The organism is Ferrovibrio sp. GW821-FHT12D07, assembly GCF_058807275.1.
The window spans coordinates 728,085-784,080 of record NZ_JBXAQN010000002.1; the positions used below are offsets into that span (position 1 = coordinate 728,085).

General features: G+C 62.3%; 56 protein-coding genes and 1 tRNA gene (2 of these 57 only partly in view). 31 read left to right on the plus strand and 26 right to left on the minus strand.

The genetic code is table 11. The features are described from left to right. The 4 genes from AC1RRE_RS15355 to AC1RRE_RS15370 all read right to left on the minus strand — a co-directional run. Window positions 1–538, minus strand: the beginning of a protein-coding gene (locus AC1RRE_RS15355) for an ABC transporter substrate-binding protein (protein ID WP_492982064.1). 833 nt of this gene lie to the left of the window's left edge; 538 of the gene's 1,371 nt are visible here — the first part of the coding sequence; it begins with the start codon at window positions 536–538; its stop codon lies beyond the left edge, outside the window. 229 nt (window positions 539–767) lie between these two features. Further along, on the minus strand, window positions 768–2,549 hold the full coding sequence (locus AC1RRE_RS15360; RefSeq protein ID WP_492982065.1) for an IlvD/Edd family dehydratase: 1,782 nt from the start codon (window positions 2,547–2,549) through the stop codon (window positions 768–770). A 28-nt stretch (window positions 2,550–2,577) separates the two neighbouring features. Next, entirely contained in the window at window positions 2,578–3,483 is a 906-nt protein-coding gene (locus AC1RRE_RS15365) for a DMT family transporter (RefSeq protein ID WP_492982066.1), read from the minus strand. 11 nt (window positions 3,484–3,494) lie between these two features. Then, window positions 3,495–4,202, minus strand: coding sequence for a GntR family transcriptional regulator (locus AC1RRE_RS15370; protein ID WP_492982067.1), 708 nt, complete (start codon window positions 4,200–4,202; stop codon window positions 3,495–3,497). A 139-nt stretch (window positions 4,203–4,341) separates the two neighbouring features. Between AC1RRE_RS15370 and AC1RRE_RS15375 the strand changes: the two genes are divergently transcribed. Continuing rightward, window positions 4,342–5,292: a sugar kinase gene (locus AC1RRE_RS15375; protein WP_492982068.1), complete on the plus strand. Its 951-nt coding sequence runs from the start codon at window positions 4,342–4,344 to the stop codon at window positions 5,290–5,292. A 4-nt stretch (window positions 5,293–5,296) separates the two neighbouring features. Here the strand turns inward: AC1RRE_RS15375 and AC1RRE_RS15380 are convergent, their stop codons facing one another. The 5 genes from AC1RRE_RS15380 to AC1RRE_RS15400 are packed head-to-tail and all read right to left on the minus strand — an operon-like array spanning window position 5,297 to window position 9,128. Beyond that, on the minus strand, window positions 5,297–6,145 hold the full coding sequence (locus tag AC1RRE_RS15380; protein ID WP_492982069.1) for a fumarylacetoacetate hydrolase family protein: 849 nt from the start codon (window positions 6,143–6,145) through the stop codon (window positions 5,297–5,299). 22 nt (window positions 6,146–6,167) lie between these two features. Then, window positions 6,168–6,917, minus strand: a complete 750-nt coding sequence (locus AC1RRE_RS15385; RefSeq protein ID WP_492982070.1) for an SDR family oxidoreductase — start codon at window positions 6,915–6,917, stop codon at window positions 6,168–6,170. A 15-nt stretch (window positions 6,918–6,932) separates the two neighbouring features. Then, entirely contained in the window at window positions 6,933–8,141 is a 1,209-nt protein-coding gene (locus AC1RRE_RS15390; RefSeq protein WP_492982071.1) for a UxaA family hydrolase, read from the minus strand. Next, window positions 8,138–8,449 carry a UxaA family hydrolase gene (locus AC1RRE_RS15395; protein ID WP_492982072.1) on the minus strand — a complete coding sequence of 104 codons (312 nt, stop codon included), beginning with the start codon at window positions 8,447–8,449 and terminating at the stop codon, window positions 8,138–8,140. Before AC1RRE_RS15395 ends, AC1RRE_RS15390 begins: the two co-directional genes overlap by 4 nt. After that, a complete protein-coding gene (locus AC1RRE_RS15400; RefSeq protein ID WP_492982073.1) occupies window positions 8,436–9,128 on the minus strand; it encodes an RraA family protein in 693 nt (230 codons plus the stop codon). Before AC1RRE_RS15400 ends, AC1RRE_RS15395 begins: the two co-directional genes overlap by 14 nt. Before the next feature lie 150 nt (window positions 9,129–9,278). Between AC1RRE_RS15400 and AC1RRE_RS15405 the strand changes: the two genes are divergently transcribed. Next, window positions 9,279–10,091, plus strand: a complete 813-nt coding sequence (locus AC1RRE_RS15405; protein WP_492982074.1) for an AsmA family protein — start codon at window positions 9,279–9,281, stop codon at window positions 10,089–10,091. Window positions 10,092–10,202: 111 nt separating this feature from the next. After that, the gene (locus AC1RRE_RS15410; protein WP_492982075.1) at window positions 10,203–11,363 is read left to right on the plus strand and encodes a YbfB/YjiJ family MFS transporter; all 1,161 of its coding nucleotides are present in this window, start codon (window positions 10,203–10,205) and stop codon (window positions 11,361–11,363) included. On the opposite strand, the gene AC1RRE_RS15415 is transcribed toward AC1RRE_RS15410, so the two are convergent. Further along, on the minus strand, window positions 11,360–12,535 hold the full coding sequence (locus tag AC1RRE_RS15415; RefSeq protein ID WP_492982076.1) for a 3-hydroxybenzoate 6-monooxygenase: 1,176 nt from the start codon (window positions 12,533–12,535) through the stop codon (window positions 11,360–11,362). The genes AC1RRE_RS15410 and AC1RRE_RS15415 overlap by 4 nt on opposite strands. A gap of 267 nt (window positions 12,536–12,802) precedes the next feature. Here AC1RRE_RS15415 and AC1RRE_RS15420 point away from each other — a divergent pair, with 267 nt between their 5' ends. The 12 genes from AC1RRE_RS15420 to AC1RRE_RS15475 all read left to right on the plus strand — a co-directional run bounded on the left by AC1RRE_RS15420 (window position 12,803) and on the right by AC1RRE_RS15475 (window position 25,634). Further along, window positions 12,803–14,101, plus strand: a complete 1,299-nt coding sequence (locus AC1RRE_RS15420) for a solute carrier family 23 protein (protein ID WP_492982077.1) — start codon at window positions 12,803–12,805, stop codon at window positions 14,099–14,101. A 403-nt stretch (window positions 14,102–14,504) separates the two neighbouring features. Next, window positions 14,505–15,803, plus strand: coding sequence for a surface carbohydrate biosynthesis protein (locus AC1RRE_RS15425; protein ID WP_492982078.1), 1,299 nt, complete (start codon window positions 14,505–14,507; stop codon window positions 15,801–15,803). Window positions 15,804–15,808: 5 nt separating this feature from the next. Next, complete coding sequence (locus AC1RRE_RS15430) at window positions 15,809–16,477, plus strand: cytidylyltransferase domain-containing protein (protein ID WP_492982079.1); 669 nt, start codon at window positions 15,809–15,811, stop codon at window positions 16,475–16,477. Beyond that, complete coding sequence (locus tag AC1RRE_RS15435; RefSeq protein ID WP_492982080.1) at window positions 16,474–17,481, plus strand: Gfo/Idh/MocA family protein; 1,008 nt, start codon at window positions 16,474–16,476, stop codon at window positions 17,479–17,481. Before AC1RRE_RS15430 ends, AC1RRE_RS15435 begins: the two co-directional genes overlap by 4 nt. Continuing rightward, window positions 17,478–18,635: a DegT/DnrJ/EryC1/StrS family aminotransferase gene (locus AC1RRE_RS15440; protein ID WP_492982081.1), complete on the plus strand. Its 1,158-nt coding sequence runs from the start codon at window positions 17,478–17,480 to the stop codon at window positions 18,633–18,635. The genes AC1RRE_RS15435 and AC1RRE_RS15440 overlap by 4 nt, the downstream gene beginning before the upstream one ends. After that, window positions 18,632–19,672: an NAD-dependent epimerase/dehydratase family protein gene (locus AC1RRE_RS15445; RefSeq protein ID WP_492982082.1), complete on the plus strand. Its 1,041-nt coding sequence runs from the start codon at window positions 18,632–18,634 to the stop codon at window positions 19,670–19,672. Before AC1RRE_RS15440 ends, AC1RRE_RS15445 begins: the two co-directional genes overlap by 4 nt. Before the next feature lie 18 nt (window positions 19,673–19,690). Next, window positions 19,691–20,440, plus strand: a complete 750-nt coding sequence (locus AC1RRE_RS15450; protein ID WP_492982083.1) for a GNAT family N-acetyltransferase — start codon at window positions 19,691–19,693, stop codon at window positions 20,438–20,440. Further along, complete coding sequence (locus AC1RRE_RS15455; protein WP_492982084.1) at window positions 20,437–21,447, plus strand: N-acetylneuraminate synthase family protein; 1,011 nt, start codon at window positions 20,437–20,439, stop codon at window positions 21,445–21,447. The genes AC1RRE_RS15450 and AC1RRE_RS15455 overlap by 4 nt, the downstream gene beginning before the upstream one ends. Continuing rightward, the gene (gene asnB, locus AC1RRE_RS15460) at window positions 21,447–23,279 is read left to right on the plus strand and encodes an asparagine synthase (glutamine-hydrolyzing) (protein ID WP_492982085.1); all 1,833 of its coding nucleotides are present in this window, start codon (window positions 21,447–21,449) and stop codon (window positions 23,277–23,279) included. Before AC1RRE_RS15455 ends, asnB begins: the two co-directional genes overlap by 1 nt. A gap of 10 nt (window positions 23,280–23,289) precedes the next feature. Beyond that, window positions 23,290–24,408: an N-acetyl sugar amidotransferase gene (locus AC1RRE_RS15465; protein WP_492982086.1), complete on the plus strand. Its 1,119-nt coding sequence runs from the start codon at window positions 23,290–23,292 to the stop codon at window positions 24,406–24,408. A 16-nt stretch (window positions 24,409–24,424) separates the two neighbouring features. Then, entirely contained in the window at window positions 24,425–24,808 is a 384-nt protein-coding gene (locus tag AC1RRE_RS15470) for a hypothetical protein (protein WP_492982087.1), read from the plus strand. Continuing rightward, on the plus strand, window positions 24,801–25,634 hold the full coding sequence (locus tag AC1RRE_RS15475) for a class I SAM-dependent methyltransferase (protein ID WP_492982088.1): 834 nt from the start codon (window positions 24,801–24,803) through the stop codon (window positions 25,632–25,634). The genes AC1RRE_RS15470 and AC1RRE_RS15475 overlap by 8 nt, the downstream gene beginning before the upstream one ends. On the opposite strand, the gene AC1RRE_RS15480 is transcribed toward AC1RRE_RS15475, so the two are convergent. The 8 genes from AC1RRE_RS15480 to AC1RRE_RS15515 form a co-directional block, all read right to left on the minus strand. Then, window positions 25,631–27,130 carry a methyltransferase domain-containing protein gene (locus tag AC1RRE_RS15480; protein WP_492982089.1) on the minus strand — a complete coding sequence of 500 codons (1,500 nt, stop codon included), beginning with the start codon at window positions 27,128–27,130 and terminating at the stop codon, window positions 25,631–25,633. The two genes, AC1RRE_RS15475 and AC1RRE_RS15480, sit on opposite strands and share 4 nt — an antisense overlap. A 36-nt stretch (window positions 27,131–27,166) precedes the next feature. Beyond that, the gene (rfbD, locus tag AC1RRE_RS15485; RefSeq protein ID WP_492982090.1) at window positions 27,167–28,075 is read right to left on the minus strand and encodes a dTDP-4-dehydrorhamnose reductase; all 909 of its coding nucleotides are present in this window, start codon (window positions 28,073–28,075) and stop codon (window positions 27,167–27,169) included. Next, on the minus strand, window positions 28,068–28,658 hold the full coding sequence (gene rfbC, locus AC1RRE_RS15490) for a dTDP-4-dehydrorhamnose 3,5-epimerase (RefSeq protein ID WP_492982091.1): 591 nt from the start codon (window positions 28,656–28,658) through the stop codon (window positions 28,068–28,070). Before rfbC ends, rfbD begins: the two co-directional genes overlap by 8 nt. 71 nt (window positions 28,659–28,729) lie before the next feature. Further along, window positions 28,730–29,806: a glycosyltransferase gene (locus tag AC1RRE_RS15495; protein ID WP_492982092.1), complete on the minus strand. Its 1,077-nt coding sequence runs from the start codon at window positions 29,804–29,806 to the stop codon at window positions 28,730–28,732. Between the two features lie 90 nt (window positions 29,807–29,896). Next, entirely contained in the window at window positions 29,897–32,965 is a 3,069-nt protein-coding gene (locus tag AC1RRE_RS15500; RefSeq protein WP_492982093.1) for an efflux RND transporter permease subunit, read from the minus strand. A gap of 4 nt (window positions 32,966–32,969) precedes the next feature. Beyond that, complete coding sequence (locus tag AC1RRE_RS15505) at window positions 32,970–34,043, minus strand: efflux RND transporter periplasmic adaptor subunit (protein WP_492982094.1); 1,074 nt, start codon at window positions 34,041–34,043, stop codon at window positions 32,970–32,972. Between the two features lie 184 nt (window positions 34,044–34,227). Then, window positions 34,228–34,304: transfer RNA gene (locus tag AC1RRE_RS15510), tRNA-Arg, on the minus strand. A gap of 436 nt (window positions 34,305–34,740) precedes the next feature. Further along, a complete protein-coding gene (locus AC1RRE_RS15515; protein ID WP_492982095.1) occupies window positions 34,741–35,487 on the minus strand; it encodes a class I SAM-dependent methyltransferase in 747 nt (248 codons plus the stop codon). 209 nt (window positions 35,488–35,696) lie between these two features. On the opposite strand from AC1RRE_RS15515, the gene AC1RRE_RS15520 reads away from it, so the two are divergent. The 3 genes from AC1RRE_RS15520 to AC1RRE_RS15530 all read left to right on the plus strand — a co-directional run bounded on the left by AC1RRE_RS15520 (window position 35,697) and on the right by AC1RRE_RS15530 (window position 38,308). Beyond that, window positions 35,697–36,281, plus strand: coding sequence for a carboxymuconolactone decarboxylase family protein (locus tag AC1RRE_RS15520; RefSeq protein ID WP_492982096.1), 585 nt, complete (start codon window positions 35,697–35,699; stop codon window positions 36,279–36,281). 230 nt (window positions 36,282–36,511) lie between these two features. Further along, complete coding sequence (locus AC1RRE_RS15525; protein WP_492982097.1) at window positions 36,512–37,687, plus strand: sensor histidine kinase; 1,176 nt, start codon at window positions 36,512–36,514, stop codon at window positions 37,685–37,687. Window positions 37,688–37,789: 102 nt separating this feature from the next. Further along, complete coding sequence (locus tag AC1RRE_RS15530; protein WP_492982098.1) at window positions 37,790–38,308, plus strand: response regulator; 519 nt, start codon at window positions 37,790–37,792, stop codon at window positions 38,306–38,308. A 33-nt stretch (window positions 38,309–38,341) separates the two neighbouring features. Here AC1RRE_RS15530 and AC1RRE_RS15535 read toward each other — a convergent pair whose 3' ends face one another. Together AC1RRE_RS15535 and AC1RRE_RS15540 are read right to left on the minus strand one after the other, a co-directional pair. Beyond that, the gene (locus tag AC1RRE_RS15535; protein ID WP_492982099.1) at window positions 38,342–38,920 is read right to left on the minus strand and encodes a hypothetical protein; all 579 of its coding nucleotides are present in this window, start codon (window positions 38,918–38,920) and stop codon (window positions 38,342–38,344) included. Window positions 38,921–39,047: 127 nt separating this feature from the next. Then, window positions 39,048–40,013 (minus strand): ABC transporter ATP-binding protein, encoded by a 966-nt coding sequence (locus AC1RRE_RS15540; RefSeq protein WP_492982100.1) that lies wholly within the window; start codon window positions 40,011–40,013, stop codon window positions 39,048–39,050. 134 nt (window positions 40,014–40,147) lie between these two features. Here AC1RRE_RS15540 and AC1RRE_RS15545 point away from each other — a divergent pair, with 134 nt between their 5' ends. Both AC1RRE_RS15545 and polA read left to right on the plus strand, forming a co-directional pair. Further along, window positions 40,148–40,339: a zinc-finger domain-containing protein gene (locus AC1RRE_RS15545; RefSeq protein WP_492982101.1), complete on the plus strand. Its 192-nt coding sequence runs from the start codon at window positions 40,148–40,150 to the stop codon at window positions 40,337–40,339. 18 nt (window positions 40,340–40,357) lie between these two features. Next, window positions 40,358–43,234 (plus strand): DNA polymerase I, encoded by a 2,877-nt coding sequence (polA, locus tag AC1RRE_RS15550; protein WP_492982102.1) that lies wholly within the window; start codon window positions 40,358–40,360, stop codon window positions 43,232–43,234. Between the two features lie 20 nt (window positions 43,235–43,254). On the opposite strand, the gene AC1RRE_RS15555 is transcribed toward polA, so the two are convergent. Together AC1RRE_RS15555 and AC1RRE_RS15560 are read right to left on the minus strand one after the other, a co-directional pair. Then, the gene (locus tag AC1RRE_RS15555) at window positions 43,255–43,560 is read right to left on the minus strand and encodes an NIPSNAP family protein (protein WP_492982103.1); all 306 of its coding nucleotides are present in this window, start codon (window positions 43,558–43,560) and stop codon (window positions 43,255–43,257) included. Next, window positions 43,557–44,000, minus strand: a complete 444-nt coding sequence (locus AC1RRE_RS15560) for a hypothetical protein (protein WP_492982104.1) — start codon at window positions 43,998–44,000, stop codon at window positions 43,557–43,559. Before AC1RRE_RS15560 ends, AC1RRE_RS15555 begins: the two co-directional genes overlap by 4 nt. Before the next feature lie 94 nt (window positions 44,001–44,094). Here AC1RRE_RS15560 and AC1RRE_RS15565 point away from each other — a divergent pair, with 94 nt between their 5' ends. The 5 genes from AC1RRE_RS15565 (at window position 44,095) to AC1RRE_RS15585 (ending at window position 48,165) form a co-directional block, all read left to right on the plus strand. Beyond that, complete coding sequence (locus tag AC1RRE_RS15565) at window positions 44,095–45,183, plus strand: malate/lactate/ureidoglycolate dehydrogenase (protein WP_492982105.1); 1,089 nt, start codon at window positions 44,095–44,097, stop codon at window positions 45,181–45,183. Between the two features lies 1 nt (window position 45,184). After that, window positions 45,185–45,970, plus strand: coding sequence for a 2-keto-4-pentenoate hydratase (locus tag AC1RRE_RS15570; protein WP_492982106.1), 786 nt, complete (start codon window positions 45,185–45,187; stop codon window positions 45,968–45,970). 15 nt (window positions 45,971–45,985) lie between these two features. Then, entirely contained in the window at window positions 45,986–47,002 is a 1,017-nt protein-coding gene (locus AC1RRE_RS15575) for a zinc-dependent alcohol dehydrogenase family protein (RefSeq protein WP_492982107.1), read from the plus strand. Window positions 47,003–47,024: 22 nt separating this feature from the next. Next, window positions 47,025–47,606 carry a DUF3291 domain-containing protein gene (locus AC1RRE_RS15580; RefSeq protein ID WP_492982108.1) on the plus strand — a complete coding sequence of 194 codons (582 nt, stop codon included), beginning with the start codon at window positions 47,025–47,027 and terminating at the stop codon, window positions 47,604–47,606. A 61-nt stretch (window positions 47,607–47,667) separates the two neighbouring features. Continuing rightward, window positions 47,668–48,165: a hypothetical protein gene (locus tag AC1RRE_RS15585; protein ID WP_492982109.1), complete on the plus strand. Its 498-nt coding sequence runs from the start codon at window positions 47,668–47,670 to the stop codon at window positions 48,163–48,165. Here the strand turns inward: AC1RRE_RS15585 and AC1RRE_RS15590 are convergent. Both AC1RRE_RS15590 and AC1RRE_RS15595 read right to left on the minus strand, forming a co-directional pair. Continuing rightward, the gene (locus AC1RRE_RS15590; RefSeq protein ID WP_492982110.1) at window positions 48,153–48,554 is read right to left on the minus strand and encodes a nuclear transport factor 2 family protein; all 402 of its coding nucleotides are present in this window, start codon (window positions 48,552–48,554) and stop codon (window positions 48,153–48,155) included. The two genes, AC1RRE_RS15585 and AC1RRE_RS15590, sit on opposite strands and share 13 nt — an antisense overlap. After that, on the minus strand, window positions 48,551–49,144 hold the full coding sequence (locus AC1RRE_RS15595; protein WP_492982111.1) for a carboxymuconolactone decarboxylase family protein: 594 nt from the start codon (window positions 49,142–49,144) through the stop codon (window positions 48,551–48,553). The genes AC1RRE_RS15590 and AC1RRE_RS15595 overlap by 4 nt, the downstream gene beginning before the upstream one ends. A 92-nt stretch (window positions 49,145–49,236) precedes the next feature. Here AC1RRE_RS15595 and AC1RRE_RS15600 point away from each other — a divergent pair, with 92 nt between their 5' ends. Next, entirely contained in the window at window positions 49,237–50,166 is a 930-nt protein-coding gene (locus tag AC1RRE_RS15600) for a LysR family transcriptional regulator (protein ID WP_492982112.1), read from the plus strand. Here AC1RRE_RS15600 and AC1RRE_RS15605 read toward each other — a convergent pair. Beyond that, window positions 50,163–51,053, minus strand: coding sequence for a LysR family transcriptional regulator (locus AC1RRE_RS15605; RefSeq protein WP_492982113.1), 891 nt, complete (start codon window positions 51,051–51,053; stop codon window positions 50,163–50,165). The two genes, AC1RRE_RS15600 and AC1RRE_RS15605, sit on opposite strands and share 4 nt — an antisense overlap. A 103-nt stretch (window positions 51,054–51,156) precedes the next feature. Here AC1RRE_RS15605 and AC1RRE_RS15610 point away from each other — a divergent pair, with 103 nt between their 5' ends. Further along, window positions 51,157–51,348 (plus strand): hypothetical protein, encoded by a 192-nt coding sequence (locus AC1RRE_RS15610; protein ID WP_492982114.1) that lies wholly within the window; start codon window positions 51,157–51,159, stop codon window positions 51,346–51,348. A 1-nt stretch (window position 51,349) separates the two neighbouring features. On the opposite strand, the gene amt is transcribed toward AC1RRE_RS15610, so the two are convergent. Continuing rightward, on the minus strand, window positions 51,350–53,473 hold the full coding sequence (amt, locus tag AC1RRE_RS15615; protein WP_492982115.1) for an ammonium transporter: 2,124 nt from the start codon (window positions 53,471–53,473) through the stop codon (window positions 51,350–51,352). Window positions 53,474–53,688: 215 nt separating this feature from the next. Here amt and AC1RRE_RS15620 point away from each other — a divergent pair, with 215 nt between their 5' ends. The 4 genes in view from AC1RRE_RS15620 to AC1RRE_RS15635 are tightly spaced (at most 11 nt apart) and all read left to right on the plus strand, a layout consistent with a single transcriptional unit that may run on beyond the window. Continuing rightward, the gene (locus AC1RRE_RS15620; RefSeq protein ID WP_492982116.1) at window positions 53,689–54,657 is read left to right on the plus strand and encodes a tetratricopeptide repeat protein; all 969 of its coding nucleotides are present in this window, start codon (window positions 53,689–53,691) and stop codon (window positions 54,655–54,657) included. A 4-nt stretch (window positions 54,658–54,661) separates the two neighbouring features. After that, entirely contained in the window at window positions 54,662–55,351 is a 690-nt protein-coding gene (locus AC1RRE_RS15625; protein ID WP_492982117.1) for an LON peptidase substrate-binding domain-containing protein, read from the plus strand. Window positions 55,352–55,362: 11 nt separating this feature from the next. Next, window positions 55,363–55,602, plus strand: a complete 240-nt coding sequence (locus tag AC1RRE_RS15630) for a Trm112 family protein (RefSeq protein WP_492982118.1) — start codon at window positions 55,363–55,365, stop codon at window positions 55,600–55,602. Between the two features lie 7 nt (window positions 55,603–55,609). Then, window positions 55,610–55,996 carry the 5' portion of a gamma-butyrobetaine hydroxylase family protein gene (locus AC1RRE_RS15635; RefSeq protein ID WP_492982119.1) on the plus strand. The gene runs 12 nt beyond the window's last position, so the window shows 387 of its 399 coding nt (coding positions 1–387); its start codon is at window positions 55,610–55,612; its stop codon lies off the right edge, out of view.

Below are 55,996 nucleotides of genomic sequence, written 5' to 3' on the forward strand. Positions count from 1 at the left end.
AGGACCAGTAGCCCTTCCAATCGGTCGGGATGTCAGTGGTCTTGAAGCCGGCATCCTCGACCATGTCCTTCCAGTAGAAGGTATGAATGGTCTGCTGCTGCACCGGCATCGCGTAATAGGCGCGCTTCTTAGTGGTGGCGTTGTTCAGGAAGACCGTCTCAAGCGTGCCCGGCAGGAAGCGATCCTTGATCGGGGTGATGATGTCGGTCAGGTCTTCGATCTTGTTGTCATTCGCCCACTTGCCGGTGGTACGGAAGTCATAGGTGGTGCCGAAGCCCACATCCGGCGGCGTGCCGGCTTCGACGGCGCTGACCGTCTTGGTGATGATGTCTTCGGTGCTGAACAGGCTGAGCTGCACCTTGGCGTTATGCTTCTTCTCGAAACGCTCGATGAAGGCATACAGCGCCTTGTCTTCAGCTTCATAGAAGCCCTTGGTGAACCAGACGGTCACCGTCTGCTGCGCCACGGCGGGCGTGGCATAGGCCGTCATGCCGGCCAAAGCAGTCGTCGCAAGAATCAATCCCAATGCTTTACGCATTTTAGCGGTCCTCCCTGAACCATAGACCCGTTGTGGGTTCTACATGTCTTTCAATGCGACTCCGGTCATGCCGATGTTGCATCTCATATATCAGTTTAGCCAGCCCTCCCGGCCCTGCCAAGTCCCCTTTGTGCGGAATCCACACGCGACTTTCGGCTTGTATCCCGGGCAGACAGGTTATGACTGTGACTGCATGGTGGCCGCCGCGAAATCGGCGGCCACCATGCATTTAGTGATTGTGACGCGGCACGCCGTAGGTCTCGGCGATGCGCTGATAATCGGTGGCGAAATCCAGGCAGCCCCCTGTGGACAACTGCCCGACATATTTGCGCTGCAACTCCTGCCACGGCGTCTGGTTCACCAGCGTTGGCGGCGTCCAGGCCTTGCGGCGCTTTTCCAGCTCGTCCTTTGAAATCATGATGTCGGCCGAGCGCTTGTTGAGATCGATACGGATCTTGTCACCCGTCTTCAGCAAGGCCAGACCGCCGCCGACAGCCGATTCCGGCGAGGCATTCAGGATCGAGGGGCTGCCCGAGGTGCCGCTCTGACGCCCATCGCCGATGCAGGGCAACAGGTTGATACCCTGTTTCACCAGCCGGTCCGGCGGCAGCATGTTCACCACTTCGGCCGCCCCCGGATAACCGATCGGGCCGGTGCCACGGATCACCAGGATGCTGTTCTCATCCACCGGCAGGGACGGATCATTGATCCGCTCGTGATAATCCTCCGGCCCCTCGAAGACGATGGCAGTCCCCTCGAAGGCGTTGGGATCGCCCGGCCGCTCCAGATACTTCTTGCGGAATTCGGCCGACACCACCGAGGTCTTCATCACCGCCGATTCAAACAGCGTGCCCGACAGCACGGCAAAGCCGGCTTCCTTCAGCATCGGCTGCTCGTAGGGCTTGATGACATTGCGGTCCTCACAGACCGCGCTCTTCACATTCTCACCCATGCTCTTGCCATTCACGGTCAAGGCATCAGCATGCAGTTTGCCGGCTTCCAGCAGCTCGCGCATCACCACCGGCACACCGCCAGCATGGTGGAAGCCCTCGCCCAGATACTCGCCGGCCGGCATCAGGTTCACCAGCAGTGGCGTGTCATAGCCGACTTTGTCCCAGTCCGTCACATCCAGTTCGACGCCCATATGGCGGGCGATAGCGTTCAGATGCGGCGGGCAGTTGGTGGAGGCGCCCAGCGCACTGGCCGCCACGATGGCATTCTCGAAGGCCTTGCGCGTCATGATCTTCGATGGACGCAGGTCTTCATGCACGATCTCGACGGCGCGGCGGCCGGTCTCGTAGGCCATCTGGTGGCGTTCGCGATACGGCGCCGGAATCGAGGCGCAGCCGGGCAGCGACATGCCGAGCGCTTCGGCCATGCTGTTCATCGACAGCGCCGTGCCCATGGTGTTGCAGTGACCCGGGCTGGGCGCAGACGACGCCACCATCTCGAGGAACTGGTCGTAGTTGATGCGACCAGCGGCCAGTTCCTGGCGCGCAAACCACACGACAGTGCCAGACCCGGCGCGCATGCCCTTGTACCAGCCATCCAACATCGGACCACCCGATAGCACGATGGCGGGAATGTCCACGGTGGCGGCGGCCATCAGCATGCCCGGCGTAGTCTTGTCGCAGCCGGTGGTCAGCACCACGCCATCAATCGGATAGGAATAGAGCAGCTCAGCGAGCGTCATGTAGAGCAGGTTGCGATCAAGCGCCGCGGTCGGCCGCTTGCCGGTTTCCTGGATCGGATGAGTGGGGAATTCCATCGGGATGCCGCCGGCATCGCGAATGCCATCGCGGATGCGCGTCGCCAGATCGAGATGATGGCGATTGCAGGGCGACAGGTCGCTGCCCGACTGGGCGATGCCGATGATCGGCTTGCCACCGCGCAGCTCGGCCAGGGTCAGGCCGAAATTCAGATACCGTTCCAGATAGAGCGCCGTCATGCCCGGATCATGCGGATTGTCGAACCATTCACGGCTGCGGAGGCGTTTCTTGTTCTCGGTCATGGAGCGTTCCTCGGTACTGATGCTGGTTTCAGACTTGAGCTTTCTTCTGGCGTTCACGATGCAGGACGAACCAGCCGCTGGCCACGATGATCGCCGCACCCAGCAGCATCAGCGGCGTGGGAATATCGGCGAAGAACAGCCAGCCGAGTAGGATCGCCCACAGCAGCGAGGTATAGGTATAGGGCACCACCACGGCGGCCGGCGCCAGCTTCAAGGCCTGGTTCATGCACATATGGGCAGCGGTGGCGACAATGCCGATCAGCGCCAGATAGGCGATGTCGAGCGTGCTGACCGCGGACCAGCCCCAGGGCAAGGTCAGCAGCCCCGCCACGCCGACAGCCAGCGTGTGATAAACAATTAGCGACAATGAATTCGCCGCACGCAACTGCCGGGTGGCGATCATCGATAGCGCATAGGTGAAGCTGCCAGCCAACGCGATCAGTGCCGGCGCCGTGAACAGCACGCCGCCTTCCGGCTGCAGCACCAGTAGCACGCCGATGAAGCCAATGCCGACGGCCAGACCCCGGCGCCAGCCGACCATCTCGCCCAGCAATGGAATCGCCAGCACGGTCACAATCAGCGGCGTTGCCTGATAGACCGCCATCACATCGGCCAGGGGCAGGTGGCGCACAGCCAGATAGAAACACGCCACTTCGGCGACAATGAAGATCAGGCGAATGGCATGCCTGCCCGGCTGGGCGACGACGAAGACCTCGCGCCAGCCGGCGCGATGCACCATCGGCAGCAGCACCGCCAGAGCGGTGGCCGAACGGATAAACAGCAACTGACCGACGGCGACGCTGGCCACCATCCATTTGCCCATCGCATCGTTGAAGGTGAACAGCGCTGTGCCCAGCAGCATGAAAACAATGCCGCGCCAGTGACCTGCCATATCGATGCTTGCGGTTGCTCCGCTCACGCTACGCTCAGCCATGTTCCGCCTGCTCAGCCGCTCTTGCGTTCCCGACCACGCGCCTGCTCCTGCAGGATGATCTGGTAGTCGCGTGATGCGGCGCGGATGTGCACGCCCAGCAGGTTCATTGCCTTGGTGCGTTCCTTGGCGCGCAGCAGCTTGACGATATTCTGGTGTTCGGCCAGCGAATCTTCCACCGTACGATGCTTGGAGGTAACACGGGCGCGCAGGGCTTGGATTTTCATTTCCAGCTGCTGATGGGCCTGGGTCAGGAACCGGTTATTGGCACGCGCCAGAATGTGCAGATGGTATTCCGTATCGAGGCGTCGATAGGCCGGCATGTCGTCATCGGCCACTGCCTTGGCCATGCGGCGCACATTCTGCTCCAGCGCCGTCACCAGCCCGGCCTCGTCATTGGCGAGCGCATCGCGAAGCGCTGCCGATTCCAGGATGACGCGATACTGGCACATCTCAGCCGCCTCTTCCGGCGCCAGAGAAAACACGAAACTGCCGCGCTGCGGCTGGATGTCAACCAGCCCCTCCAGCTTGAGCTGCAACAGCGCCTCACGCACCGGGGTCTTGGAAATCCCAAGCTGGGCCGCTAGAACGTTTTCCGACAATGCTTCGCCCATCATCAGTTCGCCATTGGTGATGCGCGTGCGGACGTGATCCTTGACCAGTTCCGTGAGGGATTTCGGACGCTCCAGCCGCGTGGTGCGAACTGCGCTGCTTTTTGCCATGAGGGCCGACCTTGTTTCCTGCCAGATCGCACCGTAGCAGCGGCCTACGGCAGCCTCAAGTTAATATCTGATATGCCAGTTGACTTGCCGCCACCCCTCCGGTCGGCTAGGAAAGAGACAATAGGGAGGCGCTGACGCGATGGCGTTCGACATTCTCTGCCTTGGCGAAGCCATGGTCGAGTTCAACCAGACCGGCGGTGCCAGCAGCGACCAGTATCTGCGTGGCTTCGGCGGCGACACTTCGAATTGTGCGATTGCTGCAGCGCGGCAGGGCGCAAAAGCCGCTTACTGCACCCTGTTGGGCCAAGACCCCTTCGGCGACCTGTTGCTCGATCTCTGGCGAACCGAAAACGTCGACACCAGCACTGTGGGCCTGCGCACCGATGCGCCGACGGCGATCTATTTCGTCACCCATGGTGAGAAGGGCCATACCTTCACGTATTATCGCAAGGACTCAGCTGCCAGCCGCATGGCACCAACCGATCTGCCCGGTGCGTCACTGGAAGAGGCCAGGCTGCTGCATGTTTCCGGGATCACCCTGGCGGTCAGCGCCTCCTTGCGCGACACCGCGATGGCGGCGATCCAGCGCATGCGGAAGGCTGGCCGGAAAGTGTCCTTCGACACCAACCTCCGGCTCAAGCTGTGGCCCATTGAGGCCGCGCGCGACGCCATTCATGCCGCACTGAAGCTCAGCGATATTGCCCTGCCCAGTCTTGAGGACGCCACAGCCCTCACCGGCCTGAGCGAACCGACAGCCATTCTGGATTTCTACCGCGCCATGGGCATTCCACTGATCGTGCTGAAATGCGGTGCCGATGGCGTGCTGGTGGCTGGAGAAGACGGCAAACGCTGGCGCCTGCAAGGCCATCGCGTGCCAACGGTGGATGCCACCGGAGCGGGCGACTGTTTCGATGGCGCCTTCCTGGCCGAACTGGTGCGCGGCGCCAATCCACTGGACGCGGTCACCTATGCCAATGCGGCTGCAGCGCTAACCACGATCGGCTACGGCGCGGTTGCTCCGATCCCGCGCCGTGCCGCCGTGGAAGCCTTCTTCCAGTCGGTCGGAAAAATTCCGCCCCAACCGCTCTGAAGACTCAGCCTTTGTAATTCCTGGCCGTCTGGTGCTGTTCGCCCAGACCCTGGATGCCCAGATGAATCTTGTCGCCGCCCTTGAGATACAGGGGCGGCTTCTGACCCATGCCCACACCCGGCGGCGTGCCGGTCGAGATGATGTCGCCCGGCTGCAAGGACATGAACTGGCTGAGATAGCTCACCAGATAGCGTACGCCATAGACCATGGTCTTGGTCGAGCCATCTTGGAAACGCTTGCCGTTGATGTCGCAGAACATCGGCAGATTCTGCGGATCCGGCACCTCATCGGCGGTCACCAGCCAGGGGCCAATGGGGCCGAAACTGTCGGCGCTCTTGCCTTTGGTCCATTGGCCATGGCGTTCGATCTGGAAGGCGCGCTCGGACACGTCGTTGATCAGGCAATAGCCCGCGACATGTTTCATCGTATCCTTCTCGTCCACATAGCGCGCCACCGAACCGATCACCACGCCGAGCTCGACCTCCCAGTCAGTCTTCTGCGAGTTCTTCGGGATAATCACATCGTCATTCGGACCGGTGATGGCCGAGGTCGCCTTCATGAAGATGATCGGCTCCGGCGGCACGGTCGCGCCGGTCTCCGCCGCATGGTCCGAATAATTCAGGCCGATGCAGATGAACTTGCCGACGCGATTGATGCAGGGCCCCAGGCGAGGATTGCCCGATACCGCCGGCAGCGCGGCCGGATCGAGCGACCTGAGCTTGTCCAGCCCGGACGGACCCAGCACGCTGCCGGCAATATCCGGCACCACCGTGGACAGGTCGCGAATGGTGCCGGTCGCATCAAGCAGACCGGGTTTTTCCTGGCCCACCGGGCCGTAACGCAGAAGCTTCATTTTGTTTTCTCCCTTGAAACGATCAGATCGACCAGCCGCCATCGATCACATGGATCGTGCCGGTGGTGAAGGCGGATTCATCGGCGGCCAGATAGACGGCCAGCGCCGAGATTTCTTCCGGCGTGCCCAGACGCCCCAACGGCTGGCGCGCCACGAAGCCGGCACGCGCCTGTTCGACACCACCCGCAGCCGCGGCCTGGCTGGCGATACGATCATCCAGCGACGGCGTCTGGATAGTGCCCGGGCAGATCGCGTTGCAGCGGATGCCCTGCTTGATGAAATCGGCAGCGATAGACTTGGTGAGGCCGATGACAGCCGCCTTCGTCGTACCATAGACAAAACGGTTTGGCGCACCCTTCACCGAAGAACAGGCCGACGCCATATTGACGATCGAGCCCCCCTTGCCTGCGTCGATCATGGCCGGCAGCAGCGCCTTGGTCATGCGGTACATGCCGCGCACATTAAGGTCGAAGGAGAAATCCCAATCCTTCTCTGACGTCTCCAAGATCGTGCCGTGATGCACGAAGCCGGCACAGTTGAATAACACATCGACAGCCCCGGCCTCTTTGGCAAAGGCCTTGATGGCATCGGCATTCATGACATCCAGCTTGCGCGTGCGAATATTAGGCAAGGCGCCAAGCTGTTTCAGCTTTTCCTCATTGATATCGGTGGCAATCACCGTGGCGCCTTCCTGCGCAAAGGCGATGGCCGAAGCCCGGCCGATACCCTGGGCTGCCGCAGTCACCACTGCCGTCTTGCCTTCCAAACGCATTACGATCTCCTGTGTTTATGCCACCGCCGGCAGGCAGGCCGGACCGATCGGCTCGAAACTCTTGTAGGTGAGGATGAACTCCTGATGGCCAAGGCCTTCTGACTTTGTGACTTCACCGGTGCTAACCCGCTTGATCAGGTCGAAAATCTCGTGACCGACCGTATCGAGATCGGCACTACCATCCAGGATACGCCCGGCGTTGATATCCATGTCATCGGCCATGCGCGCATAGGTGCGCGGATTGGCACAGACCTTGATCACCGGCGCCAGTGCCGATCCGACTACCGAGCCGCGTCCGGTGGAAAACAGGATGACATGCGAGCCGCAGGCGATCAGTTCGGCGATTTCGGCATTGTCGCTGATATTGGGAAACCCGAACCGCACCTCGCCATCGGGCACGACATCGAGCAGATACAAGCCGCCGCGCGGCGGGATATCGCCCGGCTTGATGATGCCACTGATCGGCGAGGCACCGCTCTTGGCATAAGCACCAAGCGACTTCTCTTCGATGGTGGTCAGGCCGCCATCGGCATTGCCGGGCGCGAAACTCGGATAGCCCAGCGTCTCGTAATAGCGCGCAGCCTTGGCCACGCAGGCCTTGAGCTCGACCCCCAGCTCCGGTGTCACGGCGCGTTCGGCCATCCAGCCTTCCATGCCGATCAGTTCGCCCGTCTCCTCGAAGATGGCAGCAGCCTTGTCCTGCACCAGAAAATCGAAGGCGCGTCCCATTGCCGGATTGGCGGTCAAACCAGACGTGGCATCCGAACCGCCGCAGATGGTGCCGACCACCAGCTCGGATACATCCATCGGCTCAGTCGGCTGGGCTGCCAGGTTTTTAAGCTGCGCCTCCACCCAGGCACGCCCCTTTTCGATGGTCGAGCGCGTGCCGCCATGCTCCTGGATCGCCAGCAGTTCGACCGGTCGGCCGCTGTCCTTGATGGTACGCTCCAGCAGCTTCTTGTTGAATCCCTCGCAACCCAGCGAAATCAGCAGAACCGCACCAACATTGGGATGGGTGCACAGGCGCTGCATCATCTTCAGCGCATAGGCATTGGGATAACAACCGGGAAAACCGACCACATGCGCGCCCTGCTCGCGATAGGGCCAGGCAATTTCCTTCGACACGTGATGGGCGCACTCGACCAGATAAGCCACCGCAACATAGTTGCGGATACCTTTGCGACCATCGGCGCGGCGCCAGCCACGCATCATCATATCCGTCATGGTGCCGCCTCCACCGCTACGGTATTGGGCATGTAGTCGCTGGCGACATTGTGGTTATGCACATACTCGCCCAGTCCGATGGCTGTCGTGGCGCGGCCGATCGGCGCACCGCATTTGATGATCCTTTCGCCGAGCGCGATATCCCGCAGGGCGATCTTGTGGCCGAATCCCAGCGCCCGCTGCAGGCTGACGCTGCGGCCGGCCACCGTCACGGCCGTGCCGGCAGCGATTTCCTGCCGTGCCACGGCGATATTGTCGCCCGGCGCCAGGACCAGCAGCCGGGAATCGGTCTGCTCAGAACTTGCCATAGCGCCTGTACGCCTCCTGCGGGTCCATGCCAGCCATGATCTGGCGGCGCACTTCGCCTTCGGTACTCATCACCTCTTCGGTACGGGCGATCACAGTGGCGGCCATGGCGGCGGGAATGATCACCACGCCATCGCGGTCGGCAATCACGTAATCGCTGCTGCTGATCGTAACTGTGCCGATGGTGATGGGATCACCGAAGCGGTCAGGCACCCAGCGCGCCACGATGTCGGACGGCGTATAGAAACTGCACCAAACCGGGAAGCCGATGTCATCGATCATCGCCGCATCGCGGCAGCCGCCATCGACGATATAGCCGCGCACGCCCTTCAGCTGCAGCGCCGAGGCCGACAGTTCGCCCATCAGCGCCACTTCTTTGTTGTTAGGCTGGCAGATCACAACCTTGCCGCCCGGCGCCTTGGACAGCACGCCAGTCCATTCTAGCAGGGTTTCATGGGCGGATTTGGTGCGATCGATATGCCCGCTGACGGTCCAGACCTCGCCGGCCAGCGTCTGACGGATATCTAGCGGGCGGATGTCATGGGGTAGCAGGCAGTTGTCGTGGCCCTGGGCGCGCAGCACGTCGTGAACGGCGGAGGCGTAACAACGGGCCAGGCGGTCGGCCAGCGATAAAATTGCGGACTGGCCGGTTCCGGTACCGGCCGGGAGGGTGGCGGACATTTTCTCTCCCATCTGATATATCAGTTTTGGTAAACTGTATCGGGTTTCCCCCCACCTGCCTAGCCGCGAACGCAGCAGAACAGTTGCCGCGATGCAGCGACGGTCCGATAATCAGGACCGGCAGGCTGAAACCCGAGCAGAGGAAAAGCCATGATCAAGAAACTCGCCCTTGCATTCGCCATTGTGGTCGTCGCCATCGTCGGCGCTGGCTACTACTTCTTCTCCAATCTCGACAGCCTCGTCAAAGCGGCCATCGAACGTTACGGCTCGGAAGCCACTCAGGCGAGCGTCAACCTCAAGTCCATCACGCTGAAGCCGACTGCCGGCAGCGGCGAACTGAACGGTTTGACGGTGAAGAATCCCAAGGGCTTCAGCAGTGCGGACGCCATTGCGCTGGGCGACATCAAAGTGGTGCTCGATACCGCGACGCTGCAATCCAACCCCATCGTGATCAAGGAGGTCACGATCCTGCAGCCAGTGGTCGCCTATGAATACGCTGGTGGCGGCGGCAACCTGGAAGCCTTGCAGAAGAACGTGCAGTCCTATGCGGCGAAATTCAGTGGCGGCAAGACCGCCCCGGACAAAAGCGCCGGCGATGCAAACCAGTCCGCCAGCAAGCAGCCGGAAAAGAAGGTCATCATCGAAAATCTGGTCATCCGTGACGGCAAGATTTCCATCGCGCATCAGGCCCTGCAGGGCCGTACGCTCTCGGCCGGGTTGCCGACCATCCAGTTGAAGGACATCGGCAAGGACAAGGGCGGCGCCACGCCGGCAGAAGTGGCCGAGAAAGTGATCGGCTCGATCAGTGCCCAGGCCAGCCGCGTCGCCACGGCGGAGCTGCAGAAGCAGGCAGGCGACCTGATCAAGAACCAGGCCGGCGGCCTGCTGGGTGGCAGCGGTACCGGCGGCACAGGCACCAGCGGCTCACCTGCCGAAAAGCTGAAAGGCCTCTTGGGCAAGTAGTCATCACAAAAGGCCATATCAGTTATCGCCAAATTTCATGGCGGCGGCCATCGTCGGAATCGCCCAAGCCGAGTAGCATAGCGGCTTAGTCATCCCGCCAGTGGCCGTCCCATGTTGAATCCTGTCCTGCGCAATGCCCTCACCGGGCTTTGCGCGCTGCTTCTCGGCCTCGGCCTCGCCCGCTTCGGCTATACACCACTGATTCCGGTGTTGGTCCAGGAGAACTGGCTCAGCGCCGGCGATGCAGGCTATCTCGGCGCCACCAACCTTTTCGGCTATGTCGCCGGCAGCCTGCTGGCCGCCACGATGGCCCGGCTTGTGCCCGTCCCGCGCCTGATCCGCGCCTCGATGCTGATCTCCGCCTTCAGCCTGATTGTTTGCGCCGTGCCCTGGGGCTTTGCCTGGTTCGTGCCCTGGCGCTTCATCGCCGGCTTCACCGGCGGCCTGCTGATGGTAGCCGGCATTCCTCTGATCCTGTCGCGCGCACCGGTGGCCCAACGCGGCCGCACCAACGGCATCATCTTCACCGGTGTTGGGCTGGGCATCATGACCGCCGGCACGCTGGTGCCTGCGCTAGCATCGTTTGGCCCCGCACCGATCTGGTTCGGCATGGGTGTGCTGGCGCTGATCATCGCGGCGCTGACCTGGAAGCAGTGGGACGGTGATACCGCCTTGCCGCCCCCGTCACTGGGCGAAGCACCGGCGCGCGCCTTCACTCTGCCGGTCGCGTTGCTGCTGGCAGCCTATACGCTCGATTCTGCCGGCTTCGTGCCGCATACCGTCTTCTGGGCCGACTATGTCGCCCGCGGCCTGGGACTCGGCGTCACTGCCGGCGGCTTCTATTGGGTTCTGTTCGGGGTCGGCGCACTCTGCGGGCCGATGCTCGTCGGCTTCTCGGCGGAGTGGTTCGGTTTCTATCGCAGCATCATTGGCGTGCTGACCATCAAAAGTGCTGCCATCGCACTGCCGCTGATCTCCACTCATCCGGTGGCGCTGGCCGTCTCGGCCATCACCGTCGGCGCCATGACACCCGGCATCTCGGCGCTCGCCTCGGGCCGCGTGGTGGAACTGGTGGGTTATAGCGCACACCGCCAAGTCTGGGGCTGGCTTACCGCCGGCTTTGCCGGTGCATCAGCAGGCGTCGGCTACCTCTTCTCATACCTGTTCGATCTCACGCATTCCTACAACCTGCTGTTCGCGCTTGGCGCCAGTGGCATCTTCACAGCCATGATCCTGACGATCTTCGTCCGCAAGCCCGGCGAAGCCGTTTAGCCGCCGTAGAGCCAGTCGTTGCCGGCATAGGCCGCATCGACGCTGCGACCGGACAGCGCCATGTTGCGTAATTCGCGCACTGGGCCGGTGGCGTGATAGAAATCGCCGTAAACGCGCGCCATCACCTGCACCCGTGCCGTGCGCAGGTAGCGGGCCTTCTGATAGGCCAGAAACGCCCGTTGCGGATCACTGCGCGAGCCATGCAGGCAGTCCGCGAGACAGACGGCATCCTCGATGGCCATACAGGCACCCTGTGCCAGATACTGCAGCATCGGATGCGCCGCATCACCCAGCAACGCGATGCGACCCTTCGTCCAGGTTTCCACCGGCTCACGGTCGCACAGCACCCACATGCGCCAGGATTCGATCTTGTCGAGCAGCCTGTGCACCTGCGGCTGCTGGTTCTGGAACCGCTCGTTCAGTTCGTCCACATCGCCGAAGGCATTCCAGCCTTCCTCATAGCGATTGGAATGAAACACTGCGACCAGGTTGAACAGCTCATTACTGCGCAGCGGATAATGCACCAGATGCGTCTTCGGCCCGGCCCAGAGGACGACATTGTTTTCGAACTGGCCCTCGGGCACTTCAGTAGTCGGCAACACGGCGCGATAGGCGATATGGCCCGAAACACGCGGCTTGCCGTCCTTGACGATCTCCTCGCGCACCTGGGACCACAAGCCGTCGCAGGCGACCATGGCGCTGCCGGCAATAACTTCACCATCGGCCAGCGTCACGGCCACGCTCTCGCCGTCATCCTTCCAGGCCGTGACCTTGGTATTGGTACGCAGTGTAATCCGCTGCTGTGCGCGGCATGCTTCCAGGAAGGTGCCGTGCAGATCGGCCCGATGGGTCACGCCATACGGAAAGCCCCAATGCTTTCGTGCCCGCTCGCCCAGAGGCATGCGCGTCACTTCCTCGCCGGTCAGCGCATCCCGCATGATCAGGTTTTCAGGAAACACCGCTTTTGCATCGATGCCAGTGCGAATGCCGAGCGCATCGAAACGGCGGAAGACATTCGGTCCGAGCTGGATGCCGGCGCCGACTTCACGAAACTCGGTCGACTGTTCCAGTACCACACTGTCGATACCCTTGAGCGCCAGCGCCAAAGCTGTCGCCAAGCCGCCGATGCCGCCGCCAATGATGATGACCGGCCGATCCTGCACCGCTGCCATAAAACCTCCCTGGAACGCCTCTGCGGACGCTTGGATAATATAAATCCGTGCACGGATTAATATTATCAGTGTAAGCCGCAGCGTCGATTCCGGCAAGGCGATTTCAGAAACCGGTCCGCTATTCGCCTTTCCCGCGACTCGCGAAGTCCGTTTGACACGCGATGAGGGACGCCGAATGATCGACTTTAGTCGAAGACTCGGGAGCGCCGATTCATAACCAAAACAGCTACCCGACACACGCAGACCAAACTGCAAAGGGGAAAACCAATGGCACAATCGAATGGCGGCTTCCTGTCGCGATGGACCCTGAAGACCGGCGGTGTGATCGCGCCGGATGAACGCCTGCCCATGGGCCAGACAATTGCCGTCGGCCTGCAGCATGTCGTGGCCATGTTTGGCGCCACCGTTCTGGCACCACTGCTGATGGGCTTTGACCCCAACGTCTCGATCCTGTTTTCCGGCGTCAGTACATTGATCTTCTTCGCCATCACCGGCGGCAAGCTGCCAAGCTATCTGGGCTCCAGTTTCTCCTTCATTGCCGTGGTGATCGCGGCCTCGGCCTATAGCGGCAGTGGCCCTAACGCCAATATCGGCGTGGCACTCGGCGGCATCATCGCAGCCGGCGCGGTCTATGCCATTATCGGGCTGATCGTTATGAAGATCGGCCATGGCTGGATCGAAACCCTGATGCCGCCGGTCGTGACCGGCGCCATCGTCGCGGTGATCGGTCTCAATCTCGCGCCGATCGCCGTGAAGGGCGTCAGCGCCAGCGGTTTCGACGCCTTCATCGGGCTTTTCACAGTGGTGGCCGTCGGCGTCGTGGCAGTCTACACGCGCGGTACGCTACAGCGCCTGCCGATCCTGCTCGGCGGCCTGGCCGCGTATATTGTCTACGCCGTGCTGGCCAATGGCGCCGGCATGGGCAAGCCGATCGACTTCAGCGGAGTGATGAATGCCGCCTGGATCGGCATGCCGAACTTCACCGCGCCCGTTTTCGAAGCCGGCGCCATGGCGCTGATCGCACCCGTGGCGATCATCCTGGTGGCCGAGAATCTGGGCCATGTGAAGGCGATCGGCGTGATGACCGGCCGCAATCTCGATCCGTTGCTGGGCCGCGCTTTCCTGGGTGATGGCATCGCCACGATGATCTCGGGTGCCGGCGGTGGCACCGGCATGACCACATACGCCGAAAACATGGGCGTGATGGCGGTGACCAAGATCTTCTCCACGCTGATCTTCATCGTCGCCGCGCTCTTTGCCCTGCTGCTCGGCTTCTCGCCCAAGTTCGGCGCGCTGATCCTCACTATCCCCGGTCCCGTCCTGGGTGGCCTGGCGCTGGTGGTCTTCGGCCTGATTTCGGCCACGGCCGGCCGTATCTGGGTGGAGAACAAGGTCGACTTCTCCAACGCCCGCAACCTGATCACGGTGGGCGTGGCGCTGACCGTTGGCGCCGGTGACCTGATGCTCAAGTTCGGCGGCTTCTCGCTGGGCGGCATCGGCACCGCCACCTTCGGCGCGATCATCCTGTATCAGATCCTGAATGGCCGCCAATCGGACATCAAATAGTCCGACATCAAGCAAGCGTCTGCCTTCCTTCCCGCGGCAGCGAGACCTGCCGCGGGTTTCTTTTTGCCGACGCCCCTGTCCCATCTCGCTAGACGTGGCCAATCGGTCGATGCTGGAGACCTTGAGAAACCCCTGTTTATTGAATGCCGGGAAAGGGGCGGGTCACCGGGCATCTCACAGGTCTGCGAAAGAACTTTGACACCACCACCTTTGATCCAAAAAGCTGGCTAAAATCACACAAGATATTGATTTTATTACAAAATATGGCGCCGTCGAAAACTGAAGGGGAGGAAATTTAACGGTCGGGTAAGATTATTAACGCCATAATCCGGACAGGATGCTCGTCCTTCGCCCGGGCCACAAAATGTTGCGCCCTGTACAGTAGAAAACTGCCGAGGTTTTGATGAAAAAGGTCAAGCCGATATACATGTCCTGCGAAGTGCAGCGGCGCGAGCTGCACTCGCGACTGTATTTCGCCGTGGCCGCCGCCCGTCGCGGCTATGCCAGCGTGATCTCCCAGAAAGTCATCCTGAAAGCCAATTTGCCGCTGATGCCACCTGGCGTCTTCTGGCACAAGACCACGACGACGCGCTGCGCCCATTATTACGAGGCGGCGAAACAGCTCGGCAGTCGCACGATTGGTTGTTGCGAAGAAATTCTCAATATCCCGAATGATTCTTCCATCGAGGACTATGCGCGCCTGCTCTTTGATCCTGGTGCGGCGAAAAACATCGACCTCTACCTGTCAGCGAATGCCCTGGACAGCCAGATCGCAGCAACCTTCCCTTTCGGGAAGGTCATCGATGTCGGCAACGTCCGGATAGAAATGCTGCGCGGCAAAAACCGTGATGTCTACAAGCCTTATGCGGATGCATTACATGCTGCCGTAGGCAATTTCATCCTGATCAATTCATCCTTCGGGATCATCGGTAGTTTCAGGTCGGTTGAACGAGAGCGCCTGGAATATGACACCCTCGGTACAGCCCAAACCGATGCGCAAAAAGCGTATTTCGATAAAATATATGAACGCGAACACCATGGCATCGAAACCGTGGTTGGTCTCAGCCGGGAATTGGGTAACAAGGGCAAGACGGTCATTATTCGCCCCCATCCGCATGAGAACCCTGAGATGTGGCGCAATCTACTGGCGGACGTGCCGAATGTGCATGTCGACGATCGGGATGCTGTTGCGCCATGGTTGATCGCCGCGCAAGGCGTGCTGCAGGGTAATTGTACAACCGGCTTGGAGTCGGTTCTGCTGGAGAAACCCGTCGGCAATTACATGGCAGAGCCCGACCATACCATCAGCGCCAAACTCATCCCGGCACGCGGCTGGCAAGAAGCGCTCAAGCAGATTCAGCAGCCGCCGTCCAACGACACACTTGAGACCCTGCGGCAATCGCTCCATGGCATCGATCAGCCGATTACGGAGCAGACCCTCGACGCCTTCGACCAGCTTGATCCACCGGAGTGCAATCTTACAGACCTGCTTCAGAGCAAGTTCATTTCGACGAAGCGGTTTAACGACGCTTCGATGGAGCGTCGCTGGCCTCTCATCAACACCAAAGCCGTCAGAAGCTTTGTAAAATCCAGCATGACAACGCTGGGGAATACCGATATCTGGCTGGGCTCTCCCATGCCCAATATCATCATCGTGGCTCCCAACTCGGCGTTGCCGAGTCAATCGACCGAAGCTGCCTGAGTGCCATGATCGACTACCGCATCTTCATCCAGGCCCGCATGAGCTCTCGTCGGCTGCCGGGAAAGATGCTGGCGCCGCTGGCTGGCAAGCCCATGCTGGGCCATGTCATAGACCGCCTGTCGCTTGCCGGGTTGCGCGACCGCATTGTCATTCTCACCAGTGAGGCAGAAAGCGACATTCCGCTGGCACTGTATGCCGTTCATCTGGGCATTCCGGTGTTTCGCGGCGATCTGGAGAATGTCGCCCGTCGTTTCCAGGCTGCCCTATCTGCCCATCCGGCCGCCTGGTTCATCCGCATCAGCGGTGACAGTCCACTGATCGATGGTGACCTCGTTGCCTTTATGGCCAGCCAAATTTCCGACAACTACGATATCGTTTCAAATGTGTGGCGCCGGAGCTTCCCGCCGGGCCAGAGCGTCGAATGTATCCGCGCAGACCGCTTTCTCGCATTGGACACTCAGATGCTGTCGCCCGACGAACAACAGCATGTGACGCCGCATCTGTATGATAATCCGCAGTCCTATCGACTGAAACGCATCGTCTGTACTGATTCCGATGCCGCCGAACAGCGGTTGGTCGTAGATACGCTGGAAGACTACATTCGCCTGGACCAGATGATCGCCAGCAAAGCTGCCCAGCCAGCCTATGCCCGTCTCGCAAGGTGGCAGGCATGAAGAATCTGGGCGTTGCCGTAATCGGCCTTGGAATAGGCGAACAGCATGCACGCAGTTTTGCTGCGCTGCCCAACTGCCAGTTGCGGATGCTGTACGACCTGGATCGGAGCCGGGCGGAAAAGCTGGCCACGGAATTTCCCGGATGCCAGGTGGCTGAGAGCTATGACGATGTCATTGCCGACAAAGACATCGATATCATCTCGATTGCATCATTCGATACCGCGCATTTCCAACAGACTGCAGATGCGCTTCGCGCCGGCAAGCATGTCTTTGTTGAGAAGCCATTATGCCGCAGTGACGAAGAATTGCGCATGCTGAACCATCTTCTGAAATCAGCCGGAAACCTGCATCTGGCAAGTAATCTCGTCCTTCGTGCTGCGCCTCTTTATCGTTGGCTGCGCACCGAGATCGCTAATGGCGCCTTCGGTGAAATTTACGCGATCGACGGCGAATACCTGTACGGCCGCCTGCACAAGCTGACTGAAGGCTGGCGCAATGAAGAGGCCGATTATTCAGTCATCCTGGGCGGCGGCATTCACATGATCGACCTGATGCTGTGGCTGACCGGCCAGCGCCCCAGCACTGTAACCGCAACCGGCAACCGTATCTGCACGCAGGACACGCCATTCAGATACAAGGATTTCGTCGCTGGTACGATGGCGTTTGAAAGCGGCATGATTGGCCGCATCACGGCCAACTTCGGTTGCGTACACCGGCATCAGCATGTCCTGCGGATTTATGGCACCCGGCAGACATTCCTGCTGGATGATGCCGGCCCACGCCTGCACACCACCCGCGATCCGGCCGCGACGGCCACTCCGCTGTCGCTCGCCCCGCTGCCGCCTGGAAAGGGTGCGCTGATCCCAGACTTTGTTGACGCCATCCTTTCCGGCCCAGTCACGAATGATCCCGGCCGCCAAGCCATATTCGATGGCATCAGCACAGCTTTTGCCTGTGATCGTGCCGTTCAGACTGCCACCGCAGAACAGGTGATATACGCATGAGCGAGATACGCAAAATCCCCTTTGGCAAACCCTGGATCACGGATGCCGAGCGCACTGCCGTTCTCGATGTTCTGGCTGGCGATGTTCTAACCCACGGCCCGCAGGCCCACGCCTTCGAAACTGAATTCGCCGCCTTCATGGGTGATGGCGCCCACTGCCTGACTGTCAGCTCCGGCATGGCCGCCCTACATCTGGCTTATTGGCAACTGGGCATCGGGCCGGGCGATGAGGTTATCGTGCCAGCACAGACCCATGTGGCCACCGTGCATGCGGTCGAGGTCATGGGCGGCCGTCCGGTCTTCGCCGATTGCGATACGGCAACGGGCAACATCGATCCCGAGATCGTTGCCTCATTGGTGACGCCGCGCACCAAGGCGATCGGTATCGTTCATTTCCTCGGCATTCCCTGTAACATGCCGGCAATCATGGCTATTGCAAACAAGCATGGCCTGAAGGTGGTGGAAGATTGTGCGCTTGCCATCGGGACACGGATCGGCGGTCGTCATGCCGGCCTGTTCGGCGATGCTGCGATCTTCTCGTTCTATCCAGTCAAGCATATCACCACCGGCGACGGCGGCATGTTTGCCTCGCGCCATGCTGATCTGACGCAGAAGGTGGCCAAGGCCCGCGCCTTCGGTGTCGACCGCAGTTTCTCCGAGCGCTCGGTCGCCGGCATGTACGATGTCCCAACACTCGGCATCAACTACCGTCTTAGCGACATCAATTCGGCCATTGGTCGGGAACAACTCAAGCGAATCGATATCATCCTGCAGAAACGCCGGGAGAACTTCTCCGCATTGAAGGCCGGCCTGACAGGGATCGAACATGTCAGTGTTCTGGATGTCACCACATCGGACGCTGTCAACAGCCACTACTGTCTGACCATTGTCCTTGATGGTCCATTGGCGGGTGCACGGACCGAGGTCGCCACACAACTGAACGCCGCCGGTGTCGGCACCAGTGTATATTACCCCCATCCCATTCCCCGATTGGCCTATTATCGGGAGAAATACAACGAAGACCTGGGGCGTTACCTGAATGCCGCCCGCATCAGCGATCAGTCGATCGCGCTACCGGTCGGGCCACATCTTAGCGTTGAAGACATGAACTATATTGCGAAGGCCGTAAAAACGATAACGGAGCGACTGGCATGAACTACGAAAAGTTGCGGGGACGCCGCGTTGCCCTGATTGGCGGCGCCGGTTTTATCGGCCACAACATCGCGCTTGAGCTACGCAAGCACGGCGCCGAACCTCATGTCATCGACTGCCTTCAGGTCAACAACCTGGGTGCCTTCACCAATACCTCGAACGATCCGAACAAGGAGCTGTATGTCGAACTGATCTATGAACGCCTGGGGGCCATGCGAGAGGCGAACATACCGCTGCATATCGTTGACGCGCGCGACTACCACATCCTGTCGCGCAGCCTTTCCGAGATCGACGCTGATGTCATCGTGCAGCTGGCCGCCATTGCTCACGCCAATCGATCGAACAAGGATCCTTACACGACATTCGACCACAGTTTCCGCACACTGGAAAACGCACTCGATATCGCGCGCGACAAGAACCGACACTTCATCTACTTCTCGTCCTCGATGGTATACGGAAATTTCGAAGGTGAAGCCGTAACCGAGGAGCGTCATTGCGAACCGATGGGTATCTATGGTGCCCTCAAGTATGGCGGTGAAAAGCTGGTCATTGCGCACAACCAGGTTTTCGATACGCCCTACACCATTGTCCGCCCCTCCGCCCTTTATGGTGAACGCTGCGTCAGCCGTCGCGTCGGCCAGGCCTTCATCGAGAATGCATTGCGCGGCGCACCGCTCAGCATCAATGGCGATGGAACGGATGGACTGGATTTCACCTATATTTCCGATCTGGTGCAAGGCATCCTGCGATGCATCATCACACCGGAAGCCCGCAACGAAATCTTCAATATCACGTATGGCAATGCCCGCAGCCTGAACAGCATGGCGGAAATTGTGCGCGAACACTTCCCGAGTACAGAAATCAAATACCAGCCCCGCGACGCCCTGATGCCGGAGCGCGGCACCTTGTCGATCGAAAAAGCCAAACGCATTCTGGGATACAAGCCGGAGAATCCGCTGGAAGTCGGCTTTGTCAAATACATCAAGTGGTACAAGGAAATGGCGCAACGCCATCCGCGCTACTTCCAGACTAATCGCTAACGGGTACTGCGGAAGATCATGCCAGCCGGTCGCGACATCATGGAAGATGAATGGCTGTCCGCCATCTGCGGCCGGCCATGCTTCCGTGTGTCCACAACAGCCATCGGCGCCACGGATTTACCCAAACAGCTTCTATCCGCCGCAAAAGGCAATGAGGCTTTCTTCTATCTTCGCATACCGGCGGAGAATGTCGAAGCCACGACCGCATTCGTGCGCACTGGCTTCAGTATCGTGGAAACTGCCCTGACTCTGGAACGCCGAAGCGACATTCCTGCTGCGACGCCTGTTTCCGGTATTGATACCGGAACGGCATCTCCCGAGCAGACTGCGGCCGCCGCCAGCATCGCCGGCCGGAGCTTCCGATACTCCCGCTTCCACCTCGACCCCCTGTTTCCACGAAGCCTGGCAGATCGCATCAAGCAAGCCTGGATCGAAAGTTATGGGCGTGGAACGCGTGGTGCAGCGCTTTATACGGCCGGCCGCAAGGGCGCAATCGAAGGATTCCTTGCCGCATTGTTGACCGATGAAGGCAAGACCGCCGTGATCGATCTGATCGCCGTGGATGAGCCTGCAGCGGGCAAAGGCATCGGGCAGACTCTGGTCCGGCACTTCATATCCAACTGGTCCGGCAAAACCGACCGCCTGAGGGTCGGCACCCAGGCCATCAATACGCCCTCGCTACGCCTGTATGAGAGTTGCGGGTTCAGAATGACACGAGCGGCTCATGCTCTGCATGCCCATGTGCGCAACGGAAAGATTGTGTCGTGAAGATTGGCTCGATTGACCTTGACCAGCGGCGCCTGCTGATCGCCGAAATCGGCAATAACCACGAGGGCGACCCGGTCCTGGCGTTGGAACTGGCTGAAGCGGCCGTCGAAGCCGGTGCCGATGCGGTGAAGGCTCAGATCATCGATCCCCCGCGCCTGGTGAATATCACCCAGAGCGAGCGCATCGCCCAACTGACGCGCTTCCGTCTCAAGCCGGAAATATTCGTTGAGATGGCGCAGCGCGTGCGCAAACGTGGCGGCCTGTTCATGGCCTCCGTTTTCGATTGCGACACACTGGCTGCCGTTCAGGACGACATGGATGCCATCAAGATCGCCTCTGGCGATCTGAATTTCGACCTGATGCTACAGACAGCCGCGCACTCGGGAAAGCCGACCATCCTGTCGACTGGTATGGCGGTCCTGCCGGAAATCCAACGGGCGGTTCAGGTTTTTGGTGATGCCCTGGCTGCTCCCTCTCTGCTGGCCCAGCGCCTGGCACTGCTGCATTGCGTCAGCCTCTATCCCACAGCCACGACCCAGGCCAATTTGCGCGCCGTGCCTCTGCTGGCAAAGACATTCGGCCTGACAACCGGCTATTCCGACCATACGCTGGGGCTGGAAGCCTCAACAGCCACACTCGCCCTGGGTGCCCGCATCATCGAGAAGCATTTCACTCTCAATAAAGCGCACTCCGCTTTCCGCGATCACGCGCTGTCGGCGGAGCCTGCAGAGCTGCGCCAGCTTGCCGATATCATTCACGGCATGGACGACATGCTGGGCAGTGGCGCACGCGACACATTGCCCGACGATGCCACACGGCAGGCGGCCCGCCGCAGCATCGCTGCCGCACATCCCTTGAAAGCTGGCCATGTGCTGCAGGCCAGTGACCTCGATTACATTCGACCCGCCAATGGCATGTCGCCTCACCAAGCCTCCACCCTGATCGGGCGCAAACTGCGTGCTGATATTGGCCGACACCATATCCTTCAGCCCCAGGACGTAGACTGATGTGCGGTATTGCCGGCTATTATGGACGCCAGACGCTTCCTCGCGAGCGGCTCGACGCCTGCCTGCAGCTTATGCAGCGCCGCGGCCCCGATCATCAGGAATGGCGCAACTGGACCTCGCCGGAAGGTGCCAACACCTATCTGCTGCATAGCCGCCTCTCGATCATCGATCTGGAAGAACGCTCATCGCAGCCCATGCAGGTTGACGATGGCTGGATCGCCTTCAATGGCGAAATCTACAACTACATCGAACGGCGTGAAGAACTGCTGCAGCGCGGACGCAAGCTGCGCACACAGTCCGACACAGAAGTCCTGCTGGCCGGAATCGAGAATTTCGGCTGGAATATCCTGGACCGCTGCGAAGGCATGTGGGCCTTTGCCCACTATAGTGAAAAGACCGGCCAACTGACTCTCAGTCGCGATCGCTTTGGCGAGAAGCCGCTCTACATGTTGAAAGACGAAACCGGCGTCTATTTCGGTTCCGAGATCAAGTTTCTGGTCGCCCTGTCAGGACGCAAGTTAAGCGTCAACCACGATCACTTGTGGCGCTACCTCGTCAATGGCTACAAGGCGCTGTACAAGGGCGGTGCCCATTTCTTCAAAGGTGTCGAAGAACTACCGCCCGGCATTCTGGCCAGCTTCAGTTCTGACGGAAAAGAGACCCGCACACCCTACTGGAACCGCGAAAAGCCGGCCGAACAGGACATGAGCTTCGATGAAGCGGTTTCCGGAACGCGCGAGCGCCTGATCCGTTCGATGGAACTACGCCTCAGAGCTGACGTGCCTCTGGCTTTCTGCATGAGCGGTGGTGTCGACTCCGTAGCGCTGATCAGTATCGCCAAGCGCATGTTCAATTATGATGTTCATGGATTTACGATCGTCAATACTGACGAACGCTACGAAGAATCCGACATGATCGACATCGCCGTCCGCGAGCTTGGCGTTCGGCATACACCAGTCGCACTTGATCCAAGCAATTTCATTGAGCGCCTGCGGACCCAGATTCAGTATCATGACTCCCCCATCTGCACGATCACCTATTATGCGCAGTGGCTGCTGACCCAGAAGATCGGCGCAGCCGGGTATCGGATATCCATCAGTGGCACGGCCGCCGACGAGCTCTTCAGTGGCTATTATGACCATCACAATGCCTATCTCGCCGCCGTTCACTCGGACCAGGCGCTGCATGCTCAATCCCTGAAGAACTGGCAGGAGCACATCAAGCCCATCGTGCGCAATCCGCATCTGGGCAATCCCGATCTCTTCGTGCGCGATCCATCCTTCCGTGGCCATATCTACCTGGATGCCGATGAATTCGCCCGCTACCTGCGCAAGCCATGGCAGGAGCCATTTGCCGAGACGGCCTACTCCAACATCGTGCTGCGCAATCGCATGATGAATGAGCTGTTCCACGAATCCGTTCCAGTCATCCTGCATGAGGACGATCTGAATGCGATGTACTACTCGATCGAGAACCGATCGCCCTTTCTTGATCGCCCCCTGTTCGAATTCAGCGCCAGCATCCCGACCCGCCACCTGGTCCAAGACGGCAAGGCCAAGGCCGTACTGCGCGAAGCCATTCGCGGCATCGCACCGGATGCCATCGTAGACAACCGTCGCAAAGTAGGATTCAACGCTCCGATCCTAGACCTGCTGGACACGTCCTCGGCCGCCACACGAGACTACCTGCTGAATGACAGCCCGATCTACGACCACGTCGACCGCAACAAGATCGCGGCACTGCTGGAAAAAACCAATCTGCCCAACAGTCAGAGCAAGTTCCTGTTCTACTTCCTGAACTGCAAGATCTTTCTTGAAGAATTCGCAGGCTAGTCGGTGTGCCATGAGATACTGCCAACGCTGCATTCTTCCCGACACGCGACCGAACCTTACGCTGAATGCGGCAGGCATATGCAATGCCTGTGAAACGCATGAAACCAAGAGGGTCATCCACTGGGAAGAACGCGAGCAGGCATTCCGCGCAGTCGTCGCCAATGCCAAGGCCCGCAGCAAGGGCTATGACTGCCTGATCCCCGTCAGTGGCGGCAAGGACAGCACCTGGCAGGTAGTGAAATGCCTGGAATATGGTCTCAAACCGCTGACCGTTACCTGGCGTCCGCCGGGCCGTACGGATATCGGCACACGCAACCTCGACAATCTCATCAATATCGGGGTTGACCATATTGATTACAGCATATCCCCGCTCGTCGAGCGCAAGTTCACGCTGACATCCCTCAAGCGTTATGGCACCACCGCCATCCCGATGCACATGGCGATTTTCAACATCCCGGCGCGCATCGCCACGCGCCTGAACATTCCTCTGGTGATCTGGGGTGAGAATTCAGCCTTTGAGTATGGCGGCCTGGAAGCCGAACGCACCGGCTTCCGCCTGGATGCCACCTGGCTACGGAAATACGGCGTCACGCATGGCACCACTGCACGCGACTGGGTCTCGCCGGAACTGACCGAAAGCGAGCTCACCCCCTATTTCGGCCCCACCGAACAGGAACTGGAAACCGCCGGCCTGCTTGCTGTGTTTCTTGGATATTATTTCGAATGGGATCCGGACATGACCCGCGCCGTCGCCGCAGCACATGGCTTCAAGGTCGATCCGAAGGGCGCACGCACCGGTCTCTATGACTATGCCGATATCGACGACGACTTCATTTCCATCCACCATTGGCTGAAATGGTACAAATTCGGCTTTACGCGACTTTACGACAACCTGTCGCTTGAAATCCGCAACGACCGCCTCACTCGGGAGGCCGCCGTTGACATAGTACGCAAGCGCGGTGACGAAACTCCGCAGGGTGATATCGAGAAACTGTGCCAGTTCCTCAAAATCCCGGTGACGCAGTTCAATGCCATCTGCGAGGATTTCCGCAATCCTGACATCTGGTATCGCGATGGTGGTGTGTGGAAAATCCGCGACTTCCTGATCCGGGATTGGCGTTGGGCATGAGCACGGAGGCCCGATCATGAAATTCGATCAGAAAAATCCACCGCGGCGATTTGAAGTCGGCTACGAGCGCAAAGGCACGATCAGCGATTGCGGCACCATGCATCTGGCGCCTGATGAACAGATAACCTTTGTCACAGACAGCGGCAAAGAATATGACGTCACCCGGAAATCCTGGGGCTTCTACGCTACGCCTTCGCTCAACGGGCGGTTGGCCGGTTTTGATCTGCGCGCCGTGCTGGTGAAGAACCGGGTGGACCGCTATTTCGTCATGCTGGTCGAACGCGGCCATGAGGCCGGCTTCCAAGATTATGTTGACGCCGAACCGTTGCAGATCATCACCTGGCTCGACAGCCTGGAAGCCCTGCAGGTCCTGGATAACAAGGTCGGCAACAATGTCTGATCTGCGCCCTGCACGCTGCCCCATCTCCGGCCTCACCGCCGCGCAGCTAGTCTTCCGATATGACACGCCCCCGGCTGGTGAAGTCGGGTTCAAGCGGGTTGCCGGCGAAGCCTATCGCCGTGAAGTCTGGCAATTCGAAGGGTCGCGTCACTACGTCTCCCGCCACGCCATGACAGTGGCAACCGATTACACAGGCGACTATGCCACCGCGACTTACGGCGATGCGGCAGGCATGGAGAAGACCTTCCAGCGCATCATCAATCTGCCATCCGAACGCTCGGACAATGCCCACCGCATCCGTTGCGTTCAGGATTTTGCAGAGCGCCATTTTCCAACTGACACGACCCCACACCTCCTGGATATCGGCGCTGGCCTGGGTGTTTTTCCCTATGCCGTAAAGAAAGCCGGCTGGAAATGCACCGCCCTCGATCCTGATCCGCGCGCAGCTCAGCATATCCGGGATGTCGTCGGCGTCGATGCGATCTGCGGCGATTTCAACACCCATCCCGACATGGGCCACTATGATATCGTGACGCTCAACAAAGTTCTGGAGCATGTCGATGACCCGATCGCCATGCTGCGCCGCGTGCATGACGTGCTGGCGCCCGGTGGTTTTGTCTATATCGAACTGCCCGATGGCGAGGCCGCCGCCCGGGCCGGTGCGGGACGCGAGGAATTCTTCATTGAACACCTGCATGTCTTCAGCATGACGTCCTTGTCCATGCTGCTCGACCAGGCTGGCTTCATGCCCCTACGACTAGAACGCCTGCAGGAACCGAGCACGAAATACACCTTGCGGGCTTTCTGCAGTCGTCGGCCGGCCTAGGCCGGCTTCACGCCCACGATGCGCATATCACGAGGCTCGCGCAGCTTGAACTGCGCCGGTTCCTGCCGCACGTCAATGAAACCCGCTTCCGTCAGCAGCGCCGCCAGACTCTGGGGCGTATAGCCCCAGCAGTGATTCATCAGGGGATCGCGCCAGCGCGGATCGCCATAGAAAACCCACATGCTGCGCTGGCCTTCCGGCCCGGGGCCGGCAGCCAGGGCCGGATTTTCAACCAACTCGAGTGCGGCACTCAGCAGATTGGGGCATTCCAGGATGATCTTCCCGCCCGGTTGCAGTACGCGACGCCAGTCCCGCAGCACATCGGTTACTTCCCAGCGCCAGATATGCTCGACGACATGCACGGCCATAACTTCGCTGGCGATATTCTCGGCAAAAGGCAGCGGCTTGGTGATATTGCACTGAACATCCACCGCTCCGCCCTGCCCACGTGAAGCCAGGGCATCGCAATTGATATAGTTTGGCAGGATTTTGTCGCCACATCCCAGGTTGAGGCGCACGCCCTGCGGCGGTGCCATCGGGGATGCCGCACTGCCGCTGTCACGCGCCGCATTGAACACGGCGAGCCATTGTCTGGCCACCGCCGCAGGCGAGAACTGCGCCTCGACCTGGGCTTGACCGGCGACGATGCGCTGGCAGGATGCTGCATTATCGCGTTCGGCACGCTGCAGGCCCGCCGCGAGTGAATCTGCCATGACAATTCCAGCATCAAAGGCAGCATAGGCCGGCATCGGGCCGGTCACCACCAGTCGGCCGGCACGCAGGGCCTGCATCAGACGGCTGGCGCTACGAATGCGGCCGCGCTCATCGGCAGAAGCCGGCAACACAACGACATCGCCATCGGCAATTGCCGTGTGACAAGCCGGTTCACTCCACTCCGTGACCGACACGATCATGCGGCCGCCGGTAACCTCTTTCACGCGTAGCAAGGATTCGATCAGCGGCGAAGGCAGATTGCTGACAATAGCCAGGCTGAGCGGACGCTCCTGGGCATAGATGACCAGATCCGACAACAGCGCCGAGACCTCACCCATATCGCCGGCGTCATCAGTCCAGACCAGGCGGAGCGGCCGGCCGGCCAAGGGTGCGAACCGAGGTTCGCCAGCCGCCTCCATATAGGGATCATTGACAATAAAGGCGTTTCGACCGGCCTCCTTCGCCAGGCTCACCAGTCCTGGCGAAGCTGTGCTCACTGCGTCGGCCTGCTGCATCAGCTGACGCATCATATCCGTGGCTGTGAAATAACTGTCATGGGCATCGACCACGACCTTGGCGCCAAGCGCCTTGGCCCAACTGATCGCCAGTGTTGCCGCCGGGATCGCCGGCAGCACAACGATATCCGGCGCCGCACCATCACAAGCCTTGGCCAGTGCTTCGGGGGTCAGACTGGCCAGGTCCAGTGAAGCGATGCCTTTGCCGGTCAGGCGATAGCGCGGCAAGGCAGCACCAATCAGCCAGCAGATGTTCAGGTCCTGCATCTCATCTCTCCCGGCACGCAGCCGTCTTCCAATCACTCATGACACACCGTCCAGGAGGGTAGCAACCCCACGTCGCAGGCCATCCTGCCACGGCGGCAATGTCACGCCGAATACGGTGGCGGCTTTTGTCGTATCGAGCACCGACCAGGCCGGCCGCCGGGCCGGCGTGGGGTATTCAGCCGTCGTGATGGGCCGGACGGGAACGGACCGGCTGCCCCGTGCCGCCGTCTCCATCATGATCGCCGTGGCGACCTCCCACCAGCTCGCCTGGCCGCTGCCGGCCAGATGAAACACACCCCTCATGGCGGAAGCCGATGGCGCGGTCTTGCATTGTGCCATGGTCAGCAGCGCGTCCGCCAGATCGGGCGCATAGGTAGGCGAGCCCTGCTGATCGGCAACGACACGCAGTTCGTCGCGTTCCGCCGCCAGTCGCAGCATCGTGCGAACGAAATTGGTGCCATGCGGGCTGTGCAGCCAGGCCGTTCGTACAACGATGGCATCGGGATGCCGCGCCAGCACCAGCTGCTCGCCTTCCAGCTTGGAGCAGCCATAGACGCCCTGCGGGTTGCAGGCATCGGTCTCGCGATAGGGCACAGAGCCCGTACCATCGAAGACATAATCGGTGGAGACATGGATCAACGGCAGGCCCTGCGCTGCGCAGGCCCGCGCCACGGCAGCCGCCCCGTCGCGATTGATCGCAAAGGCAGCCTCCGGTTCGGTTTCGGCCTTGTCGACCGCCGTATAGGCCGCTGTATTGATGACCAGAGCCGGGCGCATGGCAGTCAGAGCCGGCGCGAGACCGTCGGGGGCAGTGAGGTCGATCTGCGCACGGCCGATGTAGGTGACGTCCAGCGCCGGCCGTCCGGCCGCCATATCGGCCAGAGCCCGGGCCAGTTGCCCGTTCTGACCGATAACGGCGATCCGCAGCGGAATCGTATCAGGCACCGGCGCCATTCTGCGATGTGATCAGTGGCGGTAACGGGAAATACGGCGGCAGGACCTTGGCGTCGCGCAGCAATGGCGCGGCAAGATCCTTGGGCGCGATGACGGGATTGGAAACACCCCAGTCGATGCCGATCGCTGGATCGTCCCAACGGATCGCATGTTCGCAATTCGGATCATACGGCGCGGTGCACTGATACAGAAAATCGGCGCTCTCGCTCAGCACGGCAAAGCCATGGGCGAAACCGGGCGGAATCCAGAGCTGCCGGTGATTGTCTCCCGACAGGATGGTACCGGTCCATTTGCCGAAGGTGGGTGAGTTCTTGCGGATATCGACAGCGACGTCGAAGACCTCGCCGGCCAGTGTGGTCACCAGCTTACCCTGGGCATGCGGCTCCTGGTAATGCAGGCCGCGCACCACCCCCTTGCCCGAGCGTGAGAAATTCGTCTGCACCGAAGGCACGCCAAGACCGTTGTTCAGGTAACGCGGTGCGTTCCACAGCTCCTTGATGAAGCCACGGCTGTCGCTGAATGCGCGCATTTCGATGATGAACACGTCAGGCAGGTCAGTAGCGAGGATACGCATCGTCGGCTTGTTCCTTCTGGCCGGGCAGTGTTCCGGCCTCGGCAGTATAGTCCCCGGGCCTGACCGGAGGGTTAATTGGCTGAGGCCAGCAGTTGCGGCGCCAGCTCCCGCCAGCGCCGTCCGACGGCAGTCGGGCTGAAATGATCGGCGACATGGGTCTGCCCGCGCTCCAGCTTGGCCGCCATCGCGGCCGGATCGGCCAGGGCCGTCGCCACGGCGCGCGGCAGATCGCGGTCCAGGCCGATGAAATCGCCAAGCGGCAGATAACTGTCGATCGGATGCGCCACCACGGCCCGGCCGGCATACAGGGCCTGCAGGGCGCGGTTGTTGCTCTTGCCGCGCGACAACATGGAATCCACATCAAAGGGCAGCACCACCAGATCGCAATCCGCCAGCGCCGCCTCCAGCGTCGGCACCGACCACGGAATGAGCCGGATCGGACGCTTGTCTCCCCGGGTCAGATGGCCATCGACTGCTTTGGGCAACGGTTCGCAGACCAGCGTCATGCTGGTCGGCCGCATCGCCTCGATCTGCGCCAGATCCTTGTTGAGGAAAAGCTGCATGGCTGGAATATGCGATCCCATCATGCCAAACCACAGCAGTTTCAGCTCGTCGCCGGGCGCAAAACGAGCCAGCTTTTGCTCGACTTCCACGACGTCATCGATAACGAAGACCGGCAGCTTCCCGCGCAAGGCAGCCCGCATCAGTTCGGCCAGGCTCTCGGTGGGTGCCGTCACGGCATTGCTGCGGGCGAAGATGGCATCCAGCATCAGGCGATAGTTGTCTGCGGCTTCCTGTCCAAGGTCGCGGATCGCATGCTGGGTGAATTCCGGTGTGAATTTGAAATCGGATACATCGATCGCAATCACCCCGCCGCGAGCCCGCACCCGATCCATATTATCGAGGAAGACGGAGATGATCGGATAAAGCTGGGCGATCTCGACCTTGGGCTGGTGCAGCACCAGCAGATCGATCTCGGCGTTAAATCCGGAACGGAAGAGATCGGTATAGGAAATGACTTCGGCTTGCACACTATCCTGCCGCAGCGCCTCGGCCGGGATCAGGGCGCGATAGCGGGCGCTGGCCAGCACGCCGCTCCCCGCCGCCAGCGCTTCCGGCATGATATTCGCTGCAAAAACCACCCGCATGATGCTGTTCCCGTACGTCTGGGTCCCAGCATGCCCGGGGAAGGTAGCCAGATCGTTAATTCCGCCCGGAATCAGAGCAAAACTAGTGGCTTACTCGGCCGGATGCGGGTCCCTCGCCGCGCCAGCGCCAATGGCCTTCCGCTCGCGCGCCAGCAGCGTGTAGGCGGTCGGGACGACGAACAGCGTCAGCAGGGTGCCGAGCAGCAGACCGCCCACGATCACCAGACCGATCTGGTTGCGGCTTTCAGCGCCGGCGCCGACAGCCATCGCCAGGGGAAGCGCCCCCAGCACCATGGCAGCCGTGGTCATCAGGATCGGGCGCAGACGCAGCGACGCCGCTTCGATCACGGCTTCCAGACGGCTGCGGCCCTGTTCCTGGAGCTGGTTGGCGAATTCCACGATCAGGATGCCATTTTTGGTGATCAGGCCCACAAGCGTCACCAGGCCGACCTGGCTGTAGATATTCATGGTGCCGCCGCCAAGCTTGAGCGCCAGCAGCGCGCCAGTCATGGAGAGCGGCACAGTGAGCATGATGATAAACGGATCGATGAAGCTCTCGAACTGCGCCGCCAGCACGAGATAGATGAACAGCAGTGCCAGTACGAACGTCAGGAAGATGTCGCCGGCAGCCTGCTTGAACTCACGCGACGCGCCGTTGTAATCGATCTGAACACTGCCGGGCAGCACTTTGCGCGCGGCTTCCTCCAGTTGGGCCAGTGCCTCACCCTCCGAATAGCCGGGCGCCACGTTGGCGGTGACATCGGCAGCGCGCAGCTGGCTCATGCGGGTCAGTTCGCGGGCCGTCAATGACTCGCGCACGTCAACCAGGTTCGACAGCTGCGTCATCTGGCCGTTGCCGCCGCGCACGTAGATCTTGGACAGGTCTTCCGGGGTAGTTCGCTCGATATCGGCGACCTGCACGATCACGTCATACTGCTTGCCGTTCTGCTTGAAGCGCGTGACCTGCCGACCGCCCAGCATGGTTTCCAGCGTGCGGCCGATGGTGTCGACCTCGACGCCCAGGTCGGCGACCTTGTCGCGATTCACCGCCACCTTGATCTCGGGCTTGTTCAGCTTCAGGCGCGTGTCGACGTTGGTCAGCGCCGGATACTTCGCCGCCTCCTGCATCACCAGACCAACGAGCCGGTTCAGTTCGCTGTAGTCCATGCTGCTTTCCAGCACGATCCAGACCGGCGGGGAGCGCAGATTCTGGCCCAGCGATGGCGGGTTGTTGACGAAGCCCTGCACGCCGGCGAGTTCGTTGAATTTCGGCGTCAGTTCGGTGGTGATGGCCTGCTGCTTGCGATCGCGGTCGTCCCAGTGCTTCAGGCGTGTGAAGGACACGCCCTGGGACACGATGGGATTGCCCGAAACGACAAAGCGCGCCTCGGCCTCAGGCACCTTCTCCATGATGGCTTCCACCTGGCGGGCATACTGCTCCATGTAATTGATGGTGGCGCCCTCGGGCCCGTTGAAGCTGCCAATGACCGTACCGCGATCTTCCACCGGCGACAGTTCCGGCTTCAGGGTGAAGAAGAGGAAATAGCTGCTGCCAGCAAAGAGGATGCCCGTCAAGATCACCGCCAAACGGGCATGCAACGACCGGCGCAGCAGGCGGGTATAACCCTCGGTCATTCCGTTGAGCCCGCGCTCGACCAAGTTGAAGAGATAGCCATGCTTGGCTTCATGCTTCAGCAGGCGACCGCACATCATCGGGCTGAGCGTCAGCGCCACAAAACCGGAGACCAGCACCGCACCGGCCAGAGCCCAGGCGAATTCGGTGAACAGGCGGCCCGTCGTGCCGCTCATGAATCCGATCGGCGCGTAGACCGCCGCCAGCGTCAGTGTCATGGCCACGACGGCAAAGCCGATTTCCTTGGCGCCCTTGAAAGCGGCCGGCAGCGGCTCCATGCCATCTTCGATATGGCGGTAGATGTTTTCCAACACCACGATGGCGTCATCGACCACCAGGCCGATGGCGAGAACCATGGCCAGCAGGGTCAGCGTGTTCACCGTGAAGCCCATCGCATACATGATGGCGAAGGCGCCGAGCAGCGATGCAGGAATGGTGACCACGGGGATCAGCGTGGCGCGGAAGTTGCGCAGGAAAAAGAAGACCACGGCCACCACCAGGATCACGGCCTCGCCGATGGTGTGATAGACCGAGTTGATCGAGGCGCGGATGAACACCGAGGTGTCATACGCGATTTCCGCCCGCATGCCTTCGGGCAGATTTTCCAGAATGCTGGGCAGTGCGTCACGCACGCCTTCGGAAATGTCGAGCGGATTGGCCACCGCCTGCTTGACGATGCCGATCGAGACCGCCGGCTTGCCGTTGAAGCGCACGCTGATGCGTTCATCCAGCGGGCCGAGCTCGACGCGACCGATGTCGTTGATGCGGACAGGGTAGCCGTTCACTTCCCGCACGATGATGGCGCCAAACTGCTCCGGATTCCGCAGATCGGTTTCCGACAGCACGGTGAATTCCATGTTGCGGCTTTCGATGCGGCCGGCCGGCACCTCGACATTCTGGCGGCGCAGAGCGTTTTCCACATCCTGCGGCGTCAGGCTGTAGGCGGCCAGACGCGCCGCATCCACCCAGACGCGCATGGCGTAGCGGCGCTCACCGAAGATGCGGGCTTCAGACACGCCGGTGACCGACTGCAGACGGTCCTTCACATAGCGGTCGGCGAAATCGGTCAACTCCAGCGAGGAATGCCGGTCGGATGAGAAGGCGATGTAGAGCACCGGCTGGGCGTCGGCCTCCACCTTGGAAACCACCGGCTCGTCGATCTCTGTCGGCAGCTTGCCGCGCACACGGCTGACGCGGTCGCGCACGTCATTGGCGGTCGACTCTGCGTCGCGCGCCAGCTTGAAACGCACCACCACGTTGCTGGTTTCCGGACGGGTGATGGAGCGAACGAAGTCGATGCCTTCGATGCCGGCGATGGATTCCTCCAGCACGCGTGTCACCTGGCTTTCGATGACCTCCGCGCTGGCACCGCGATAAGTGGTCTGCACCAGCACCACCGGCGGATCGATGTTGGGATATTCGCGCACGGTAAGGCGCGTGAAGGCGACCAGGCCGATCAGCACCACCACGAGGCTGAGAACCGTGGCGAAGACCGGACGCTCGATGCAAAGATCGGAGATTTTCATGGCGTCACGAGCCCTTCATCTCGGAGGCCCGCACCGCCTGGCCGTCGCGCAGCTTCTGCGCGCCTTCCGAAACGATGCGATCTCCCGGCGTCAGGCCCTCGACGATCTCGACCTCGCCGCCGCGGCGCAGACCGGTGCGGACCTTGGTCTGGCGGGCCTTGCCGTCGATGACCCGGAACACGTAGATGTCGCGGCCGGCCGGCATCAGCGCGGTTTCCGGTACCAGGATGGCATTCTGGCGGTCTTCGACGATCAGGGTGACGCGGGCAAACATGCCCGGGCGCAGCTGCTTGTTCGCATTGGGCAGGCTGGCGCGCAGGATGGCGGCACGGCCGCCCGGATCGAAGGCCGGATCGACGGCATAGACCTTGCCGTCAAAAACCGCATTCGGGATGGCATCCAGCCGCACGCGCACCGGCTGGTCGACCGCGATCAGCGCGGCATGGATTTCCGGGATGCGGAAATCGACCTTGAGCTGCTCGACGCTTTCGATATTCACCATCGCCTGGCCGGGATTGACGTAGTCGCCGACGCTGATCGAGCGCAGGCCGGCGATGCCGTCGAAGGGCGCGAGGATGGTGCTCTTGTCGAGCGTCGCCTGGGCCAGCGCCAGCATGGCCTCGTCATTGGCCAGCTTGGCGACCGCCTCGTCATGGGCGCGCTGGGTGCCGGCGCCCTTGTCGTAGAGTTCCTTGGCGCGGCTGAAGTTGGCGCGGCTGAGCACGATGCTGGAGCGGGCCTGGGCCACCTGCGCGCGCGCCACGGCGGCATCCAGGCGCACCAGCGGCGCACCACGCTTCACCGGCTGGCCTTCGTCGAACAGGATGTCGGTGACGCGGCCGGAAATCTCGGGCCGCAGGATCACCGATTCATTGGAGCGCAGGCTACCGACCGCATCGAGCTGCTGGCGCACCGCGCCGATGATCACCGGCTGGATCGCGACCGGCGTGACATTCGGCGCGGCGGCGACCGTGGCCGAGGCACCGGCGAACTTCGCCTTGATCTGCGGCCCGAACGCCCACGCACCGATACCGCCGGCCACAAGCACGAGGCCGGCCCAGACAAACGCCTTTTTCATCGTAAATCCCATCCCCCGACTATACCCCGGCCGCGCCTTATCCGGCGGGCGCTCTGCTCCGTACAGAGAAAATACGGGCAGCCGGTGCTGGGGTCGAGGCCGAACCAATTTGGGAGGGGAATATAAGGGCCTACCGACAAGCCCCGGGGGCGGGAAACCGCCATTCGGCCTGAAGCCTGGGAAATGGTGCACCCGACAAGATTCGAACTTGTGACCTCTGCCTTCGGAGGGCAGCGCTCTATCCAGCTGAGCTACGGGTGCACGGCGGCCATTTCGGTCGGCGGGACCATACAGGAGCGTCCCGGCCCAGGCAAGACGGCGCCGACGACCGAAAACCGGGGCATCCTACGGGAATCCTTGATGAATCCTAGCCACGATACCCGGACCGGCCTTCGCAGGCAGCCGAACCTGCGCCCTGCTTCGTTTTCCTTCCTTTCGCTTCGTTTTGGTTCGTTTCAGTTCGTTTGGCTTCGTTTGCGTTCGTTTCGGTTCGTTTGAGTTCGTTCGAGTTCGTTTGAGTTCGTTTGAGTTCGTTCGAGTTCACTGGCGCCCACTACGGTCCACCAGGGTCACGGGCCCATCCGGGCGACCGCAAGCCAGGACGCTCTCCCGGATACAATCAGATATAAGAACATAGAGTGAACATAAAATCAAGCCGAAAAAGCCGGTTTCCCGGCGATACGGGACTATAGGACGCTCACCGCCGGGCGGTGACCAGCCAGTCCCAGGGCTTCAGGTGTTTCAGCGCCGGCGTGGGCTTCACGCCCTGGCTGGGCCAGGAATATTCGACGCGCTGGATTTTGCAGCGGCTGAACCCGAGCCCCTTCAGGGCCGCCAGCAGTTCGCTGCGCGTGTAATGCTTGGTCGGCACGCCCTCGATGCTGACGGCGCGTGCGCCGCCCTCCTTTTCGTGCGGATCGGGCCCGATCACGATATCGGAATGCCCGCGCTCCGCGCGTTCCAGCAGCTGCGCCGACTGCAGCGCCGGCACCACGAGGATCAGCGCGCCGCCGGGCTTCAGCAGGTCGTAGGTCGAGCGCAGGATGCCCAGCCAGACCTTGCGCTTTGGATGCAGCGCCGTGTTGACGCAGAGCACGGCATCGAAGCGGCCGCGAAACTGTTTCGGTGTCTCGCCCGCCACCGACAGGGTGATGGTCTTCTGCGCGCGGAAACGACGCTGCGCCAGCTTGATGCAGGCGGCCGAATGATCGAAGCCATGCACGCGCGTGAACAGGCGGCTGAGCATGGGCAGGTAGACGCCGATGCCGCAGCCGAAATCGGCAATCGATGCACCATCGAAGGCAGCAGCCTTCAGCGCCGCCGTGATGACGCGTTTGCGGTCATGCTGCAGCGAGTTGAAAATCTCGTCGGTCCATTGCGGCGCGACGCGATCCCAGTGTTCGCTCTCCTGCCCCTGCATCACGGCGCTTTCACTGCGGTCCATCGACGCGATCCGATTCCGGTTGGGATTCCACTGAATCCGTTATCCGGTGATTCGCAGCCCACGCCAAGGCCGAATCGGGTCAGGGCCGAGTCACACGAGGGTGAAGCCCCGTCGTCGCAAATGTGAACTGGAACCCCATCGCATGGCTGCTAGCCTGCGCCGCACGAGTCGCACGCCGCCATGACTGCGGCCGATCAGGGGAGAGATGAATGTTCCTGCAGACCATCGCGGAGAAAGACGCCACCGGCCGCATCGCCGAGATTTATGCCGAAGAGAAACACCGCTTCGGCTTCCTGATGGCGGCGGACCAGTGCTTCACCGCGCGGCCTGACCTGCTGCCGCTGTATATCGATTTCTACAAGGCGATCCGCGCCGGCTTTTCGCTCGATCTGCGCGCCTGGCGGCTGATCACGCTGATCGCGGCCAAGCATGTGCCCTCCACCTACTGTTCGCAGGTCTACAGCAAGATGCTGATCAAGGACCTGGGATCGAAGGAAGCCGTGCTGGCGGTGCATCGCGATTTCCGCAGCGCCGGCCTGGCCGCAAAAGACGTGGCGATGCTGGCCTATGCCGAACAGGTGGCGATCAACGCTTCGACCGTGACGCAGGCCGATATCGATGCCCTGCGTGCTGTTGGCTTCAATGACCGTCAGATCTGCGACATCGCCTTCTGCGCCGCATGGCGCTGTTTCTACAGCCGCTTCATCGACGCCATGGGCGCGATGCCGGAAGCCGTCTTCATCGACGAGGACGAGGCCTTCAGCAGCGCGATGACGGTGGGCAAGGCGATTTAGGCGGCGTATCGGTGTAGTTGAGAATGGTCGGGGCCACAGCGCTCGCAATGCCCGCCCGTTCCAATGCCTGTCTGTTCCTCGAACAACCGGCAAAGCGCACATTCACAAGTCCATACAGGCAACGATCTGTAATCTTTGGCCTACCTCGAAATATTAGCTCGACTTACCGCTATAGGGGCGTATCTCTCAAGGCCAGTCCTACAATCCGCAGGCCGTATGAGACGCTCGCCATGATGCCGTCCGTCCAGCCACTGCTTTCATCCTCGAAAGAGGAAGAGCGGCGCATGGCTGCCGTGCGCCATCACGACATCCTCGATACTCAGCCTGAAACAGCCTTCGATCATATCGCGGCGATGGCGGCCGACCTGCTGTCTGCGCCGATAGGAATGATCAGCATCGTCGATGAGGATCGCGTCTGGTTCAAATCGCGGCATGGCATGGCCCTGCAGCAGATCGGCCGCGAACCCGGCCTCTGCGCCTCGGCCATCCTGCAGACGCGGCCCTGGCTGGTCTCGGATGCCGAGGCAGACTTGCGGGCGATGGCGCATCCGCTGGTCACCGGCGCGTTCGGCCTGCGCTTCTATCTCGGCATTCCCCTATGCAGCGCCGATGGCAGCAATATCGGCGCGCTCTGCGTCATGGACCACAAGCCACGCAGCGTGACCCGCCGCCAGATCGCCAGCCTGAGCAGCCTGGCGGCCGTCGCCATGGACCAGCTCGACCTGCGCCTTGCCGCCCGCCGCGCCGCCACGGCGCTGTCCGAGGTTGCCGCCGACAAGGAAAAGGCACTGCGCCTGGCCGCCACCATGGCCAACGAGATCGACCACCGGGTGATGAACAGCCTGCAACTCGTCTCCGGCCTACTGTCGATGCAAAGCCGCAGCCATAGCGACGACGATGTGCCGACACAGCTGAAACAGGCCGCCGGCCGCGTCGCGGCCATCGCCAAGGTGCACCAGCATATCTACCTGAGCGAAGGCATCGAACATGCCGATGTCGCGCAGTATCTGCAGCGCATCTGCGACGACCTGTCGGTGATGCTGCGCGCCACCGGGCGAGGCGAGATCGCGGTCAGCGGCGCCGGCGTGAAACTGCCCACCGCGCGCATCGTCGCCATCGGCCTGATCATCAACGAGCTGGTGACCAATGCGATCAAATACGGCAAGGGCAAGGTCTCGGTGTGCTTTGCCGATACCGAGACCGGCTACACGCTGTCGGTATCCGATGAGGGCCCCGGCCTGCCCGAAGACCAGATCGCCGAACCAACGCGCGGATTCGGCATGAGGGTGATCCGGCTGCTGGTCAAACAGCTCCACGGCAACCTCACGACCGGCCCGCAGACCGATGGCCGCGGCCTGGCCATCACCATTGCCTTTCCGCGGGAGATCGCCCTGACTCGCGGCTGACCTGCCATCGCCCTTCCCTCTGCCGTCGCGACCGGAACTATGCGGCGGTGAGAGGGTTCACCTGTTATGCGCCGTCACTGTTCCGGCGCCCGGAGTACTGTATTGCCGCCCCTCACCATAATCGATCTGGCGCCCCGGACAGATGATCTGCCGGCAGGCATCGCCACGGCCGACAGCCGGGTTCCTGTCATCGCCGGCGTTCTGACCAGTACCGGCTATGCCCTGATGCAGGCCGCAGGCGCGGACGAGGCACCGCATTGCATCCTGCTGGTGGAGGATGATCTGCTGATCCGCCTCACCACCACCGATTTCCTGGAAAGCTGCGGCTATACCGTGCTGCAGGCCGAGGATGCCGCCGAAGCCATGGCGAGCTTCGATCACGCCATCACGATCGACCTCGTCTTCACCGACCTGCAGATGCCCGGCGACATGGATGGCATCGGCCTGGCCCGCTGGGTGAAAACCCGGTATCCCGCCGTCCCGGTGATTGTCACCTCCGGTGTCGTGGCGGCCTGCGACGATGATATCGGCCCGATGATCCGCAAGCCCTACGACCTGGATGTGGTGCACCAGTGCATCCAGGAGGCCTTGCGCAAGGCCGGAGAAGAGCCACCGGTTTAGGCAGGACGACAGTGATGGGAAGGCGACTTGACCTCACAAGTTGCCGACGGCTTTGGCCACCCAGACGGAAATGAAGCCCAATCCGAGCAAAACTTGAACAGCCGACATAATTTCAGTCGCCAGATGATCGGGCTTTGCCCGCCAATATCCAAAGAGCGTCTGATTCCCAAGACTGAGCAAAAGATAATGTACTTCGGCAACATATCCATTGCTGCTCGCATCTTTGATCATGCCGGGCCAATGCCACTCCATTAACGCGTAGAAAAATGCAAAGAGAAAGACGAAGAGGGCATAGAATTCCATCAACTGCAGAAGGGTCAGAGAATTCTGGCGCGCCTGTTCGAATAACGTGAGCGACAGCAAGAACGTTACCCCAATCCACAGAGCTGTAGAAAGCTTATCTAGCCCCCCATTCTTCCGCAGCCAACTGCGCGCCTCACTACGAAACGATTTAAAGCTTCTCCACTCCCAGAGCTTCCATTTCCACACGAAAGCAATTTTCGCTGGGCCCGTGGGTATAGGGCTAGCCGCCCAAATAAACAGGAACGAGACAACATAATAGAGGACAATAAATCTCCAGGTCCAAAGCAGGATAATGTCCAGATAAGGCATGATACCCCCGCCATGCGATTCTATTTTCGCAAGCGTACAGGCTCTTTCACCAATTCCCAATTTTGAAAATTATACTGCCTGCGTATTGAATGCGGCGAAACACACACCCGTAATCAATCGCCGCTTTTCAGGCCGCGCGGCTGCGCGTCAGCTCAAGGAACAGGTCTTCCAGGTCGGCTTCCTGGGTCGAGAGATCGACGATCTCCAGACCCGCGCCCTGCACCAGCGCCAGCACGCGCGGGAACGGCTGCTCGCTGGGACGATAATGCAACCGCAGGCGACGCGGCCCCAGCAATTCAGGACTTAAACTCGCCAGCGAGGCCGGCACGGCACCCAAATCGGCGCCCAGCGTGAGGATCACGTCCTTGCGGTCGAGCTTCGACAACAGCGCCGGCGTTTCGCCCTGCGCCACGATGCGGCCGTGATTGACGATGGCGATGTGGTCGCACAGCGCCTCGGCCTCTTCCAGGTAATGCGTCGTCAGCACGACCGTCACGCCTGACTTGTTCAGCTCACGGATATAGGCCCAGAGCTGCTGGCGCAGTTCGATATCGACGCCAGCAGTGGGCTCATCCAGCACCAGAACCGGCGGCGCATGCACCAGCGCCTTGGCCACCAGCAGGCGGCGACGCATACCGCCCGAGAGCGTGCGCGCATAGGCCTGCGCCTTGTCCGACAGCCCCATGGCGGCGAGGATTTCGGCGGTGCGGCGCTCAGCCCTCGGCACGCCGTAGAGGCCAGCCTGGAATTCCAGCGCCTCTTCCGGCGTGAAGAAAGGATCGAGGTTGAGTTCCTGCGGCACCACGCCGATGGCGGCGCGCGCCATCCGGGTATCGCTGTCGATGTCATGGCCCCAGACCATGGCCTGGCCGCTGGTCTTGCGCACCAGGCCGGCGAGGATGTTGATCAGGGTCGACTTGCCCGCGCCATTGGGACCGAGAAGGCCGAAAAAACTGCCGCGTGCGATATCCAGCGACACGTTATGCAGCGCCTGCTTGGCCTTGGCGCCATGGCCGTAAATCTTCACCAGATCGCGCACCGAAATGGCGGCATTCCGGTCCGGAGCGGAGTCGGCGGGCTGGGCGTCTGACATGGTGTTTTGGGCCTGAAAGGCTGGCGTGGCGAGCGGCCCTGCGGTAGGTATCACCAGATGCTTGGCGGGTCAATTTGCCCGCCCGAACTGACCCGCCCATGACCTTGGCAAGACCAGCCTTCCGGAGACGCCCCATGCAGGCCACCAATCCCTCCTCTGCCCCCGAGACGATCACCGTTGAAAGCCCGGTCATCGCCTGCGATGGCGGCGGCGGCGCGCTGGGCCATCCGCGCGTCTATCTGAACATGGGTGAAAAGCACCAGATCGACTGCCCCTATTGCGGTCGCCTGTACCTGCTGAAGGAAGGCGCCGGTCACGGCCATTAAGGCCGGACCCCTGTCGTAATGGCTGCGAACAAGCATCGCCTCTACCTCGTCGACGGCTCGGGCTACATCTTCCGCGCCTATCACGCCCTGCCACCGCTGACGCGCAAATCCGACGGCATGCCGATCGGCGCCGTCTCCGGATTCTGCAACATGCTGGCAAGCCTGCGCGACAAGGCCGAGCATGACGAGGCGGTCAGCCATATGGCCGTGATCTTCGATGCCGGCCGCGAGACTTTCCGCAGCGAGATCTATCCCGAATACAAGGCCAACCGCAGCGAGACGCCGGAAGACCTGATTCCGCAATTCGCCCCGATCCGCGAAGCGACACGGGCTTTCGGCCTGCCCTCCATCGAGAAGGCCGGCTTCGAGGCCGACGATATCATCGCGACCTATGCCCGCATCGCTAACGAGGCCGGCATGGAAGTCTGCGTCGTGTCATCCGACAAGGACCTGATGCAGCTTGTCCGCGACGGCGTGGGCATGATGGACCCGATGAAGGACCGCAGCATCGGTCCGGCAGAGGTGATGGAGAAATTCGGCGTATCGCCCGACAAGGTGATCGACGTGCAGGCGCTGGCTGGGGATTCCACCGACAATGTGCCCGGCGTGCCCGGCATCGGCGTGAAGACCGCGGCCGAACTGATCAATACCTATGGCGACCTGGAAACGCTGCTGGCCCGCGCGGGCGAGATCAAGCAGCCCAAGCGCCGCGAGACATTGCAGACCAATGCCGACAAGGCGCGCATCTCCTATCAGCTGGTGAAGCTGAAGGATGACGTGCCGATGGAACTGGGCCTGGACGACCTCAAGCTGTCGCCGGTGGAATGGCCGAAACTCTCGGCCTTCCTGAACGAGATGGAATTCCGCACGCTGACCAGCCGGATCGAAAACCGGCTGAAGGCACGCGGCACGGATACGTCAGGCGGTGCGCCCCTGCTTCAGAGCGGGGGTGTTACAGCCCGTCCGTCTCAGCCCAGCGCGCCGGTGGCATCCTCGCATCGCGCCACCACGCCGATCGCCTTTGCTGGCGAAGGCGGCCCTGAACAGCCGCCGGTCAGCCGTGATCATTACGAACTGGTGCAGGACCTGGGCGCGCTGCAGCGCTGGATCGCGCGCGGCTTCGAGGCCGGCATCATCGCCTTCGACACCGAGACCACCGATCTGTCTCCGACCAAGGCCAATCTGGTCGGCATCAGTCTGGCGGTGGCGCCAGGCGAGGCCTGCTACATCCCGGTCGGCCATATCGCGCCGGGCGGCGGCGGGCTGGACTTCTCGGGCGATGGCGCGATCAAGCAGCTCTCGGTGAAAGAGGCGCTGGATGTGCTGAAGCCTCTGCTCGCCGATCCGGGCGTGCTGAAGATCGGCCAGAACATCAAATACGACATGGCGGTGCTGAACAGCCATGGCGTCGAGATCGTGTCCTACGACGACACGATGCTGATCTCCTATTCGCTCGATGCCGGCAAACACGGCCATGGCATGGATGAACTGTCGCAGCGGCATCTGAATCATACGCCGATCAGCTATGACGAGGTGACCGGCACCGGCAAGGCGCGCATCTCCTTTGCCGAAGTCGCGCTGGACAAGGCGCGCGACTATGCCGCCGAAGACGCCGATGTGACGCTGCGGCTCTATCACGTGCTGAAGCCGCGGCTGCTGGCCGAGAAGCAGGTCACGCTCTACGAGACCATCGAACGGCCGCTGCCGGCCGTGGTCTGCGCCATGGAATGCGCCGGCATCAAGGTCGATCCCGCCGAACTCAACCGCCTGTCGGCCGATTTCGCGCAGCGCATGGAGACGTTTGAGAAGAAGGCGCATGAGCTGGCCGAGGAAAGCTTCAACATCGGTTCGCCCAAGCAGCTGGGCGAAATCCTGTTCGACAAGATGAAGCTGCCCGGCGGCAAGAAGGGCAAGACCGGCGCCTACTCCACCGGCGCGGAGGTGCTGGAGGAACTGGCGGCCGAGGGCCATGAACTGCCGCGCGTGGTGGTGGACTGGCGCCAGCTGGCCAAGCTGAAATCGACCTATGCCGATGCGCTGGTCGCCTCGATCAACCCCAAAACAGGGCGCGTGCACACCTCCTTCTCGCTCTCGGCCACGAATACGGGCCGCTTCGCGTCGTCCGACCCCAACCTGCAGAACATTCCCGTCCGCACCGAGGAAGGCCGCAAAATCCGCAAGGCCTTCGTCGCCGAGGCGGGCCACAAGATCATCTCCGCCGACTATTCGCAGATTGAGCTGCGCATCCTGGCGCATATCGCCGATATCGGCACGCTGAAGGATGCCTTCCGCGATGGCGTCGACATCCATGCACTGACCGCCAGCCAGGTGTTCAGCACACCGGTCGAAGGCATGGACCCGATGGTACGCCGCGCCGCCAAAGCCATCAACTTCGGCATCATCTACGGCATGAGCGCATTCGGTTTGGCGGCCCAGCTCGGGATTCCGCAGCGCGAGGCGCAGAGCTATATCGAGGCCTATTTCCAGCGCTATCCGGGCATCCGCGCCTATATGGACAACACCAAGAAGCAGGTGAAGGAACAGGGCTTCGTCACCACGCTCTATGGCCGGCGCGTGCATTTCCCCAACATCAACTCCAAGAATCCCGCCGAGCGCAATTTCCTCGAACGCGCCGCGATCAACGCGCCGATCCAAGGCTCGGCCGCCGACATCATCAAGCGCGCCATGGCCAAGCTGCCGGCCGCCATCGCCGCCGAGGGCCTGAAGGCGCGCATGCTGCTGCAGGTGCATGACGAACTGGTGTTCGAGGCGGCGGATGCGGAAGTGGATGGCCTGATCAGCGTGGCCAAGCGCGTGATGCAGGATGCAGCAAAGCTCGACGTGCCGCTGACGGTGGAAGCCGGCGTCGGCCTGAACTGGGAAGAGGCGCATTAGGCGCCTCGCCTGTTTCCGCTTTATTCGAATACCGGCCGGAAGAAGCTGCGCTCGTAGCGGCGGAAGCATTGCGTGCGCGCGTAGAAGGCCATGGCAGCCTTGCATTCCTCATCCTGTGCCGCCGCCTTGCGATAGGCCTCGTAAGCAGCCATCGACGGGAAGCTGAAGGACGCCAGCGCAATGTCGCTCGCGCCTTCGGACGGCATCAGATAGCCGTGATGGGTGCCGCCCAGCTTGTTGACCAGCCGGATCCACATCTTCCCGTATTCCTCGAAGGCCGCCAGTTTGTCGGCATCGACTTCGTAGCGCAGGAAGCAGGTGATCATTTCTTTTCTGCCACACAACGATCGACAATCGCGCCGCAGGGCTCCATCACCTCGCGGCCGGTCGCCGTGCGGCCGCGGAATTCCAGCGCGGTCACGCGGTTGTTCTGCAGGATGAAGGTAGCTTCGCAATAGCGGAAATAGTCGGTCGCCATTTCACCGCGACCCGACGGCGAGAAGCCGACCTCGGTCTGCACCGTGGCCGAACGGCTGGTCTCGCGGAAATAGCTCCAGATATCGGCGCCGTTCTCGCGGTTGAGCGCGGTCGGCTGGCCGGCGCAGCTTTTCAGCTGGTCGCCGCTGATGCCCAGCAGTTCGGTGCGGGCGCGCTCGGCCTTGTGTTCCAGCGGAGAACTGCAGGCCGCCAATGCGGCGGCGACGGTGAGGAGCGACAGAATCTTGTGCATGAGATGCAGTTTGCCGCAACGCAGAAGGCTGGTCAAATCTCCTTGGCAAACCTTAGCCTGCAAAGGTTCACCCGTTGTCCGGACCCGCCCTTTCCGATAAACCGGACGGTAACCAGGAGGACCCGAGATCATGGCCGGAACCGTCACCGTAAAGCCGGACAACCTGCGCGCCGCCGTGCGTCATATCTGCCTGGCCGGCGGCAGCAACGAGCGCGAGGCCGCCCTGGTCGCCGACAACCTGGTGCTGGCCAACCTGACCGGCCATGACAGCCACGGCGTCGGCATGCTGCCGCAGTATATCCTCGCCGTGGTGGAGAAGCGCCTGACCATCAATCAGTCGGTCACGGTGATGAGTGACGCCGGCGCAATCCTCAATCTCGATGGCGGCATGGGCTATGGCCAGGTGATCGGTCATGAGGCGATGGAGCTGGGGATTCGTCGCGCCCGCGAAACCGGCGCCTGCATCGTGAGTTTGCGCAACAGCCACCATATCGGCCGCATCGGTCATTGGGGCGAGCAATGCGCCGCGGCCGGGATGGTGTCGACGCATTATGTGAATGTGGTCGGCCGCCCGGCACTGGTTGCGCCTTTCGGCGGCGCCGATGCGCGCTTCGCCACCAATCCCTATTGCTGCGCCATTCCCGCCACCGAACCCGGCGGTGAGCCCATCGTGCTCGACATGGCGACCAGCCGCATCGCCATGGGCAAGGTGCGCGTCGCCATGAACAAGGGCGAGCAGATCGCCACCGGCACGCTGATCGACGCCAAAGGCGGGCCGACGACGGACCCGAAGACCATGTTCAATTCGCCGATCGGCGCCATTCTCGCTTTCGGCGAACACAAGGGCTATGGCCTCGCCGTGATCGCCGAACTGCTGGCCGGTGCGCTGACCGGCGGCATCACCATGCATGACGGCAGTTGGGCCAAGAACACCATCACCAACAACATGCTCTCCATCATCATCGATCCGGCAAAGCTCGGCGGCGCTGATACATGGAAGGCGGAGACGGCGGCTTTCGTCGACTGGGTCAAGAAATCGCCGCCGGGCGCGGGCAGCACTGGCGTGATGGTGGCCGGCGAGCCCGAGCGCAAGTCGAAGGCCAAACGAAACACAGACGGCATCCCAGTGGACGACACCACCTGGAAGGAAATCATTGCCGCTGGCGAGTCCGTCAAGGTCTCGGCCAGCCAGACCAATACAGCAGCGGGGCTCGCCTGACATGAGCAAGGACGACAATATCCAGATGGCGGCGCTGCGATTGCGCGACGCCACCGAAACCGGCAAGGCCTGCGCGCCGATCCGCGACCTGTTCTCTGAGATGGATCTTGTCTCGGCCTATGCCGTGCAGGCAGTGAACCGCGATCACTGGCTGAAGGCCGGCCGCCGCGCCGTGGGTCGCAAGATCGCGCTGAGCGCCAAGGCGGCGCAGAAATCGCTGGGCCTGAAAGAGCCGGCCTTTGGCATGCTCTATGCCGACATGCTGCTGGGGGATGGCGATGAGGTGGCTGTAGGCCGCGTGCTGCAGCCGCGCGTCGAGGGCGAGGTCGCCATCGTGCTGGAGCGCGACCTGGTGATGGAGCAGCCGACCCTGGCCGATATCTATCGCGCCGTGGGCTACTGCGTCACCGCGATTGAAGTCGTCGGCAGCCGCATCGCCAATCTGGATGCCAAGACCGTCGACCTGATCGCCGACAATGCCAATGGCGGGGCCTTCGTGCTGGGCAACCCGGTGCGCAAGCTGGACGGTCTCGACCTGCGCCGCATGGCCATGAGCATGACCAAGGGCGGCCAGACGATTGCCGAGGGCACCGGCGCGCTGGTCTACGGCAATCCGTTGCATGCGCTGACCTGGCTGGCTGGCCGCATGGTGGCTGACGAGATGCCGCTCAAGGCCGGCGACGTGATCATGACGGGGACCTATTTCCCGATGCAGCCTGCCAGCCCCGGCGACCAGTTCGAGGTGATCGCCGAAGGACTCGGTCGCTGCAGCATCAGCTTCGCCTGACGGGACAGACAGATCATGCGCGCGATCGAACTGCAAAGCTTCTCGGTCGGTGCGCTCAGGATGACCGAACGCCCCGACCCCACACCCGGGCCGGGCGAAGTGCTGGTGCGGGTGAAGGCCGTGTCGCTGAACTTCCGCGACTGGCTGATGGCGCAGGGCGCCTATAACCCGAAGCAGAAGCTGCCGCTCATCCCGATCTCGGACGGCGCCGGCGAGGTGATCGGCACCGGTGCCGGCGTCACGGCATTCAAGACCGGCGACCGCGTGCTGGGGCATTTCTTCCCGGCCTGGCAGAGCGGCGAACCCAGCGTCGAGAAATTCTCGGTCTCCATGGGCGGGCCGCTGGATGGCTGGCTCTGCGAGCAGCGCATCTATCGCGCCGAAGCATTAGCACATATCCCCGACCACCTGACCTATCAGGAAGCCGCCGCGCTGCCTTGCGCCGCGCTGACCGCCTGGAGCGCCATCGTCACCCTCGGCCGGGTACAGCCGGGCGAGCGCGTGCTAATCCAGGGCACCGGCGGCGTGGCGCTGTTCGCGTTGCAATTCGCCAAACTCGCCGGCGCCGAGGTGATCATGACCTCGTCCAGCGACGAGAAGCTGCTGCGCGTGAAGGCGATGGGCGCCGACCACGGCATCAACTACAAGACCGACCCGCAATGGGGCCGCACGGCGCGCGGGCTGACCGGTGGCGCGGGGCTGGACCATATCGTGGAGCTCGGCGGCGCCGGCACGCTGATGCAGTCGATCCGTGCCATCCGGCCCGGCGGCTTCATCGCCATGATTGGCGTGCTGTCCGGGCCCAGCAACGACCTGCAGATTCCGCTGGTGGTGATGCAGCAGCTGCGGCTGCAGGGCGTGACGGTGGGCGCGAAAGACGGCCTCGATGCCATGCTGCGCGCTATGGCGCTGGCGAAGCTGCATCCGGTGATCGACAAGAGCTTCGATTTCTCGGAAAGCGGCGTACACGCCGCCTTCAATCACATGGGTGGCGGCAGCCATTTCGGAAAAATTATCGTAGACCTCGGCTGATCTCGCCCCTAGGGTGCGGCGCATGCGCGTCGCTCTTTATACCTTCGGCATTTTCGCCAGACCCTCGGCCGATCCGGCCAACGACAGTTTCCACGCCCGCAACGACATCAACCTTGCGGCCGCAGAAGCCAGCGAGGGCTTCATTGCTCGCTCGGGCTACGACAGCGATCCCGGCCCTGCCAGCTGGGGCGCGCATGCCTATCCCCGCTTCTATACCGGCAGCGATACCTATTCGCCGTCCACGCTGTCGCTGTGGACCGACCTGGAATCGCCCATGGCCTATACCTATAGCGGCATTCATGCCGCAGCGCTGTCGCGTGGCCGGGACTGGTTCCTGAAACCCGTCCTGCCGCCGCTCAAGCCCGCATGGCCGCCCTATGTATTGTGGTGGGTGGGTGGTGCTCATACGCCGGACTGGCAGGAAGCCGTCGCCCGGCACGAACACCTGCATGATCACGGCCCCACGGCCCATGCCTTCCATTGGCAGCAGCCCTTCGACGCCGATGGCAGGCCGACGAGCATCAACCGCGACCTTGTTCGCCGCAGGTCTGACATAAACCGGTCGCATCACGCGGCAAGTGCGCCTCCCGGCCAGAAAGACTGAAGCCTTTTTTCCGGCCTTGGTGCATGATGGCAACGTCGACCAGCCCACAGCGAGCTCCGCCATGCCCCTCCTCCTGCTCACCATGATCCATGTTGCCATCAGCATCGTTGCCGCCTTTGCCGGCGTGGTGATGCTGGCCGACCGGCTGCGCGGCCGTACGCCCGATGGCTGGGAAAAGCTTTTCATCTGGACAGCCGTCTTCACCAGCGCGTCGGGCTACCTGTTCCCGGCCACGCAGATCACCCCGCCGCATATCGTCGGCGTGGCCGCATTGCTCACCTTCGCCGTCGCGCTGCTGGCGCGGCGCAAGAAGCTGGCCGGCCGCTGGCGGGCGATTTATGCCGCCAGCCTGGTGGTCAGCGTCTACTGGCTCACCTTCGTGTTCATCGCTGAGGCCTTCCTGCGCGTGCCGCGCATCGGCGCCTATGCGCCCACTTTAAGCGAGCCGCCCTTTGCCGTGGCGCAGGCCATCGCGCTGGTGGTCTTCGCGCCCCTGTGCTGGCTGGTGGTGCGCAAGGCGCGCCAGACTGCGCCCGCCGGCGCGACTTATCCGGCGTAAGGCAACACCCGTTCGGCCAGCGCCGTGTCCATGTATTCCGTGATGGCCACCACCTGGCCGTCACGGAATGTGAAGATCATGCAATAGCGGTTCTCATAGGCGCCGCGCTTGGTGCGGTTGAGCCCACGCGCCTCCACCACCACACGGTCGCCTTCGGCAATGAAGGCCTCGGCCACGCAGCGGTTCGGACCATCGAACTGGGCATTCACCTTGGCCAGCAGATCGCCCAGCACCGCCGCCTTGCCGGCATAATGCAGCGGCCAGTCGGTGCCGCCGGCAATCGTCCAGGTCACATCATCGGCCATCAGCCCGACAAACAGCCGGCCGTTGCCTTTCGCCGTTTCGGCAAACGCCTCCTGCAGGCGCTGCTTGTTCTGTGCCGTGGTCATGCTGCAACCCCGCGCGGAAACATCGTCGCCGCCGGCTCGGGCGGCAGGCGCAATCCGTTGGCCAGATAGGCGACCGTGCGGTAATAGCCGGCCAGCAACAGCAGTTCCATGATCGCTTCCGGGCTGTGGCGACTGCTCAGTTCACCCCACAGGCCATCGGGAATATCGGCGCTGGCATGCAGCGCATCGGCCAGCCGGATCATCAGGCGATCCTCCGCGGCCCAGCAGGCATCCTCGGCATTGCCGTAGACAGTGGAGAATATCTGGTCGTCATCCAGGCCGGCATCGGCGGCGAAGAACCGGATGCGCAAACCCCATTCATATTCGCAGCGGCAATTGGCAGTGACGCGCAGCAGCAGCACCTCGCGCTGGCGCAGCGCAATATTGCTGCCTTCGAAATAGATCGGCGCGCCCTTGATGAAGCGATGAAACAGGTTGCCGTCGCGCGCCAGCGCCCGGAACAGCGCAAACGGCGGCTGCCAGCCCGCCGGCAGGCGATCCAGCACGGCCTGGATGCCGGGCGCATAGGGCGGCGGGGCAAGGTCGATGCGCTGCGGGCGCGGATGGTTGCTGGCTCGTGTCGTATTCATGGGTCGTCTCTCCGATAGCGGTTACGCCACGGATCATGGGCCCGGTTTGATCATTCTTCCAATTGATGGTTGATATGATCTATATTCGTTTCATGAATTTATCCGCCCTCGACCTCAACCTGCTGGTGGCGCTGGATGCGCTGGTGACCGACACCCATGTCGGCCGCGCCGCCACCCGCGTGGGCCTGTCGCAGCCGGCGATGAGCCATGCGCTGCGCCGCCTGCGCGACATCCTGAACGATCCCCTGCTGGTGCGCGTGGGCACCGGCATGGAGCTGACGCCGCGCGCCCAGGCGCTGCGCGCGCCGCTGAAGGAAACGCTGGAGCAGGTGCGTGGACTGTTCGTGGCCGACGGCTTCGATCCGGGCAGCAGCAGCCGGCGCTTCGCCCTGATGGTGCCCGATCACCTGACCAACCTGATCATGCCGCCGCTGGTCATGCGCGTCGGCGCGGAAGCGCCGGGTGTGCGGCTGGATGTGACGCCCTGGCGCGGCATTTCCTATCTGGGCCCGGATTTCTCGCGCCACATCGATTTCGTGGTGAATTGCCATAACGACGCTTTCCCCGGCTTCCATTACCAGCGCGTGTTCGGCGATGCGGACGTGCTGGCGGTGCGGCGCGGCCATCCGCTGGCGGCGAAGCTGAAAAAGCGCGAGGTGTTCCTCTCGGCCCGCCATGTCGGCGTGATCGGGCGCGGCCTGCGCGAGGATCTGATCGACACCTGGCTGCAGGCTAATGCCGGTTACAGCCGGCCGCTGGCGTTGACCGTGCCCAGCTATCTGCAGGCCCTGCATATCGTGGCGCGCAGCGACCTGGTCGCCTTCGTGCCCAGCCGCATGATCGCCAGTCTCAGCGACCAGCTCGGGATCATCGCCGTGCAGCCGCCCCTCGCACCCGACGGCGATACCGAATACGTGTTCTGGCCGACGCGCACCCAGAACGATCCCGGCGCGATCTGGCTGCGCCAGCATCTGATCGCGGTCGGCCGCGAGATCGACAAGCAGAAACGGAAAGCCGCCTAGAGCCCGGCGAGAGACAGCCTTGCCGCGATGAAGTCGATCAGCAGCCGCAGCCGCGCCGGCATCACGCCCGGCAGCCACACCATCTGCAGCGGCATGGGCGAGGTTTCAAATTCCGACAGCAGCAGCTCCAGCCGGCCGTCATCCAAATAGGGCCTGATCTGGTAGAGCGGCGCCTGGCCGATGCCCAGACCCGCCACCACCGCCTCGATGCGGGCCGGCGCGGTATCGGAGCGGAAGCGGCCCTTCACCGGTATCTGTTCTGCGGCGGCGCCCTCGCCGAACTGCCAGCTGTCGTTGCTGTGCGTGCTGAAACGGGTGACGCAGTCATGATCCTTCAGATCATGCGGCGCCTGCGGCCGGCCGCGCGCCGCCAGATACCGCGGCGAGGCGAAGATGACGCGCCGGATCATGCCCAGCCGCCGCATGCGCAGCGATGAATCCTCCAGGAAACCGAACTGCACCGCCAGATCGAAATTCTCGGCCAGCAGATCGACATAGCGGTCTTCCAGCGACAGCTCGATATCGACGTCGGGATGACGCTCCATGAAGGCGGTCAGCACCGGCAGCACATGGGCCACGCCGAACCGCGACGAGGCGGCGATGCGGATGCGGCCGGCGATGCCGGCGCCATCTTCCGCGACGGCCTCGCGCGCCAGGTCCAGATCGGCCAGCACGGTCTTCAGGCGCTGATAGAAATTCCGGCCGGCCCCGGTCACCCGGCTTTGGCGCGTGGTGCGCGCCACCAGCTCGACGCCCAGTTCCTGCTCCAACATCTGCAGCGAGCGGCTGACCGCCTGCAGGGAGCGGCCAAGCTGGCGCGCCGCCCCGGTGAGGCTGCCGCGATCCACAATCGCCACGAAAGTCCGGTAATCCGCCAATTCTGACATTATATTATCCCTATAATCAGGATAATATATCAATAATTTGGATGATTTTCACGTAAATCATCAGGATGCATCCTGCGGCCAGCCCCTCCGTCCGGATTGCCCCATGACGTTCAGCCTGCCGCTTCTCTACTGGCCTTCTGTCTTTTTCCGCCGGATGGAGGCCGAGCCCTCGCCGGCCATCGATACACCGGCGCCAGCCCTGCATGCGGATATCGGGCTGCCGCCACAGGATGATGTGCCTGCCGATGCCACGGCGATGGCAGCGATGCTGCGCGGCCGGGGCTATCTGCTGTGAGCTAATCCGCCGCCGTATCCAGCCGGCGCACGCGGCTGCGCGGGAAGCGCACGGTGACGGTGGTGCCCGCGCCTTCCTGGCTGTCGATGGTGACCGAGCCGCCATGCAGCCGCATCAGCGCCTGCACCAGCGGCAGACCGAGACCGGTGCCGCCATAGGCCTTGTTCATATGATGATGCAGCTGCACGAAAGGCTCGAACGAGCGCGGGATGTCTTCGCGCTTCATGCCGATGCCGGTGTCGCTGATCGCCACCGCCAGCCGGCCGTCCTCCTCCAGCATGGCCGCCAGCGTCACGCGGCCGCCGGCCGGCGTGAACTTCACGGCATTGCCCAGCAGGTTGAGCAGAATCTGCCGCAGCGCGCGTTCGTCGGCCACCAGCAGCGGCAGGTCGGCCGCCATATCGGCCTGCAGTGTCACGCCCGCCGCCGCGGCGCGTTCGCGCAGCAGGCGCAGGGCCATCCTGCCCTGCTCCAGCACGTCGATCTCGGCCTCGCTCAGCTCGGTGGCGCCGGCCTCGATGCGGGTATGATCCAGCAGGTCGTTCACCAGACTGAGCAGATGGCGACCGCTGGCCAGGATGTCGGTGGCGTAATCCTTGTAGCGCGCATCGCCCAGACTGCCGAACAGCTCGTTGGTGAGGATTTCGGAAAAGCCGATCACCGCGTTCAGCGGCGTGCGCAGCTCGTGACTCATGTTGGCGAGGAAGGCGCTCTTGGCCTGGTTGGCCTCTTCGGCCGCCAGCTTGGCGCGCGTCAGGTCGTCGATGGCGCGGCGCAGGGCATCGGCGTCGCGATTCACGCGCGCGATGACACGATTGTACTGCAGCGCGATGGGCTCGACCTCCGAACCCACGGCGACGCGCACCGGCTGGTCGAAACGCCCCTCACCGCGCTGGCGCTCCATGTCGTTGACCAGATCGAGCATGGCCGAGCCCGCGCCATGTTCGGCCTGGTTGAGGCCCACAGCCTCGGCATTCTGGGTCACACGCAACGGCAGCACCAGATTGATCAGGCGCAGCAGGCCGTAGGTGACGCCGAAGGCATAGACGCCGGCGGCGGCGCAGCCCAGCAGCTGGATGCCGAACTGGGTCCAGCGGTCGTGCTCCGCAGGCCAGCCCGCCGGATCGCCGAAGATCGCCACCGCCAGCGTGCCCCAGATGCCGGCGCACAGATGCACCGGCACGGCGCCGACCGCGTCGTCGATCTTCAGCCGCTCCATGCCTTCGGCCGCCGCCAGCGCGACTGCACCGCCGATGCCGCCGATGATCACGGCGCTCAGGCCCGATGTGTTGTGGCAGTTGGCGGTAATGGCGACCAGGCCGGCCAACGTGCCGTTGAGAAAGTCTTCCACGCGGATCTTGCCATGCAGCATCTGCGACAGGATCAGCGTCGCCACCGCGCCGGCACAGCCACCCAGCGTGGTGTTGATCAGGATCGAGGGCACGGTTTCATTGAGCGCCAGCGTGGAGCCGCCGTTGAAGCCGAACCAGCCGAACCACAGCAGCATGACGCCCAGCGTCGACATCACCAGATCATGGCCGCGCATCGCGGTCTGGCCCTTGGCGAAGCGGCCCTTGCGCGGGCCGATGATCAGCACGGCGGCCAGCGAGACCCAGCCGCCGATCGAATGCACGACCGTGGAACCGGCGAAGTCGATAAAGCCAAGCTCGGCCAGCCAGCCGGGCGCGCCGCCGAACTGGCCGGTATTCCAGGCCCAGTGCGCATAGACCGGATAGATCAGCCCGGAGATCACGACGGTGACCACCATGTAGCTGGTGAAGCTGACCCGTTCGGCCACCGCGCCCGAGACGATGGTGGCCGAGGTGCCGCAGAACATGAGCTGGAAGAGGAAGAAAGCGCCCACGGCGATTTCGCCACGGCCGTCGAACAGCCCGTGGCTGACGCCGATCCAGCCGCTGGTGCCGCTGCCGAAGGCGAGGCCGAAGCCGAAAGCCCAGAACAGCAGGCCGGCGATGCAGAAATCCGCCAGGTTCTTCAACGCCACGTTGATGCTGTTCTTGGCGCGGACAAAGCCGCTCTCCAGACAGCAGAAGCCGGCCTGCATGGTGAAGATCATGCAGGTTGCGACCAGGATCCAGATAATGTCGATACGATCCGCCGTCATGCGCCCCCTGCAGGATGTAGCAAGAGGCATACCAGCGTGAATCGCCCGATTCCCGCGCCCGAAACCGCCTTGTCCCCGGCAGCGGCCTGCCTATATTTTCGCCAGGGCTGTCGGCATTTGCGGCGGAGGCTGTTGGCTTTTGGCCCCCACCCCCTTATCTGTGAAGCCGACTCATAAACTTTGCGCCCATAACCCTTGCGATTGTGAAGACCGCCATGGACCTTTCAGCCAAGCCCGCCGCCACGCCCGGCCTGACCGGCTTTTCCGCCGATCCCGCCACGCCCGTACCCGCAACGGTGGCGGGTGACCTGATCAAGGACGCCGACATCACCACCTTCATGCAGGATGTGGTGCAGGCCTCCATGCAGGGTCCGGTGCTGGTCGACTTCTGGGCGCCGTGGTGCGGCCCCTGCAAGCAGCTGACGCCGGCGCTGGAAAAGCTGGTGAAGGGCGCGGGCGGCAAGCTGCGCCTGGTCAAGATCAATGTCGACGATCCGAAGAACCAGCCGCTGGCGCAGCAGCTGCGCATCCAGTCGATCCCGGCGGTCTATGCCTTCTCGGGCGGCCAGCCGGTCGACGGCTTTGTCGGCGCGCTGCCGGAAAGCCAGCTCAAGAAATTCGTCGAGGGCCTGCCGGGCGCAGGCCCGGTGCAGGATGCCGCCGCGGATGCCATCGAGGCCGGCAAGACCGCGTTGGGCACACAGGCCTTTGAAGATGCCGCCGCCGCCTTCTCCGAAGCGCTGGGCGCGGAGCCGGAAAATCCGGCAGCCCTTGGCGGTCTGGCGCGCGCGCTGATCGGCATGGGTGAAGTGGAAGCCGCCAAGGAAATTCTCGATGGCGCGCCGCCGGCGATCGCCGAGCATGCCGAGATCGCCGCCGCACGCTCGGCGCTGCAGCTGCTGGAAGACGGCGCTAAAGCGGCCGGCAACCTGAAGCCGCTGGAAGACGCCGTCGCCGCCAATCCGAATGACCATCAGGCGCGCTACGACTATGCGCTGGCGCTGGTGGGCGACAACCGGCAGGGCGAGGCACTCGACCAGCTGCTGGATATCGTCAAGCGCGACCGCAAATGGAACGAGGAAGCCGCGCGCAAGCAGCTGGTGACCATGTTCGAGGCGCTGGGTCCGATGGACCCGCTGGTGGTGGACGCCCGCCGCAAGCTGTCCTCCATCCTGTTCGCCTGACCCCATGCATGACAGCGGCACCACACCGGAAAACATCGGGGCGCTCAGCCGCACCATCCCGATCTTTCCGCTGACCGGTGTGCTGCTGCTGCCGCGCGGGCTGCTGCCGCTCAATATCTTCGAGCCGCGCTACCTCGCAATGACGCGAGCCGCACTCAGCAGTACGAAGCTGATCGGCATGGTGCAGCCCAGCGAACCGTTCGGCCGGGGTGGCCAGTCACCGCCCGACAAAGCTGCCGACGTGCAGCCGGTGGGCTGCCTCGGCCAGATCGTCTCGGCCACCGAGACCGATGACGGCCGCTTCCTGCTGACGCTGCGCGGCCTGTGCCGCTTCTACATCGCCCGCGAGGTCGAGGCCGACACGCCCTATCGCCAGGTCGAAGCCGATTACACGCCCTATGCCGAAGACCTGAAGCCGCAGCTGGACGGCCTGTGTGACCGCAACCGCCTGCTGCATGCTCTGCAGGGCTATTGCGCGCGCCATAACCTGCCGGCCGACTGGGATGCGATCACCGCAGTGAACGACGACCTGCTGGTGCATTCGCTGGCGATGATCTGTCCCTTTACCGCCGGCGAGAAACAGGCTCTGCTTGAGGCTGGAAACTTCAAGGCGCGCGCCGCCTTGCTGGTCAGCCTGCTGGAAATGGCGATGCTGGATGCCGCCAGCCTGCCGCGCGGCCACAAGCTCAACTGAGGACGACCGACATGACCGAAGGTTTCACCCCCCCTGTTCCGCAGAAGCCGCTGCCGCCGTCGCACAGCAATGCGCCGGTCGATCCCAAGCTGCTGGAGCTGCTGGTCTGCCCGGTCACCAAGGGGCCGCTGACCTATGACCGCGCCCGCAGCGAACTGGTCAGCGAGAAGGCCGGCCTGGCCTTCCCGATCCGCGACGGCATTCCGATCATGCTGGTGGACGAAGCGCGTCAGCTCGACGACACGCCGTAAGGCATCCATGACCGAGTACGGCATCTACCAGAAGGCCGGCCGCCCGGCCTGCACCGACCTGCGCTACATCTCTGCCGAGAAGCGGCTGGAGGTGGTGTTCGAGGACGGCAAAAGCTTCAGCTTCACCGCCGAGTTCCTGCGCATCGAAAGCCCGTCAGCCGAAGTGCAGGGTCATGGCGCCGGCCAGAAGACGCTGGTGCCGAGCCGCCGCCATGTCGGCATCATCGGCATCGAGCCGGTCGGCACCTATGCTGTCCGTCTGAAGTTTGACGACCTGCACGATACCGGCCTGTACAGCTGGGAATGGTTCTACGACCGCGGCCATGACCAGGACGCGCTGTGGCAGGACTATCTCAAGCGGCTGGCGGCGCGCGGCCTGTCCCGCGATCCGCGC

Coding starts and splice junctions, on each gene's coding strand:
- AC1RRE_RS15360 (WP_492982065.1), bottom strand. CDS start 2,549: ATGACCGAGAACAAGAAACGCCTCCGCAGCCGTGAATGGTTCGACAAT.
- AC1RRE_RS15365 (WP_492982066.1), bottom strand. CDS start 3,483: ATGGCTGAGCGTAGCGTGAGCGGAGCAACCGCAAGCATCGATATGGCA.
- AC1RRE_RS15370 (WP_492982067.1), bottom strand. CDS start 4,202: ATGGCAAAAAGCAGCGCAGTTCGCACCACGCGGCTGGAGCGTCCGAAA.
- AC1RRE_RS15375 (WP_492982068.1), top strand. CDS start 4,342: ATGGCGTTCGACATTCTCTGCCTTGGCGAAGCCATGGTCGAGTTCAAC.
- AC1RRE_RS15380 (WP_492982069.1), bottom strand. CDS start 6,145: ATGAAGCTTCTGCGTTACGGCCCGGTGGGCCAGGAAAAACCCGGTCTG.
- AC1RRE_RS15385 (WP_492982070.1), bottom strand. CDS start 6,917: ATGCGTTTGGAAGGCAAGACGGCAGTGGTGACTGCGGCAGCCCAGGGT.
- AC1RRE_RS15390 (WP_492982071.1), bottom strand. CDS start 8,141: ATGACGGATATGATGATGCGTGGCTGGCGCCGCGCCGATGGTCGCAAA.
- AC1RRE_RS15395 (WP_492982072.1), bottom strand. CDS start 8,449: ATGGCAAGTTCTGAGCAGACCGATTCCCGGCTGCTGGTCCTGGCGCCG.
- AC1RRE_RS15400 (WP_492982073.1), bottom strand. CDS start 9,128: ATGTCCGCCACCCTCCCGGCCGGTACCGGAACCGGCCAGTCCGCAATT.
- AC1RRE_RS15405 (WP_492982074.1), top strand. CDS start 9,279: ATGATCAAGAAACTCGCCCTTGCATTCGCCATTGTGGTCGTCGCCATC.
- AC1RRE_RS15410 (WP_492982075.1), top strand. CDS start 10,203: ATGTTGAATCCTGTCCTGCGCAATGCCCTCACCGGGCTTTGCGCGCTG.
- AC1RRE_RS15415 (WP_492982076.1), bottom strand. CDS start 12,535: ATGGCAGCGGTGCAGGATCGGCCGGTCATCATCATTGGCGGCGGCATC.
- AC1RRE_RS15420 (WP_492982077.1), top strand. CDS start 12,803: ATGGCACAATCGAATGGCGGCTTCCTGTCGCGATGGACCCTGAAGACC.
- AC1RRE_RS15425 (WP_492982078.1), top strand. CDS start 14,505: ATGAAAAAGGTCAAGCCGATATACATGTCCTGCGAAGTGCAGCGGCGC.
- AC1RRE_RS15430 (WP_492982079.1), top strand. CDS start 15,809: ATGATCGACTACCGCATCTTCATCCAGGCCCGCATGAGCTCTCGTCGG.
- AC1RRE_RS15435 (WP_492982080.1), top strand. CDS start 16,474: ATGAAGAATCTGGGCGTTGCCGTAATCGGCCTTGGAATAGGCGAACAG.
- AC1RRE_RS15440 (WP_492982081.1), top strand. CDS start 17,478: ATGAGCGAGATACGCAAAATCCCCTTTGGCAAACCCTGGATCACGGAT.
- AC1RRE_RS15445 (WP_492982082.1), top strand. CDS start 18,632: ATGAACTACGAAAAGTTGCGGGGACGCCGCGTTGCCCTGATTGGCGGC.
- AC1RRE_RS15450 (WP_492982083.1), top strand. CDS start 19,691: ATGCCAGCCGGTCGCGACATCATGGAAGATGAATGGCTGTCCGCCATC.
- asnB (WP_492982085.1), top strand. CDS start 21,447: ATGTGCGGTATTGCCGGCTATTATGGACGCCAGACGCTTCCTCGCGAG.
- AC1RRE_RS15465 (WP_492982086.1), top strand. CDS start 23,290: ATGAGATACTGCCAACGCTGCATTCTTCCCGACACGCGACCGAACCTT.
- AC1RRE_RS15470 (WP_492982087.1), top strand. CDS start 24,425: ATGAAATTCGATCAGAAAAATCCACCGCGGCGATTTGAAGTCGGCTAC.
- AC1RRE_RS15475 (WP_492982088.1), top strand. CDS start 24,801: ATGTCTGATCTGCGCCCTGCACGCTGCCCCATCTCCGGCCTCACCGCC.
- AC1RRE_RS15480 (WP_492982089.1), bottom strand. CDS start 27,130: ATGCAGGACCTGAACATCTGCTGGCTGATTGGTGCTGCCTTGCCGCGC.
- rfbC (WP_492982091.1), bottom strand. CDS start 28,658: ATGCGTATCCTCGCTACTGACCTGCCTGACGTGTTCATCATCGAAATG.
- AC1RRE_RS15495 (WP_492982092.1), bottom strand. CDS start 29,806: ATGCGGGTGGTTTTTGCAGCGAATATCATGCCGGAAGCGCTGGCGGCG.
- AC1RRE_RS15500 (WP_492982093.1), bottom strand. CDS start 32,965: ATGAAAATCTCCGATCTTTGCATCGAGCGTCCGGTCTTCGCCACGGTT.
- AC1RRE_RS15505 (WP_492982094.1), bottom strand. CDS start 34,043: ATGAAAAAGGCGTTTGTCTGGGCCGGCCTCGTGCTTGTGGCCGGCGGT.
- AC1RRE_RS15515 (WP_492982095.1), bottom strand. CDS start 35,487: ATGGACCGCAGTGAAAGCGCCGTGATGCAGGGGCAGGAGAGCGAACAC.
- AC1RRE_RS15520 (WP_492982096.1), top strand. CDS start 35,697: ATGTTCCTGCAGACCATCGCGGAGAAAGACGCCACCGGCCGCATCGCC.
- AC1RRE_RS15525 (WP_492982097.1), top strand. CDS start 36,512: ATGATGCCGTCCGTCCAGCCACTGCTTTCATCCTCGAAAGAGGAAGAG.
- AC1RRE_RS15535 (WP_492982099.1), bottom strand. CDS start 38,920: ATGCCTTATCTGGACATTATCCTGCTTTGGACCTGGAGATTTATTGTC.
- AC1RRE_RS15540 (WP_492982100.1), bottom strand. CDS start 40,013: ATGTCAGACGCCCAGCCCGCCGACTCCGCTCCGGACCGGAATGCCGCC.
- AC1RRE_RS15545 (WP_492982101.1), top strand. CDS start 40,148: ATGCAGGCCACCAATCCCTCCTCTGCCCCCGAGACGATCACCGTTGAA.
- polA (WP_492982102.1), top strand. CDS start 40,358: ATGGCTGCGAACAAGCATCGCCTCTACCTCGTCGACGGCTCGGGCTAC.
- AC1RRE_RS15555 (WP_492982103.1), bottom strand. CDS start 43,560: ATGATCACCTGCTTCCTGCGCTACGAAGTCGATGCCGACAAACTGGCG.
- AC1RRE_RS15565 (WP_492982105.1), top strand. CDS start 44,095: ATGGCCGGAACCGTCACCGTAAAGCCGGACAACCTGCGCGCCGCCGTG.
- AC1RRE_RS15570 (WP_492982106.1), top strand. CDS start 45,185: ATGAGCAAGGACGACAATATCCAGATGGCGGCGCTGCGATTGCGCGAC.
- AC1RRE_RS15575 (WP_492982107.1), top strand. CDS start 45,986: ATGCGCGCGATCGAACTGCAAAGCTTCTCGGTCGGTGCGCTCAGGATG.
- AC1RRE_RS15580 (WP_492982108.1), top strand. CDS start 47,025: ATGCGCGTCGCTCTTTATACCTTCGGCATTTTCGCCAGACCCTCGGCC.
- AC1RRE_RS15585 (WP_492982109.1), top strand. CDS start 47,668: ATGCCCCTCCTCCTGCTCACCATGATCCATGTTGCCATCAGCATCGTT.
- AC1RRE_RS15590 (WP_492982110.1), bottom strand. CDS start 48,554: ATGACCACGGCACAGAACAAGCAGCGCCTGCAGGAGGCGTTTGCCGAA.
- AC1RRE_RS15595 (WP_492982111.1), bottom strand. CDS start 49,144: ATGAATACGACACGAGCCAGCAACCATCCGCGCCCGCAGCGCATCGAC.
- AC1RRE_RS15600 (WP_492982112.1), top strand. CDS start 49,237: ATGAATTTATCCGCCCTCGACCTCAACCTGCTGGTGGCGCTGGATGCG.
- AC1RRE_RS15605 (WP_492982113.1), bottom strand. CDS start 51,053: ATGTCAGAATTGGCGGATTACCGGACTTTCGTGGCGATTGTGGATCGC.
- AC1RRE_RS15610 (WP_492982114.1), top strand. CDS start 51,157: ATGACGTTCAGCCTGCCGCTTCTCTACTGGCCTTCTGTCTTTTTCCGC.
- amt (WP_492982115.1), bottom strand. CDS start 53,473: ATGACGGCGGATCGTATCGACATTATCTGGATCCTGGTCGCAACCTGC.
- AC1RRE_RS15620 (WP_492982116.1), top strand. CDS start 53,689: ATGGACCTTTCAGCCAAGCCCGCCGCCACGCCCGGCCTGACCGGCTTT.
- AC1RRE_RS15625 (WP_492982117.1), top strand. CDS start 54,662: ATGCATGACAGCGGCACCACACCGGAAAACATCGGGGCGCTCAGCCGC.
- AC1RRE_RS15630 (WP_492982118.1), top strand. CDS start 55,363: ATGACCGAAGGTTTCACCCCCCCTGTTCCGCAGAAGCCGCTGCCGCCG.